This is a genomic window from Ginsengibacter sp. (assembly GCF_057362405.1).
Map to the genome: position 1 here is coordinate 1 of NZ_JBMQQG010000053.1, position 52971 is coordinate 52971.

The 52971-nt window shown below is 38.3% G+C and carries 51 protein-coding genes and 1 tRNA gene; 33 read left to right on the forward strand and 19 right to left on the reverse strand.

Translation table 11 applies throughout. The features are described 5' to 3' along the window. The 3 genes from ACO1O5_RS04320 to ACO1O5_RS04330 all read right to left on the reverse strand — a co-directional run. Positions 1-339, reverse strand: a 339-nt coding sequence (locus ACO1O5_RS04320; RefSeq protein ID WP_486268610.1) for a phytanoyl-CoA dioxygenase family protein, incomplete at its 3' end; no start/stop codon positions are given. A 119-nt stretch (positions 340-458) separates the two neighbouring features. After that, entirely contained in the window at positions 459-2105 is a 1647-nt protein-coding gene (locus ACO1O5_RS04325; protein ID WP_486268611.1) for a glutamine--tRNA ligase/YqeY domain fusion protein, read from the reverse strand. An 18-nt stretch (positions 2106-2123) separates the two neighbouring features. Further along, the gene (locus ACO1O5_RS04330) at positions 2124-2903 is read right to left on the reverse strand and encodes a (Fe-S)-binding protein (RefSeq protein WP_486268612.1); all 780 of its coding nucleotides are present in this window, start codon (positions 2901-2903) and stop codon (positions 2124-2126) included. Positions 2904-3002: 99 nt separating this feature from the next. Here ACO1O5_RS04330 and ACO1O5_RS04335 point away from each other — a divergent pair, with 99 nt between their 5' ends. The 3 genes from ACO1O5_RS04335 to ACO1O5_RS04345 are packed head-to-tail and all read left to right on the forward strand — an operon-like array spanning position 3003 to position 5339. Then, positions 3003-4049 (forward strand): hypothetical protein, encoded by a 1047-nt coding sequence (locus ACO1O5_RS04335; RefSeq protein WP_486268613.1) that lies wholly within the window; start codon positions 3003-3005, stop codon positions 4047-4049. 60 nt (positions 4050-4109) lie between these two features. Continuing rightward, positions 4110-4655, forward strand: a complete 546-nt coding sequence (locus ACO1O5_RS04340; RefSeq protein WP_486268614.1) for a YceI family protein — start codon at positions 4110-4112, stop codon at positions 4653-4655. A 9-nt stretch (positions 4656-4664) separates the two neighbouring features. Continuing rightward, positions 4665-5339 carry a LysE family translocator gene (locus ACO1O5_RS04345; protein WP_486268615.1) on the forward strand — a complete coding sequence of 225 codons (675 nt, stop codon included), beginning with the start codon at positions 4665-4667 and terminating at the stop codon, positions 5337-5339. Between the two features lie 77 nt (positions 5340-5416). Here the strand turns inward: ACO1O5_RS04345 and ACO1O5_RS04350 are convergent, their stop codons facing one another. Continuing rightward, complete coding sequence (locus ACO1O5_RS04350) at positions 5417-6451, reverse strand: CsgG/HfaB family protein (protein WP_486268616.1); 1035 nt, start codon at positions 6449-6451, stop codon at positions 5417-5419. A gap of 284 nt (positions 6452-6735) precedes the next feature. On the opposite strand from ACO1O5_RS04350, the gene ACO1O5_RS04355 reads away from it, so the two are divergent. Further along, complete coding sequence (locus ACO1O5_RS04355; protein WP_486268617.1) at positions 6736-7389, forward strand: protein-L-isoaspartate(D-aspartate) O-methyltransferase; 654 nt, start codon at positions 6736-6738, stop codon at positions 7387-7389. Between the two features lie 51 nt (positions 7390-7440). On the opposite strand, the gene ACO1O5_RS04360 is transcribed toward ACO1O5_RS04355, so the two are convergent. The 4 genes from ACO1O5_RS04360 to ACO1O5_RS04375 all read right to left on the reverse strand — a co-directional run bounded on the left by ACO1O5_RS04360 (position 7441) and on the right by ACO1O5_RS04375 (position 11156). Beyond that, the gene (locus ACO1O5_RS04360; RefSeq protein WP_486268618.1) at positions 7441-8559 is read right to left on the reverse strand and encodes a glycosyltransferase; all 1119 of its coding nucleotides are present in this window, start codon (positions 8557-8559) and stop codon (positions 7441-7443) included. Positions 8560-9026: 467 nt separating this feature from the next. Next, positions 9027-9485, reverse strand: a complete 459-nt coding sequence (locus tag ACO1O5_RS04365) for an NUDIX domain-containing protein (protein WP_486268619.1) — start codon at positions 9483-9485, stop codon at positions 9027-9029. Positions 9486-9487: 2 nt separating this feature from the next. Further along, positions 9488-10276: a diaminopimelate epimerase gene (gene dapF, locus ACO1O5_RS04370; protein ID WP_486268620.1), complete on the reverse strand. Its 789-nt coding sequence runs from the start codon at positions 10274-10276 to the stop codon at positions 9488-9490. 1 nt (position 10277) lies between these two features. Next, on the reverse strand, positions 10278-11156 hold the full coding sequence (locus ACO1O5_RS04375) for a nucleoside phosphorylase (protein WP_486268621.1): 879 nt from the start codon (positions 11154-11156) through the stop codon (positions 10278-10280). A gap of 112 nt (positions 11157-11268) precedes the next feature. Between ACO1O5_RS04375 and ACO1O5_RS04380 the strand changes: the two genes are divergently transcribed. Further along, positions 11269-11339: transfer RNA gene (locus tag ACO1O5_RS04380), tRNA-Cys, on the forward strand. A 227-nt stretch (positions 11340-11566) separates the two neighbouring features. On the opposite strand, the gene ACO1O5_RS04385 is transcribed toward ACO1O5_RS04380, so the two are convergent. Then, positions 11567-12172: a hypothetical protein gene (locus tag ACO1O5_RS04385; RefSeq protein WP_486268622.1), complete on the reverse strand. Its 606-nt coding sequence runs from the start codon at positions 12170-12172 to the stop codon at positions 11567-11569. 581 nt (positions 12173-12753) lie between these two features. Between ACO1O5_RS04385 and ACO1O5_RS04390 the strand changes: the two genes are divergently transcribed. Together ACO1O5_RS04390 and ACO1O5_RS04395 are read left to right on the forward strand one after the other, a co-directional pair. Continuing rightward, the gene (locus tag ACO1O5_RS04390; protein ID WP_486268623.1) at positions 12754-14382 is read left to right on the forward strand and encodes a hypothetical protein; all 1629 of its coding nucleotides are present in this window, start codon (positions 12754-12756) and stop codon (positions 14380-14382) included. A 24-nt stretch (positions 14383-14406) separates the two neighbouring features. Next, a complete protein-coding gene (locus tag ACO1O5_RS04395) occupies positions 14407-15540 on the forward strand; it encodes a T9SS type A sorting domain-containing protein (protein WP_486268624.1) in 1134 nt (377 codons plus the stop codon). A 72-nt stretch (positions 15541-15612) separates the two neighbouring features. Here the strand turns inward: ACO1O5_RS04395 and ACO1O5_RS04400 are convergent, their stop codons facing one another. After that, the gene (locus ACO1O5_RS04400) at positions 15613-16341 is read right to left on the reverse strand and encodes a hypothetical protein (RefSeq protein WP_486268625.1); all 729 of its coding nucleotides are present in this window, start codon (positions 16339-16341) and stop codon (positions 15613-15615) included. A 197-nt stretch (positions 16342-16538) separates the two neighbouring features. On the opposite strand from ACO1O5_RS04400, the gene ACO1O5_RS04405 reads away from it, so the two are divergent. Together ACO1O5_RS04405 and ACO1O5_RS04410 are read left to right on the forward strand one after the other, a co-directional pair. Continuing rightward, entirely contained in the window at positions 16539-18260 is a 1722-nt protein-coding gene (locus ACO1O5_RS04405) for a hypothetical protein (RefSeq protein ID WP_486268626.1), read from the forward strand. 27 nt (positions 18261-18287) lie between these two features. Then, positions 18288-19094, forward strand: a complete 807-nt coding sequence (locus ACO1O5_RS04410) for a TMEM175 family protein (RefSeq protein ID WP_486268627.1) — start codon at positions 18288-18290, stop codon at positions 19092-19094. A 48-nt stretch (positions 19095-19142) separates the two neighbouring features. On the opposite strand, the gene ACO1O5_RS04415 is transcribed toward ACO1O5_RS04410, so the two are convergent. Further along, on the reverse strand, positions 19143-20159 hold the full coding sequence (locus tag ACO1O5_RS04415) for a zinc-binding alcohol dehydrogenase family protein (protein ID WP_486268628.1): 1017 nt from the start codon (positions 20157-20159) through the stop codon (positions 19143-19145). A 460-nt stretch (positions 20160-20619) separates the two neighbouring features. Here ACO1O5_RS04415 and dnaG point away from each other — a divergent pair, with 460 nt between their 5' ends. The 6 genes from dnaG to ACO1O5_RS04445 all read left to right on the forward strand — a co-directional run bounded on the left by dnaG (position 20620) and on the right by ACO1O5_RS04445 (position 27960). Then, positions 20620-22560, forward strand: a complete 1941-nt coding sequence (gene dnaG, locus ACO1O5_RS04420) for a DNA primase (protein ID WP_486268629.1) — start codon at positions 20620-20622, stop codon at positions 22558-22560. Between the two features lie 97 nt (positions 22561-22657). Further along, complete coding sequence (locus ACO1O5_RS04425; protein WP_486268630.1) at positions 22658-23344, forward strand: DUF899 family protein; 687 nt, start codon at positions 22658-22660, stop codon at positions 23342-23344. Between the two features lie 25 nt (positions 23345-23369). Next, a complete protein-coding gene (locus ACO1O5_RS04430) occupies positions 23370-23879 on the forward strand; it encodes a hypothetical protein (protein ID WP_486268631.1) in 510 nt (169 codons plus the stop codon). 73 nt (positions 23880-23952) lie between these two features. Then, the gene (locus ACO1O5_RS04435) at positions 23953-24267 is read left to right on the forward strand and encodes a DUF1801 domain-containing protein (RefSeq protein ID WP_486268632.1); all 315 of its coding nucleotides are present in this window, start codon (positions 23953-23955) and stop codon (positions 24265-24267) included. 48 nt (positions 24268-24315) lie between these two features. Further along, positions 24316-26058 carry an amidohydrolase family protein gene (locus ACO1O5_RS04440; RefSeq protein WP_486268633.1) on the forward strand — a complete coding sequence of 581 codons (1743 nt, stop codon included), beginning with the start codon at positions 24316-24318 and terminating at the stop codon, positions 26056-26058. Between the two features lie 21 nt (positions 26059-26079). After that, complete coding sequence (locus ACO1O5_RS04445) at positions 26080-27960, forward strand: mechanosensitive ion channel family protein (protein WP_486268634.1); 1881 nt, start codon at positions 26080-26082, stop codon at positions 27958-27960. 84 nt (positions 27961-28044) lie between these two features. On the opposite strand, the gene ACO1O5_RS04450 is transcribed toward ACO1O5_RS04445, so the two are convergent. Further along, complete coding sequence (locus ACO1O5_RS04450; protein ID WP_486268635.1) at positions 28045-28797, reverse strand: DUF481 domain-containing protein; 753 nt, start codon at positions 28795-28797, stop codon at positions 28045-28047. Positions 28798-29039: 242 nt separating this feature from the next. After that, complete coding sequence (locus ACO1O5_RS04455) at positions 29040-29702, reverse strand: MarR family winged helix-turn-helix transcriptional regulator (protein WP_486268636.1); 663 nt, start codon at positions 29700-29702, stop codon at positions 29040-29042. Between the two features lie 121 nt (positions 29703-29823). Here ACO1O5_RS04455 and ACO1O5_RS04460 point away from each other — a divergent pair, with 121 nt between their 5' ends. The 14 genes from ACO1O5_RS04460 (at position 29824) to ACO1O5_RS04525 (ending at position 40744) form a co-directional block, all read left to right on the forward strand. After that, positions 29824-30306: a DUF2269 family protein gene (locus ACO1O5_RS04460; RefSeq protein ID WP_486268637.1), complete on the forward strand. Its 483-nt coding sequence runs from the start codon at positions 29824-29826 to the stop codon at positions 30304-30306. A gap of 204 nt (positions 30307-30510) precedes the next feature. Continuing rightward, positions 30511-30825, forward strand: a complete 315-nt coding sequence (locus ACO1O5_RS04465) for a hypothetical protein (RefSeq protein WP_486268638.1) — start codon at positions 30511-30513, stop codon at positions 30823-30825. A gap of 27 nt (positions 30826-30852) precedes the next feature. Beyond that, positions 30853-31218 (forward strand): DoxX family protein, encoded by a 366-nt coding sequence (locus ACO1O5_RS04470; RefSeq protein ID WP_486268639.1) that lies wholly within the window; start codon positions 30853-30855, stop codon positions 31216-31218. After that, entirely contained in the window at positions 31215-31850 is a 636-nt protein-coding gene (locus ACO1O5_RS04475; RefSeq protein WP_486268640.1) for an NAD(P)-dependent oxidoreductase, read from the forward strand. Before ACO1O5_RS04470 ends, ACO1O5_RS04475 begins: the two co-directional genes overlap by 4 nt. Before the next feature lie 139 nt (positions 31851-31989). Further along, positions 31990-32982, forward strand: a complete 993-nt coding sequence (locus ACO1O5_RS04480; protein ID WP_486268641.1) for an MBL fold metallo-hydrolase — start codon at positions 31990-31992, stop codon at positions 32980-32982. A 207-nt stretch (positions 32983-33189) separates the two neighbouring features. Beyond that, a complete protein-coding gene (locus ACO1O5_RS04485; RefSeq protein WP_486268642.1) occupies positions 33190-34902 on the forward strand; it encodes an NAD(P)/FAD-dependent oxidoreductase in 1713 nt (570 codons plus the stop codon). Between the two features lie 13 nt (positions 34903-34915). Then, positions 34916-35686 carry a DUF1702 family protein gene (locus tag ACO1O5_RS04490; protein ID WP_486268643.1) on the forward strand — a complete coding sequence of 257 codons (771 nt, stop codon included), beginning with the start codon at positions 34916-34918 and terminating at the stop codon, positions 35684-35686. 118 nt (positions 35687-35804) lie between these two features. Further along, positions 35805-36788 (forward strand): hypothetical protein, encoded by a 984-nt coding sequence (locus ACO1O5_RS04495; protein WP_486268644.1) that lies wholly within the window; start codon positions 35805-35807, stop codon positions 36786-36788. Continuing rightward, complete coding sequence (gene flxB, locus ACO1O5_RS04500; protein WP_486268645.1) at positions 36785-37516, forward strand: flexirubin biosynthesis SDR family reductase FlxB; 732 nt, start codon at positions 36785-36787, stop codon at positions 37514-37516. Before ACO1O5_RS04495 ends, flxB begins: the two co-directional genes overlap by 4 nt. Continuing rightward, a complete protein-coding gene (locus tag ACO1O5_RS04505) occupies positions 37516-37932 on the forward strand; it encodes a hotdog family protein (RefSeq protein WP_486268646.1) in 417 nt (138 codons plus the stop codon). The genes flxB and ACO1O5_RS04505 overlap by 1 nt, the downstream gene beginning before the upstream one ends. 34 nt (positions 37933-37966) lie before the next feature. Then, the gene (locus ACO1O5_RS04510; protein ID WP_486268647.1) at positions 37967-38239 is read left to right on the forward strand and encodes a phosphopantetheine-binding protein; all 273 of its coding nucleotides are present in this window, start codon (positions 37967-37969) and stop codon (positions 38237-38239) included. Beyond that, a complete protein-coding gene (locus ACO1O5_RS04515) occupies positions 38236-39408 on the forward strand; it encodes a beta-ketoacyl-[acyl-carrier-protein] synthase family protein (RefSeq protein WP_486268648.1) in 1173 nt (390 codons plus the stop codon). Before ACO1O5_RS04510 ends, ACO1O5_RS04515 begins: the two co-directional genes overlap by 4 nt. Next, positions 39409-40374: a beta-ketoacyl synthase chain length factor gene (locus ACO1O5_RS04520; RefSeq protein ID WP_486268649.1), complete on the forward strand. Its 966-nt coding sequence runs from the start codon at positions 39409-39411 to the stop codon at positions 40372-40374. Between the two features lies 1 nt (position 40375). After that, on the forward strand, positions 40376-40744 hold the full coding sequence (locus ACO1O5_RS04525; RefSeq protein ID WP_486268650.1) for an ApeI family dehydratase: 369 nt from the start codon (positions 40376-40378) through the stop codon (positions 40742-40744). A 432-nt stretch (positions 40745-41176) separates the two neighbouring features. Here ACO1O5_RS04525 and ACO1O5_RS04530 read toward each other — a convergent pair whose 3' ends face one another. From ACO1O5_RS04530 to ACO1O5_RS04540, 3 genes are all read right to left on the reverse strand, one after another. Continuing rightward, the gene (locus tag ACO1O5_RS04530) at positions 41177-42391 is read right to left on the reverse strand and encodes a glycoside hydrolase family 172 protein (protein ID WP_486268651.1); all 1215 of its coding nucleotides are present in this window, start codon (positions 42389-42391) and stop codon (positions 41177-41179) included. Between the two features lie 247 nt (positions 42392-42638). After that, the gene (locus tag ACO1O5_RS04535; protein ID WP_486268652.1) at positions 42639-44747 is read right to left on the reverse strand and encodes an endonuclease MutS2; all 2109 of its coding nucleotides are present in this window, start codon (positions 44745-44747) and stop codon (positions 42639-42641) included. 81 nt (positions 44748-44828) lie between these two features. After that, positions 44829-45239 carry a PPC domain-containing DNA-binding protein gene (locus tag ACO1O5_RS04540; protein WP_486268653.1) on the reverse strand — a complete coding sequence of 137 codons (411 nt, stop codon included), beginning with the start codon at positions 45237-45239 and terminating at the stop codon, positions 44829-44831. 92 nt (positions 45240-45331) lie between these two features. Between ACO1O5_RS04540 and msrA the strand changes: the two genes are divergently transcribed. From msrA to ACO1O5_RS04555, 3 genes are all read left to right on the forward strand, one after another. Then, positions 45332-45880, forward strand: a complete 549-nt coding sequence (gene msrA, locus ACO1O5_RS04545) for a peptide-methionine (S)-S-oxide reductase MsrA (RefSeq protein ID WP_486268654.1) — start codon at positions 45332-45334, stop codon at positions 45878-45880. 9 nt (positions 45881-45889) lie between these two features. Then, complete coding sequence (locus ACO1O5_RS04550; RefSeq protein ID WP_486268655.1) at positions 45890-46573, forward strand: hypothetical protein; 684 nt, start codon at positions 45890-45892, stop codon at positions 46571-46573. 77 nt (positions 46574-46650) lie between these two features. Further along, on the forward strand, positions 46651-47553 hold the full coding sequence (locus tag ACO1O5_RS04555; protein ID WP_486268656.1) for an SAM-dependent methyltransferase: 903 nt from the start codon (positions 46651-46653) through the stop codon (positions 47551-47553). A gap of 42 nt (positions 47554-47595) precedes the next feature. Here the strand turns inward: ACO1O5_RS04555 and ACO1O5_RS04560 are convergent, their stop codons facing one another. From ACO1O5_RS04560 to ACO1O5_RS04570, 3 genes are all read right to left on the reverse strand, one after another. Continuing rightward, positions 47596-48693, reverse strand: coding sequence for a fatty acid desaturase family protein (locus ACO1O5_RS04560; RefSeq protein ID WP_486268657.1), 1098 nt, complete (start codon positions 48691-48693; stop codon positions 47596-47598). Positions 48694-48757: 64 nt separating this feature from the next. Beyond that, positions 48758-49498: a fatty acid desaturase gene (locus tag ACO1O5_RS04565; protein ID WP_486268658.1), complete on the reverse strand. Its 741-nt coding sequence runs from the start codon at positions 49496-49498 to the stop codon at positions 48758-48760. Positions 49499-49590: 92 nt separating this feature from the next. Beyond that, positions 49591-51240, reverse strand: a complete 1650-nt coding sequence (locus ACO1O5_RS04570) for an ABC transporter substrate-binding protein (RefSeq protein ID WP_486268659.1) — start codon at positions 51238-51240, stop codon at positions 49591-49593. A 47-nt stretch (positions 51241-51287) separates the two neighbouring features. On the opposite strand from ACO1O5_RS04570, the gene ACO1O5_RS04575 reads away from it, so the two are divergent. Then, positions 51288-52949, forward strand: coding sequence for a M1 family metallopeptidase (locus tag ACO1O5_RS04575; RefSeq protein ID WP_486268660.1), 1662 nt, complete (start codon positions 51288-51290; stop codon positions 52947-52949). Positions 52950-52971: the final 22 nt, after the last annotated feature.

Here is a 52971-nt window from a genome sequence, read left to right on the forward strand (position 1 = left end):
ATGGTACAGTCTTACTCCAGAAACACCTAACAGATCGGAGGCAATTTTCGCCAACCTTTTGCTGAACACAATTTCTTTTACTAACTGCGATTTAGTCCAGATATTCATGATCTGCAGAAATGCTTTTCCATAAGTATCCCGTTGTTCCAAAGGAAGTTGTTGTGTATTCAATCTTTGCACTTCATCAGAAATGGTTGTGTTTAAATAAGCAATCGCTTCTGGAGTAAGTACATTTTTTAATTTGACAAAACCATTGTCCCTGAAGAAATTGATCTGTTCCGTTGAAAGTAAAAATGGTTCTTCGAGTACTGCTCTTACGTTAGATGGCATGGTATTCATAATTGTGAAAATTTAAAGTGAGCATATTTCTTATTAATATATACTGCAAATTAGTCAAGCTCCGAAAGGCAGAAGAATCCTTCGATCAAATTGGCACACATATTTTGAAATGCAAATCGCTATTTCTTAAAACTATCCTTTAAAGTAACCGTTCTGTTAAATACCAATTTCCCGGGTTTAGAATCCTGGTCAATACAAAAATATCCATTACGAATAAATTGGTAACTTTTCCCGGGTTCTGCATTTTGAAGCTGTGGTTCGATATACGCTTCAGGAATTATTTCCAGGGAGTGCGGATTTATAAACCTTTTGAAATCCCCTTCCTCCGCTGCCGGATTTTCTACGGTAAACAATCGTTCATATAATCTTACTTCGGCTTTCGCCGCATGTTGCACACTTAACCAATGAATGGTTCCTTTTACATTAATACCACTGGTGTCGTGGCCGCTTTTGCTTTCCGGTATATATGTGCAATGTATTTCTGTTACATTGCCGTTATCATCTTTAGTAAAACTGTCGCAACGTATAATATAGGCGCTCTTTAACCTCACCATTGCGCCGGGCGCAAGCCTGAACCATTTTTTAACCGGCACTTCCATAAAATCTTCTTTCTCTATCCACAGTTCTTTTGAAAAAGGAATAATGCGTGTATTTGATGGGTCGTTTGGCAAATTCTCAGTTATTAGTTCTTCCGTTTTATTTTCATCATAATTGTCGATGATGAGCTTTACTGGATGAAGAACAGCCATAATACGCGGAGCGGTGGTGTTCAATTCTTCCCGCAGGCAAAACTCAAGCAGGCTGATATCGATAAGGTTATCTCTCTTCGCAACACCTATCTTTTCACAAAAAGTTCTTATACTGGAGGGTGTATAACCTTTACGCCTGAACGCAGAAATTGTTGGCATACGCGGATCGTCCCAGCCGGAAACATAACCCTCATTCACCAGCTGTAGCAATCTGCGTTTACTCATCACCGTATAAGTCATGTTGAGCCTTGCAAATTCATATTGACGGGACGGAAAAATTTCAAGATTTTCAATGTACCAATCGTACAACTCCCTGTGTGAAACAAATTCCAGAGTACAAATGCTATGCGTAATATGTTCAATACTATCGCTTTGTCCGTGAGCAAAATCGTACATCGGGTAAATAACCCATTTGTCACCGGTACGATGGTGATGCGCATGCTTTATGCGGTACATAATCGGATCACGCATGTGCATGTTGATATCTTTCATATCAATCTTAGCCCGCAAAACTTTTTCGCCATCCTTAAACTTGCCATCTTTCATCTGTTCAAAAAGCAGCAAGTTTTCTTCGATGCTCCTGCTACGATACTTGTTTTCGATACCTGGCTCAGTTGGCGTTCCTTTTTCGGCAGCAATTTTATCCGGGCTGCTGTCGTCAACATACGCAAGCCCTTTTCGTATAAGCTTTACCGCGAGATTGTACAGTTCGTCAAAATAATCACTGCTATATAATTCATTCGCCCACGTAAAGCCAAGCCATTTCACATCGTACTTAATGCTGTCAACATATTCCACATCTTCGGTTATGGGATTTGTATCATCGAACCGAAGATTGGTGGCGCCGTTATATTTTTGCGCAAGTCCAAAATTCAGGCAAATACTTTTAGCGTGCCCGATATGTAAATACCCGTTTGGCTCGGGCGGAAACCTGGTTAAAATACTTTTATATTTCTCTTTATTGAGATCTTCTTCAACTATTTCTTCAATAAAATTCAAACTTCTTTCTTCTGGCATATATCTAAATCAAACTTTTTAATTCATAGAGGCTGGAATAATTTCTGCAATATCCATAACACTTACACTTTCTTCTTTTTCATTAAGCTTTACTCCGTCTGTCAGCATCGTATTGCAAAAGGGGCAAGCCGCAGCTATTATGCCGGCACCTGTTTCCAATGCTTCTTTTGTTCTTTCGCTGTTAATGCGGATAGTTCCTTTTTCTTCTTCTTTGAACATCTGCGCACCACCTGCTCCACAACATAATCCGTTGCTTTTGCACCGTTTCATTTCTATTAATTCTATATCAAGAGCCTCTAATACTTTTCTTGGCGCCTCATAAATATTATTAGCTCTCCCCAGGTAGCAACTGTCATGGTAGGTAATTTTTTTTCCTTTAAACATTCCTCCCTCTTTCATCACTATTTTACCACCATCAATTAGTTGTTGCAAAAATGTTGCGTGATGCATCACCTCATAGTTACCTCCCAATACCGGGTATTCATTTTTTAAAATATTAAAACAATGAGGACACGCCGTAACAATTTTTTTTATTTGATACCCTTCTAAAACCTGGATATTCTGGTAAGCCATCATCTGAAACATAAACTCATTACCCGCCCTTCGTGCAGGATCTCCCGTACACATTTCTTCTTTGCCCAAGATAGCATAAGCGATACCAACCTTGTTCAATATAGTTGCAAAAGCTTTTGTAATTTTTTGTGCACGCTGATCGAAACTGCCGGCACAACCCACCCAAAAAAGAATTTCAGGTGTTTTATTTTCAGCCATCATTTCAGCCATCGTAGGTACATGCATCCGCAAATTGATTTAAAGAGCTAAAATACAACAAACAATTTTCATCATTAACGTATGTTAAAAGGTTTAAAACTTATTTTTGCGCAGTTTAAAAATTAAGTGAAGCTGATAAACAAAATAAAAAACTGGGAACAGTGGCCGTTTAAAATATTATATGCCCCTATTGTTCCTGTTTGGGTCTGGTACATCATTCGCTCGCGGGCAATTTGGTTCTTTACTCCAAGCAACCCAAAGCTTACGTTCGGCGGAATGGAAGGCGAGCCCAAAAAAGAAATGCACGATCTTTTACCTCCGCATTTATGCCCCGTATTTTTTAACGTACAACCTTCGGAGAGTTTTGCTGATATACTAAAGAACGTCCAGGACAAAAAAATACAATTTCCTCTAATAGTGAAACCAGAAGTAGGTGGGCAGGGAATTTTGTTCAGGAAAATAAATAATGAAGCGCAATTAAAAATCTATCATGAACAAGTACCCGTTGAATATTTTATACAGGAATTTATAAAGTATGAATTAGAAATAAGTCTTTTTTACTACCGTTATCCAAATGAAAAGAAAGGAGCTATAACAGGCTTTCTCCTAAAGATTCCGATGCAGGTAACCGGTGACGGCATACATACTTTGAAAGAACTGATTATGATGGACACAAAATCAGGAAAAAGGATAGACGAAATCAGGTTACAACACGAAACGAATTTTAATAACATATTACCTGCAGGTGATAAATATATGTTAAGCTATGCTGCCAACCACAACCGTGGAGCCCGTTTTATCGATCTTAAGAATGAAATTGACGATCGGCTTGTAAGCTTATTGGATGAAATCAGCCTTTCAATAGACGATTTTTTTTACGGCCGTTACGACATTATGTGTAATTCCATTGAAGAATTAAAACAGGGAAAGAATTTTGTAATACTCGAATATAACGGTTGTGGCGCAGAACCTAATCACTTTTACGATACTGGTTATTCGCTGATAAATGCCTGGAGAGAGATTTTGAAGCATTGGAAAATTTTATACCGTGTTAGCAGGGATAATTATAAAAACGGCGTCAAATACTGGCCTGCCTTAAAGGGTATTCGTTTTAGAATTGAAACAAGAAAATATTATAAAAAGATTAAAGCTGCCGACAAAAGGATTCTGTAGTCCATCAGGTAACTTACCTGTATTCAACCATCTTAGGATTTCAAATAATAATCTGTGAATATGAAAAAAACAATAACTGTTATACTTTTTTTTATTTCTCAAGCCCTATTTGCACAAAAATATATTCCGTCAGACCAAGGCAGCAAAGTACATTTCAACATTAGAAACTTTGGAATTAAAACAGGCGGCCAACTAACGGGGCTTAAAGGTGAAATAATATTTTTTACCACGGATCTAAGCGCATGCCAATTTAATGTTAGCGTTGATGCTTCCACGGTAGATACCGACAATGGCAGTCGCGACAGACATTTAAAGGACAGCGAATATTTTGATGTAGAAAAATATCCCGAGATAAACATTACATCCACAAAGATTGATAAAACCAATAAAACCGAATCGGGCTTTTATTATTTTACGGGCACGCTTACTTTGCATGGAATTACAAAACCAATTTCTTTTCCTTTCCATATTGAAAAAGTGAATGACGATTATCTATTTACCGGCGAGTTTGAAATTAACCGGCTCGATTACCAGGTGGGAAGCAATAGCGCTGTTTTAAGTAATACAGTCAATGTATCTTTATCCATATTAGCAAAAAAGGGCTAATTCTGTTATATGGGTCTTACCAAAGTCTTTTTATGGGGCATGATAGTGAGCTTTCTTGGCACACTACCCCTGGGAACATTGAACGTTGCCGCGATGCAAATAAGCGTGCAGGAAAGTATTACAAACGCAATTTATTTTTCTCTTGGTTCACTATTAACTGAAATGATTTATGTGCGAATCTCCCTTGTTGGAATCAATTGGATTCGCAAACAAAAAATTCTTTTTAAGTGGATGAATTGGATTGCGCTTGGCATTGTACTGGCACTTGCGGCAGGAAGTTTTATTGCAGCAACAAGTGAACATCATGCAAAGAATGTAATGCTCGACAACAATATGAACCGCTTTGTGCTGGGCGTGCTGCTAAGTTCCATCAGCCCGATGCAAATTCCATTTTGGTTTGGATGGAGCACTGTATTATTTTCAAAAAATATTCTCCGGCCGAAAAATTCATTTTACAACTTCTATATTGTGGGAATAGGATTGGGAACGCTTTTAGGCAATTGTGTATTTATCTTCGGAGGCAAGTACATCGTTGAAAAACTTAATGCCAATCAAAATATTTTAAACTGGGTTATCGGTGGAATATTTGCGGTAACAGCAATAATAATGTTTATAAGAATTTTGATGCATAAAGACGCAATTCAAAAGCTCGATACATTACACGCTAACGATAGGAACAACTGATAAAAAAATTCCGGATAGGTTAATATTTATTTTAACTTATCCGGAATTTTTTAGCACAGAGCTATTGTTAAATGATTCTATTTGCCTTTTAGTTCAAGTTTGCCCGGGTTTTGGCCTGTGACAGTAAATTTGCTTCCTGCTTTTTTAATCACCAAATCCTGGAAGTCGTCGTCAGATCCGGTATGAGTAACTGTAAAGCTACCTGTATTGTTAGAAAATGATTTATCCACAGATTTAAAACCGCTAATACTTTTCAACATATCGGTAAAAGCCGAATAAGCATCGTGGTTAATATTGGTTAGGTCAATCTCGGTGTCAACGCTTCCATCAGAATTGCCATTGCCTGCAAAGTTACCATCAGCTGTAATATTGAGTGAATCCCTCATTCTTGCTAAATACTGCACAGCTTCAATTACGCCATCTTCCATTACGGCCGCAACGGCAGGATCCGCGTCACCACTTTGTACAAGACCCAGTACGGAAACACTTTTATTAGCCCTTGATTGTACACGAAATACGGTCGAAACAAGCACATCTCTTGTTTCCGGGTTAATCATTTTTAAATTGAATCCCATCTTAATCGTCGACTTATTAGAGCCTACCCCCACAACTTTCAGACCCTTATTATGTACACTGTATTCAATCACTTCACCAGTTACCACGATTTGCGCTCCCAACTGCTTGCCTGCTTTGGGCGTTTTTTTACCGCTATACGCACCATTGCCAGCATCTATTTCCTGAGTTAGATCTGTGTTGTTTTTAAGGCTCTCTAACACTCTGTAACAATTAACACCCTGGAGAGCATTGGTAAGCATAGTAGTTAAATTATCGCCAAGTGTTGGTGGAATAGCATCAGACTGACCGCCCTTATTTCCACCGCTAAATGCTTTAAGAACATTTAGCCTATTGTTGGCAGCAGTGCTGGTTGTGTTTGAACTCTGCGGCGTGCTTGTTGTAACAGAGAAGCGTGTAACGCTAAGTCGGGCCCTTTTTTCAAGTGGAAGTGTAGAGCATTGTTGTTTCACTTCTTCCATTGTAACTTTTTCATCTTTTTGAGAGAAAGAAAGTTGAGCCTCGCAAAATGCCAGGATGATCAGTAACATTTGTTTCATAAACAAGATAGTTTTGAATTGAGATTTAGAATGACAAAAGGTGTATTACCGGGGAGGAATTTGTCATAGAAAAGTAGATAGATCAAATCTATATATTTTTTTTTAAACTTACAATTCTTTGAAGAGAATTAAATTGAAGCTCATTAATATTTTAAAAAATTTTCATGCGTTCATTTTAAAGTTGTTAATCGCAATAAAATTCGAAAATATTAAAACCAGGATGCAGATATGTGAGACGCAAAACTTCTTTTGCATTGTTACAACAACATTTCTAAATTGCACGCATGCAGAAGTTCGAAGATTCATACCGTCATAAGGGACTAAGAAAAAAACTAATTGATTCTCTTCGTGAGAAAGGCATTACCAACGAACAAGTGCTCGATGCTATGATGAATATTCCACGACATTTCTTTTTAGATACGGCGCTTGATCACATTGCTTACCAGGACAGGGCATTCCCGATACAGGAAGGACAAACAATTTCGCAACCTTATACAGTCGCTTACCAAACCCAGCTTTTGGAAGTTGAGGCTCACGATAAAATACTGGAAATAGGCACCGGCAGCGCATACCAGGCTTCGGTGCTGGCCGAAATGGGTGCCAATGTATTTACCATTGAAAGACAAAAGAAATTATTTGAGCTGAATAGAGAATTTATTTTTAGGAAAAAATATCCCAACATAAAATTTTTTTACGGAGATGGTTTTGAAGGATTACCAACATTTGCCCCATTCGATAAAATTATAATTACAGCAGCAGCACCATTTATACCGCCTAAGTTAGTTCAACAATTAAAACCGGTAGGAATGATGGTACTACCTCTTGATGATGATGGAATGCAAAAGATGATGCGCATTACAAAGAACGAAGATGGCAGTTATGAAGAAGAAACCTTTTCAAATTTTTCTTTTGTGCCGATGCTGAAAGGAAGGAATTAAGAAGAGACAATGATCAATTAGTATTTGAATTGAAACCTGATATCTCATAGCTCACAATTCATCGATAATTACTGCGGCCTTCTTAGCGATATTATCCCAGAAAAAATTATCAAAGAACGCATTACTTATTGATTGGTTGATTGACGAAGCAGCTGCCATTTTCTCCGCGAAGGTTTGCCATTCGTCATTTTCACTCAATAGCATTTTTCCGTTGCAAATAGACGCATCAACGCCAATGGCGCCATTGATAGTTGAAACGGCATTCATATCATAACCGAGCGCTTCTACAAGTTTGGTTTTAATACCTCCGCCATCTGTAACCGGGTTTATAAAAATATTTATCCCCTTAAAATAAACAGTAATATCATCAACATAACCGGCGTAAATAATATTTGCATCGCGATATTCTTTTAGTTCATTCATTTCAACGGGAAGATTTTTTCCGCAGATAATTATTTTATACGGAATATTCTTTTTAATAAAAGCCGGGTTGATATATAGGACAATATTTTGTACCGCATTAAGATTCGGCGGATATTCAAGAGCGCCATTAAAAAGAAATAAAACTGTCTCTTCGCTCAAACAATACTTATTCAATATGGCAATTCTCGCCTGCGAACGTTCAGCCAATGATGGCGGTGAATTCCATGATATTCCAAAAGTAATAACTGCTGTTCTTGATAACGGAAGTTTGTAGGCATTGGTAAAATAGTACCGGTCATTTTCGGTAATACAAAAAGTAAAGTCTGCTTGAGTGTGAACATATTTTTCATATTCCCACAATATCTTCCACCACCATTTTCCGGTAGTTTTAAATCGTTCCGCTTCAATATTGTGAGAGTGAATTATCAGCTTTATTTTACAAAATTTCTTTAGTAAAAGACCAAGCCATCCATAATAGGGATGCTCGATTATCACATGCGAAATATTGTGTTCGCGGATGATTTTTTTTATGAGCTTAAAATAAAAAATATTGACGTAGCGGACCTTGCTATTACCTAGTTTATTAATAATCGTATAAGGAGCGGCGTTAGCATCGTTGGCCTTAACGGTTAAACAATACAAGTTATGATGTTTAGAAAAGTATTCGTTGAAGTTTGCGATGCCTTTTTGGCCTCCGAATTTAGCAGGGAATATCTTGTAAGAAACAATACTGAGCACATTTGCCATGTATAACAACTTTAATCCAACAAATTAATATTATTTTGTTGCGGATAATTTCAAACCGGTATTTTTTATGAAAGTAGTTTCTTTTTTTTCAAGATTCGCCATCATCTGCAACATAGCTTTTTTACTTTTTATTTTCATTGGAAGAATGGAAGCCCGAAAGCCTGTCACCCGGGAGATGGACAGAGTTGTCGCCGTTTCGTACTTTAAAGATATAATTATTACACTAGGCGTTGCAGCAATAATAATCAATATGCTTTTATGTACCGTATATGCCGTTTTAATTGTTATTGGCAAACAAAAACTACTTCCAAAATGGCTGGCTATTGTGAATTGTTTATTTTTAGTTCTACAATTTTTATACTTTTTTTACAGGTGAACATAGCGTTTTGGCAAGTAAATCATGCGAAATGCTAATGGGCTGAGAGTCTTGCCCGCCAAGAGTTTTAAATAGCATGCGTGCACCTGTGCTAATATTTTTCTTTTATCATCGCAGCAACAATTTTATCAATAGGTAGCGTAACACTTTCATCCGAAAAATTATTCCACTCAATAAAACGAAACGTTTCGATCTCATTATCCCGTTGGTAAATCTTTAACTGTTCTTCATCGAAATCAAACTCCTTGTCTCTCAAAGGAGCAGTGATTTCGTCAAGCGCTTTTACGAAATAATAAATTGAAATGATTTGATCAGCAGGATTGAAGGCACTCATTTGAAAATAGTCGGTTGTATAAATATGGCTTTCAACCTGAACATCGAGGTTCATTTCTTCTTTAAACTCTCTCTTCAGACAATCTCTTGTTCCTTCACCCAATTCAAGTCCGCCACCTGGAAACTTTGTATAATAATTACCCCTGATAAATTCATCGCTTACCAATACCTGCTTTTTTTCATTAATTAAAATACCATACACTCTTATGGTAAACATCGCTAAATATTTACAGTTACTTCACCTTTGAAAACCATTTCGGCAGGTCCGCAAAGCCATATATTTTCAAATTCTTTTTCGCTCACTTTTTCAAATTCTACACTTAAATTGCCACCCTTGGTTTCAACTTCCACCCGGTTAAAACCCTTGTCGTTATGGGCGGAAATAAGCGCTGCGGCGGTAACACCGGTACCGCAGCTGTAGGTTTCATCTTCAACACCGCGTTCGTAGGTGCGTACATAAATTGTATCGTCGCTTATGGTTTCCACAAAATTTACATTAATACCATCTTTGGCAAATTCTTTACTGTTGCGTATTTCACTCCCTTCGGCCACTACGTCTATGCGGCCAACATCGGGTACAATTTTTATATAATGCGGAGAACCGGTATTCAAAACGTAATGGGAATAAGAATATTCAACGTCGTCTACATCTTTCATCTTTAACCTCACGTCGCCATTAAGATCTATCTCCGCTTCGTGTACGCCATCAATTGCATAAAAATTGTACTTAGTCTTTTTGGTTCCAAGCATGTGGGCAAACTTCACGATACACCTGCCTCCATTACCACACATTGAACTTGTATTTCCATCCGAATTGAAATAGATCATTTCAAAATCAAAATTAGCTTTGTTATTGAGCATCATCAGGCCATCGGCTCCAATTCCAAAACGCCTGTGGCACATATAATTTACCTGCCGGGGAGTGATGCCATCATAACTATTTTGCCGATTGTCCAGCAGGATAAAATCGTTTCCGGTTCCGTGGTACTTATAAAATTCAAATTTCATATTACAATTTTTCAGAAATTATTTCCAATGTTTTTATTATTAACTTTTCAACTACAGCAAACCCGTCAGCGCTGAAATTTTTACGAATTCTGTTGGCAACAATAGCGCTCAATGAAAGACAATTGTGCTGCAAAGCCTTACCCAGCCCATATATGGCAGCAGTTTCCATTTCAAAATTGGTAATGCGATGCTGCCCGAATTTAAATTCTGTTAACCGGTCAATTAACTGGGGATTGGTAACGCCCAACCTAAGTACCCTTCCCTGCGGGCCATAAAAACCGGGGCAGGTAACTGTAATACCCTGGTGATAACCTTCCACAAAATATTTCATTAACGACATAGAGGCTCCTGCAATATATGGCTGGCTAAACCGGCTGTGCAACTGTGTTTGTGTAACAAATGAATGCAGCAATTGTTTTTCTTCTTCGTTATTATCATGAATATAAAAGTTCATCAGATTGTCAATACCAACACCATGCGTACTCGAAACAAAACTGTCCACCGGCACATCTGCCTGCAAGGACCCGGATGTTCCCACACGAATAATATTTAAATGTTTTAATTGATTTTTTATTGTCCGCGTGGCAAAATCAATATTAGCCAATGCATCGAGTTCATTAAAAACAATATCAATATTATCTGTACCAATGCCTGTGCTCACAACAGATATCCTTTTTTTTCCGATCCAGCCGGTATGCGTTACGAATTCGCGGTGGCTTCTTTCAACTTCTATTTTATCGAAGTGTTTACTCACTTCCGTCACTCTTGCCGGATCGCCAACTGTTATAATATTTTCAGCAATTTCATCTGGCCTGGCATCAAGATGATAAATAGCACCGCGATTGTTAATTATTAATTCTGATTCCGCAATTGGTAACATACTGCTTTACTTGAATTCCTTTGTAAACATCCATTCTATAACACCGAATTTCGCATATTACAATTGAAAATTTCTAAAAAAATTTTAATTACTTTTGTGCGCTTAAAAAAAAGGTCCTGTGGCCGAGTGGCTAGGCAGAGCTCTGCAAAAGCTTCCACAGCGGTTCGAATCCGCTCGGGACCTCTATATAACGCTAAAACCCGCTCTGGTAGCGGGTTTTAATTTAAGTGAGGTCGGTTTGTTAATATTGCGTTCGAGACCTCTTTTTTGATGCTTGATTCATCAGTTTTTCAAAAGCTCAAATCACTGATGTAACGATTAAAACCTTCCCCCCCTAAAAGCACGCAGGCAAATGCCTACACAGACATGCCATATTAATAGCCAATGCACATCTTTGTAACTGTATTTGATTAATCCTTTAAACCCAGGTAAGCCTTCACTTCATTATAGTCGTTCCAGTTCACACTTCTCTTGGTTCCGTTAATTGAAACCGGCAATGTAGAAGTGCCGCCGGGTATAATTATATATCTGAATTGAAAATAATTATATCCATTTATTGCAAAGGAGCTCAGATCATAATTCGAAATGATCGAGATGGTATCGAGTGAGAAATACGGATTTATAATAAGAGTTACCGCCTGGTTATTATTGGAAAAAAGAAAAGGTTCGTAAGCGGGTAGTGCCAATACAAACTGACTATTAGTAGAATCGCTTCCGGCATTGAAATATACTTTTACCTCCCCCCGATTTAAGATAGAATCAGTAAGCTTTGGTGCAGGAATTGTAGCCACCATATTAGTGTCAGTAAACGCAGAAAAGGTAACATTTAACCAGGGGGAATAAATTACATTAGCGGTACCGGTTGCTCCTGTACTTCCGGTTGGGCCGGCAGGGCCTTGTGGACCGGTAGCGCCTGTTGCTCCTGTTGCTCCGGCAGGGCCTTTGGAGCAAGAGAAAATTACAACAGTGCCGGTAAATAATAAAATGAGAATTAAGGCAAGATTTTTCTGTTTCATAATGTTTGTTTTAATTTTTTTTGATTTTTTTGGTACAACAATTAAAATCAATTTAGTCAACTTTTGCAGAATATTTTCTATTAAATAAAATAATGCTGATCATTAATTAGAAAAAAATAGCAGCATCACTTTTTTTGATATAACAAAATCGGGCTTCCGCTAAGTTTTAAATCCGAATCCATAGGCCATTTATATTTCAATCTATGTAACCTTCAATTTGAAAACAGTTTTAAATATGGGTGCCGGTGGAGGCATTGGCTTTTAAGCATGGGGATGGGCGCAAATTGAAATGGTAACCGGAACCTTGATTGGCATGTCAAGAAGGAGAAAGGATGAATTTTGAAAATCATTGACTACAGGGATATTTATTTTAAAAAGTAGCAAAAACACCCTAAAATCAAAACTGTTGCGCAAAACACTTTAAAAAACCAGAATTGTTGTTTAAATTTGGGCTCTTTCCATCTTATCCTTACAAAACCGCATACTCATTCAATACCCCCACTCGATAAATCGAACAATGGATAATTAGAATTCATTTTAAATTTAGAGTCTGTACTTGTTTAGAAATAAAAAATCTTTTTATGATCAGAAAATTATTACTGTCCTTAATTTCCGTTTTTTGTTCGCTGATGGTTTACTGTCAACTGTACAATAACGGAGCAAACATAATAGTGCAAAATGGTGGTTACCTGATGGTTGCGGGAAATTTGCAAAATGCATCCGGCACTATTACAAACGATGGTAAGCTAGAAGTTCAGGGCAACTTCATCAATGCCGCAACTTATACTTCTACCGGCAACGAGGATTCAGTAATCATGAGTGGAAATGGCATTGATACGTTAACGATGGGAGGTTCGGTAATCAATAATCTTACAATTAATAAGACTACCGGTTCAGATATAATAAGACTGGGAAGTTCCGTTACGGTAAATTCAAAGCTTGATTACCTTTCAGGCATATTTACTACCGATCCTATTTTAAACCCCGCCTTCATACTAACGTCACCCGTATCCGCAGTTTATAATTTTGCCGCCGGAAAAGAAATCATTGGTGCTGTTACAAGAACCGGCTGGAGCAATGGTACTGCCGCTGTTTTCAATCAACCCAATATGCAGGTTACAACAAATGGGGGCACCAACCCGACGAGTTTCACTGTTATAATGATTCCGCAAAGCGGAGGAGGAGACCCTACGCAAACAGAAAGAGAAGTAACCCGGAAATTTTTGTTCTCTCAAGCAGGTGGATCGGGGTTTACGGCTGATATACGCTATCCCTATTTAACCGGCGAGTTAAACACTAATGTTGAAGCCAATATTGTTCCATGGGAACTAATTTCATCAGAATGGAATGCCCGGTTGACACCCGTCACAAGAGACCTTGTAAACCACTACGTTGCTACTACCGGAATTCCTGCATCGGATTTGTCAATGGAGTGGAAATTAGCCGACCCAAAATATACTTTTAATGTAACGGCATATTTAAGGGGCGCATGGACTTCTGGTCCAAATATGACGACGGGCTTAAACTCTGTGTTACCATTATCACAACCTTATAATGATCCTGCTTTCGGTTCCTATAATGGAGGAGAATCCGTATCTGCAGGATTTTTTGCATCTCATACAAATATTGTGGATTGGGTTTTAATTGATTTAAGAAAACCATCTACAGGGCTCCCAACAGATGCAACTTCTTCTACTTTTATAGGTCGTAAAGCTGCCTTTGTTTTAAATACCGGTGTTTTAGTTGATCTTGATGGAACTACTCCCTTGGCATTTAATATTAGCAAGCAGGGAGCGGGATTCATAGTTGTTCGCCACCGCAATCATCTCGCAGTTATGAGTAACTCAATTCCATCAAACGCAACAGGCTTTTACACAAACGATTTTTCAACACTCGCCGGTGCTTACCATAATCCATCAATTACTTCTGACCAGGAACAGCTATTACCCGGTTCTACTAAATACGGATTATGGGCTGGTACGGCGAATAAGGATCCGAATGTAAATGCAAGCGATATTGCACTAGTAAAATCAAATGCAAATGCTGCATTAACGGGATATGTTTTTAGTGATGTTAATCTTGATCAGACGGTAAACACCGGGGACGTAGCTATTACAAAAGTTAGCGCAAATAATACCGCACAATCAAATTCCAGTCTGCCTGCTGGTATTAACAGTAATACGGGGCCAAAATCACATGTTCCGGAATAATAATTTAATTAGTAAATCTATAATATGAAAAGAATTTTATTTTCCTTGTTACTACTCGGCACATCCAGGCTAATAGCTCAACCCGTTGAAGTGCAAATTTTTCAAAATGCAGCCACAGCAAATACCGCCCAAATTGGAATAAGGGCAAGAGCTACGAGTACAAATGTTGATTATATCGGTGTGACATTCTATCTCATGTATCAAAGCGCAAATGCTGCACCGCAATCGACAGGCATGAACACAACAACCGGAGTTGATGATAGCAAACTGGTTACAACTTTTAATTGGGGCACTTCTACAAGATTTACAAATCCGGCGCAAGTAATAACTCCTGCTTTTGATCCGGGCGCTGCCGGAGGTCAAACTTACGATATGAGATATGTATATGGCAATTCGGACGAATCTACACCAGCTAATACACAAACTTTAACCACTAATTGGGACACATTAATATATATCACCTTAAATACACTGCAAAGTACGATGCCGGAGGGAGGATATGCATATTTACAGCAAACCTCCGAAGCAATGGGTACCGCGTTGACAGATCCTGCATTTGCCAATATTCCTATTTCTGTTACCAGCGGCGATGTGCCTATTGGCCTGGGGGCACTTCCAGTTCTCTTTACGAAATTTGAAACCCATTGTACCAATAATGGAGCTACCGTTAGTTGGTCAACCACTTCAGAATCCAACACAAATTATTTTGAGCTGCAACGCAGCACCAATGGAAACGATTGGGCGTCCGTGAGCACAATTAAAGCAGCTGGTAATAGTTCATCGGAGCATACTTATCAATTGCCCGATTTTAATGGTGGAAAAGCTTTCTATCGCATTAAGGAAGTAGATAAGGACGGTCAACCCGTTTACACGAGTATCATCAGAACAAATTGTGAAGTGAAAGCGGTAGATATGGTAATTTATCCGGTACCGGCAAGAGACTTATTGAACGTGGTAATACGGTCGGCAAAATCTCTAAGAACTCAATTACTTATTGTTGATGGTGTAGGTAGAATTGTCAGGAGAATTGACGCGACTTTGGCGAATGGAAGTAATACATTCCAATTTGATTTAAAAGGATTAGCCAGCGGTCAATATTTAATACGCAGCAATGCGCCTGATGTCGAATTAAATAAAACATTTAATATCTTAAGATAACAAAAATTTAGATTTAAGTAATTAAAGCCGGTGTCTGTATACACCGGCTTTTTTAATATCTCATAATGTATTTTATTTTAAGGTAGCGCCTACAGCGTTGAGAAACGCATTGAGAAAATCACCATTGGCGGGAGGTTGACTAATAGCTTTTGATATTTGTTGCTTTTGTTCAGGACTCAAGGAACCAATAATATTAAACAATAAGTGAGTCACCTCAGAATAAATATTGCCGAACTTTTGTATCGCTTTTGCATCCAGCTGCTTATGTTCCTCCAGGTCCGGCTTTTCCCTGAGCATATTTTGTGCATATAGCTTTACGAGATCCATGAGTTCTCCAAGTTCCGGTTTAATCTTTGCAGCCAATGAATCCTTCATCGCAGTTATTCTTTTCAACTGCTCACTGCTATCAGCAGTTTTGGCTTTTGGTTCTCTCCATTTTAGTACTGTGTCTGCAACGGCTTCACCATTTTTGGAAACAAAACTTCGATTAGCAATGTCGCTGTCATTTAACGCCACCTCCACCCTTTTCCACGTGCCCAGCGTATATTTATAGGCATATTTCTTCCCCTCAAAAACAGGAATTGTAATAGAATAAATGCCATTGCCAATTTCATTCATCTTGTACAACGAATCACCTTCATGCCAGTAGTTGAAAGAACCTGTAATAAAAACTCCTTTATCCTCCTTACTAACTGCAGGAGTATGTACAATAAACTTTACCGCAGCCACCTGTGCAACCGTAATACTGGTATACATCAAAAGGAAAATAAAAGAGGGAATTTTAAAAAGATTCGGTTTCATTATGCAGTATTTTTTCGCAAAATTATTGAGGTAAAGTGCGGTAACGCATGACATCAATCATGCCTTGACAAAATCTTCGTGCATAATTTGCGTTATCACTGAAGTCCACATATCCTGGTCCTCACAAATAGATGACTGATTAACTTTTTATAAACTTTTTTTTATTAATCTTGCGATTCAAAAACAAACATACCTTTATGAAAATTTGTGCTCTATTAGCCACCTTTGCTCTCCTTTGTTTATGTTCTTTTTCACAAAAACCAAATATTACCTGGGGCGACGAATTTAAATTGCGTAAAGGAAGCACCGATCTTGATGTGGTGTACGCCGATAAAAGTGGTGTATACCTGCAGGAAAGCCACCTTGCATTAAAAAGTTATTTTGTTATAGGAGCCTCTATGCGCTCCTCAGCCTCTCTCATAAAACTTGATAAAAACTTATCCGAATTATATAGGAACGATTTTACTAAAGAACTCAAGGGCAAGGAATTTGAACAGTTTTTTGTACTAGAGAATAAAATGCTCCTCATTGCTTCAGAATATAGCAAGAAAAGCAGAACACTCGATATATATGCTGCGGAAGTTGATAAAAATACCGGCGATCTTTTGGGCGACTGGAAGCCGCTAACCAGCTTTCAAAAAGAAGAAAAAAAAGATGATATCAATTTTAAAATTACCTATAATGCCGATAGCACAAAAATGGTGGTTGTAAGCAGTATTGAAGGCAAAGAAAAAAATACTTATCAGGTGCAGGAGTTTGACAAAAATCTCACACCAACGGCCAAACCAGTTGATATAACCAACGAATTCGATCCAAAGACTTTCCAACTCGAAGATGTTTTGTATACCATCAATAAAAAAATAATATTGGTTGGACGGGTATATGAATATGAAGAAGGTAAAAGAAAGAAAAATAAATTTCTTGATTTTGCAAATTACAATATCAGGCTGTACGACGAAAAAGGAAAGCAACAGGCGGAAGTTAATACGAACATTAATGGCAAATGGCTCATAAGCACCAAACTGGTGCAGAAGGCTGATAAAGACTTAGTGCTTGCTGCATTTTATAACAATGTAAGAAAAGGTAAAACTATCGACGGTATGTTGGTACAACGCATTAATCCCGTTACAGGAACTGTAATTTCTACGAGTGAAAAAGAGATTAATAATTCAATGTTAACAACTGAGGAAGACTCTACCGCAGATGATTCAGGCAATGATGACGAAACCAGGGCTGAGAGAAAGGAAAGAGAAAGATTAGATAAAATAAAAGATGATGGTGAGGGCTTTTCAAGATTTATGCAGTTCCGTAATATTTTCTATACTGAGGACCAGGGCCTGGTATTCCTTGCAGAGAAATACCACCATTATGTTTATACAACTACAAGTTACTCGCCGGGAATGAACGGGTTTGGTTCAACGACGAGTTCCACAACGTATTCGGTTTACGAATGCGGCGATTTAATGATGTGTAAAATTGATGCGACGGGAAATATAAGCTGGCTGAAAGTTCTACCAAAGGCACAGCGGGAGGTAATTCCTGAAGGATACAGCAATTCGTTTGTAGCTCCTGGATTTTTTGACCCGTCCAACAGGCCTTTTTATGCAGGTTTTGGCGCTTTGGAATCAAACAATGCCGTCCGGATTATTTTTAATGATAATCCCAAAAATGCTACAGTAATGCAAGCCGGCCAAAAAGTAAAGCGAACCACCCGGTTCGGAAAATCTGATTGCTTTGTAGTGTCTCTTGATGAAATAACGGGAAAGCTTATTCGAAATCCATTCTTCAGTAATACAATGGTTCCTACAGCTATGCCGCGGCTGGGATCAGTAATTGGCGATAATATGTATATAGTGGGGAAAGACGATCATGTGCTTGGCAAATCAAAAATTGCAATTGCGAAGATCACGCTCAACTAAATGATATTGCGTTGCAAGTAGCTAACAATGAAAAGCAGTAAATCAGCTGATTTTTATCATATTCCTGTAATTGGTCAATTTCTAAGTTTGTATTCAAATTGCTGGAATATGCTAAGGCAGAAAATATTTGGTTCGCTGAGCCATGAATTGTTTCGTCATCGTGGTAACGAAATATTTCGCATCGAAGCATTGAGTGATGCCGTTTTTGCTTTTTCAGTGTCATTACTGGTGGTTTCACTTGAAGTCCCACAAACATTCGATGAGTTAAAATTAATTGTGCAAGGCGCCATTCCCTTTTTTGCAACTGTTGCCCTTTTGTTTCTTTTCTGGTACATGCAGTACATATTCTTTCGCCGTTATGGATTAAATGATATTAATACCATCCTTTTAAACCTGGCGTATGTTGCCATAATTCTTTTCTATGTGTACCCTTTAAAGTTCCTGTTTTCAGTATTGATCACATCATGGACTGGAATTAATTTGTTTCCCAAAGCCGCTGAAAAAGGTTTAACTGTCCTCACAACGCGGGATTTTCCACAGTTAATAATCTTATTCAGTATCGGTTATTTTCTTATTTGGATGTTGATCTATTTTATGCATAAGAGGGCTATGCATTATTCAAAAAAATTGGGATTAAATCCTTTTGAAATGTTGTTTACGTTAAAAGAAAAAAGAGGTGCCTTGTGGAATGCATTCATTGGATTGGCTGCCATTGTTATAGCGGGAACAAGCGCTGAATGGCTTGCAGGTGTTTGCTATCTTTTTATACCAATACTTTTAATATTAAATGAGCGCCTCTTTAAAATTGCACTAAAGAAAGCCAATCTAAGATAAAAAATCATTTCTTTCAACTATAATTATTTTATCGTTTAACTAAATCCGTTATTCCATTTCCACCATCGCTTTTATTACATTAGTTTTTGGATCAGACCAGCCGGGAAATGCATCTTTAACCTCACTAAATTTTACTCTATGTGTAATAAGTATAGAAGGATTTATGAGGCCACCTTTAATTGAATTAATAACATGAATAAAATCTTCCCTTGTTGCATTTCGGCTACTCATTAACGTTGTCTCTCTTTTATGAAACTCAGGGTGACTGAAACATATCTCTTCTTTTTGTAAACCTATTAGTATGAATCTGCCTCCATGAGCAAGATATTGCAAGGCATTGTTGATGGCTTTCTGGTTTCCGGTAGCATCGATAACCACTGTCGGCATGTCGCCCATTGTTATTTCACGTAACCGTGTTTGTACATCTTCTTTAGAGGCATTAATAATATATTGCGTGTGTAATTTGTCTTTACAAAATTGCAATCTTTGATCATTTATATCCAGGGCAATAACTTTAGCGCCCGCAATTTTTGCAAACATCATTGTGCCAAGACCTATTGGTCCTGCCCCAATCACCAACACAAATTCATCCTTTTGAACATTGCCGCGGCGTATGCCATGGGCACCAATTGCCAATGGCTCTGTTAGTGCCAACTCATCATAACTAAGGCCTTCATTTTTTATCAATGAATAAGATGGCACAGAAAGGTAAGTGCGCATAGCACCATCAACATGTACACCACAAACCTTAATGTCGGTGCAACAATTCGGTTTGCCATTTCTGCACGCAATACATTTGCCACAATTAAAATAGGGCATAATCGTGAGTGCCTCGCCCGGCACAAATCCATTTGCTCCGTCGGCTTCTATTAAATCTGCAGCAACTTCGTGGCCCAATATTCTCGGGTAAGTAAAATAAGGTTGCGTACCCGTATAAGCATGCAGGTCGGTACCACAAATTCCGATGCGCCTTATTTTTATAATCGCGTGGCCGGGCTTCAATACAGGTGCTTCAACGATTTTGTATTCAAACGATCCTGGCTCGGTACAAATTAGTGCTTCCATTCAGATTTTTATTTCTTCACAATGAAAAATACTTGTCTGCTCGAAGCAGTTTCTAAAATTTTGTTCAAAACTCCAAAACTACCTTGAACGATGTTACATGTTTCGGCAACAGGCTCTTTAAGAACGTTATTGATGCCCCGCCGGATAGAATTATTACCTTCGACATTAAATAAAGTACTTATACAAAATATTTAAGTTGAAACAGTTAATGGATAACTTTTTAATATTTTATAAAGTGCGTGAATTTAATTTATTTTACCTAAAATTATTTAATTTAAAACATCATTCATGGCTACTATTTCTGCAAAAAAATTTACAACAATTATAATAGTCACCGCTGTTATACTTGTGCTCCTGGCTATTATATCTCTTCGGGCAGGTTTTATTTAAAGTCCATTTATATCGGAATTGAGGATGAATTTGACCCAGGGATATTCATCAGTTTTAACAGAAATAAACAATGATATCGCAGGAAACCATACAACAGATCGTAAGCAGGATTGATATTATTGAGATCATCAGTTCATTCATTAAGCTTAAAAAAAGAGGCACAAATTATATAGGGCTTTGCCCATTTCATAACGAAAAAACGCCGTCTTTTACTGTGTCGCCCTCCAAAGAAATATATAAATGCTTTGGGTGCGGCCGCAGTGGTAATACCATTAGCTTCTTAATGGAGCATGAAAAGTACAGTTATGTTGAGGCGTTAAGATGGCTTGCAGCAAAATACAATGTTGAAATTGAAGAGACGGAAACTTCTCCTGAATTTAAGGAACAGCAGCAGGTTTCAGACAGCTTATACATCATCAACAAATTTGCGCAGCAATTTTTTTCAGAAGTTTTATTTAACACGGATGAAGGCAATAATGTAGGATTAAGCTATCTAAAAGAAAGAGGTTTCAGGGAAGAAATTATAAAAAAGTTTGAATTAGGCTACAATCCCGAAGCAAGAGATACATTCGCAAAAGCTGCGACCCATGCGCAATTCAACGAAAGCCTTTTGCAAAAGTCGGGGCTTGTTGTAAAAAGAGAGAATGGATTACAGGATAACTATCGCGGACGCATTATATTTCCAATCCATAACCACACGGGAAAGATTGCCGGATTCGGCGCAAGGCTTATTCGCAATAATGACAAAGCGCCAAAATATATCAATACACCGGAGAATGAAATCTATGTAAAAAGCAAAATTTTATACGGATCTTATTTTGCACGGCAGGCAATTGATAAAGCCGATGAATGCCTTTTAGTAGAAGGATATACTGATGTACTTGCGTTACACCAGGCCGGCATTGAGAACGCAGTGGCAAGTGGTGGCACTTCGCTCACGCCAGACCAATTACGGTTAATAAAAAAATATACGCAGAACCTTACCATTTTATATGATGGCGATAGCGCTGGGATAAAAGCAGCTTTGCGCGGCCTTGATCTTGCGCTGGAAGAGGGACTGAACGTGCAATTGGTTTTGTTACCTAACCAGGAAGATCCTGACAGTTACATAAACAAGAATGGCGTTGCAACTTTTAATTCATTTATAAAAGAAAACAAGAAAGATTTCATTTTATTTCAACTGGAACATGCATTAAAAGATGCAGGCGATGACGCCAATAAACGATCTCATGCGGTTAATCAAATTGCCGAAACCATTTCAAAAATTAATAAAGCAGAAGACTTTACCAAACAGCAGGATTATATTCACAAGACTGCTGAACTTTTGAAAATCGATGAATCGGGTTTGCATACTTTGGTAAATAAATACATAAGAGAAAAATTAACCAAAGATGAAAAACGGCAAATAAATAATGAAAATCTATTCCAGGAAAAAGGTATTGAAGTAAATGATTTTTCCGAGGGCGACATTGATGCACTGGAATTATTAAACAAAGATGAATATAACGAAAGAGCTGTTGTACGGTGCCTTATAGAGTTCGGGCTTAAAGAATGGGAACCCGGCAAAACAGTAGCAGATTATCTCTTGTATGAATGCATTGACGATGATTTGATTACCACTAAAAGCCTCTTAAAAATTGTAAATATTTACAAAACCTGGTATGAAGAAAAACTCGAACCAACCGCAAAAAATTTCTTATATAGTGATGATCTTGAAATGAGCCGGCTCGTGGTTTCAATGATTGAATTTCCCTACGAGATAAGCCCCAATTGGCTAACCACTTATGAAATGCCTGTAGCCACGAGAGAAGATAATTACAAAGGAGAAATTATTTCAACGCTTAATTATCTCGAATTAAAGAAGCTGAAAAAATTGATTGCAGACAATCAAAAAGAATTGGAAGCCACTTCTTCTGCCGAAAGACAAATGCTTTTAATGCAAACTCATGTAAGATTAAAAGATTTGGAAACAGAAATAACAAAGAATATAGGCGCTGTTATATTGAAATGAGGTCATTTGATAAATATTTCAAACGGGCGAAATCAAAAGGCGTTTAACTGTAGCCGTTATATTAAAATAATCTTTTAGAATATTAAATTTTATCATCATGAAAACCTATCACGACAAAAAGTTCCCGGGCGAAAGTGATGCATACCGCGAAGCCCGCAATAAGCTGCTGGAGGCCGAAATAAATTTACGCAGGCAAACTGAAGAAATTGCGGAACTCCGGCGCAAACTGCCTTACAGCGCACGCGTAAAAGAAGATTATTTATTTCAGGAAAAAGACAAATCAGGAAACATAAAGCACACCAGGCTTTCGGAACTTTTTAAAGATGCTAAAGATTCACTCATCATTTACAGTTATATGTTTGGTCCAAAAAATGAAAAGCCATGTACCATGTGTACTTCAATTCTGGACGGATTAAATGGCATGGTGTTTCATGCCGAGCAAAGAGTGAATATTGCTGTGGTTGCTAAAACGTCGGTTGAAAAGCTCATGAATTTTACACAGAACAGAGGATGGAAAAATCTACACCTTCTTTCTTCTTCTGAAAATAATTATAATGCCGATTACTTTGGTGAAGACGGGAAAGGAAATCAGTGGCCCATGCTCAATGTGTTTCATAAAAATGATAAAGGTATCTTTCATATTTATGGAACAGAATTATTATTTGCTCCCGAAGAAAAAGGGCAGAACGGCCGACATGTTGATTCAATATGGCCGCTATGGAATTTGTTTGATTATACACCGGAAGGACGGGGCACCAATTGGTATCCGAAACTTACCTATTAGAATTACTTGTAAAATTTTATAACAAGTGGGTAAAGAGCAAACCAAAGACCTCGTAAAATTTTTAAAATCATTTAATAGAGAAATAAATGACCTTGTAATGTGGTTGCGGGAATTCGTTTGGGATTTATATCCAAAGGCTAATGAATTAATTTATGATAATTATAATGCATTGGCTTTCGGCTGGTCTCCTACCGATAAAGTTGGACATGCTTTTTGTTCAATAGCTGTTTTCAGAACGAATAAAAACATACATTTTGGCTTTTACTGGGGTTCTCAAATTTCGGATCCGGAAAAATTATTGCTGGGCAAAGGCAATCAATATCGATATATTTTAGTAACTGATAAAAAAGACTTTCCGAAAACCTATATAACTAAACTCGTTCATGAAGCCTATGTTAATTCGTTGGCAAAGGTGAAAGACAAAAAGCAAATTATAGAAGGCAAGACTATTACAAAATCGATTTCAGAAAAAAAGAGAAGCCTTAGCAAAGTTTCTGCAAAGAAGAAAGCAAAACTGTCACCAAAGAAAATTTAATATTTTTATTAAGATCAAAACCATCCTGGAGCTTTATGAAATTCTTCCTGAAGAAGAACGCATAATTGTGGATGTGTTGCGCCAAATAATTTTAGAAAATATTCCTGCAACATTTAAGGAAAAAATATCTTATAACGTCCCTTTCTTTCATGGCAAAAAAGGAATATGTATTATATGGCCATCGACAATTCCACGTGGCGGAATAAAGAAAGGCGTGCTCCTGGGATTCTGGTATGGGAATAAATTAAAAGATATTGATCAGTACCTTACACACGGCTTCAACAAACAAATTTTTTATAAAATATTTTATTCAGCAGAAGAAATTGATGAAACAGCCATTATAAAATTGTTGAACGAAGCTGTGAGTTTAGACAGCAGATCAAAGTAGCTCTCACAAATAATTTCAGCTTATATTTATTGCAAAAATTATTGCATCATGAAAGGCAAATTTTTACTTTTAATTATTGCAGTCGGTATCTCTTTCTCAACAACTTCTCAAACCTATATTACCCATGTCACGGTAATTGATGTTGTAAAACAAAAATTGATCCCGGATCAAACGGTGATGATAAAAGATGATATCGTTACCAATATCCAGTCTTCAAAAAAAATAAAAATTCCCGCTGATGCCACAACCATAGATGGAACCGGGAAATTTTTGATGCCCGGAATGACAGATGCACATGTTCATTTCTTTCAAAGTGGCGGTTTATACACCAGACCGGACGGAATCAATCTTACAAAAGATAAGCCTTACGATAAGGAAATAGCATGGGTGCATAATAACATGGAAGATTTTTTACGTCGCTATTTACAATGCGGAATAACCTCGGTTATTGATGTAGGGAGCACTTACAGCTTCCTTCAGCAAAGAGATTCTTTTAAAAATAAAAATTATGCTCCATCAATATATATGACGGGTCCGTTGCTCACATCTTACGAGCCGGATGCCTTTAAAAATTTAAAAGATAATGAACCTTTTATTTTAGTTAAAACAGCCGAAGACGGAATAAAAGGTGTACAACAGGAATTGCCCTACCGTCCTGATTTTATTAAGATATGGTACATAGTTAGTCAAAATAAAGACAGCGTTGAAGCAAGTGCACGAAGGTTTGCGCCGATTGCAAAAGCAATTATTGACGAAGCACACAAACATAATTTAAAAGTAGCCGTACACGCAACCGAAAGAGTAACTGCGCAGCTTGCGGTTGAAAATGGATGTGATTACCTTGTTCATGGTGTGGAAGACGAAATTGTAAACGATGATTTTATTAAATTATTAAAATCAAAAAAAGTAATTGACTGCCCGACGTTGATTGTGGAAGATGGTTATTTTAAAACATTTGGGCAAACAATGGATTACTCTACTTATGATTTAATAAACTCAAATCCCGAACAGGTAGGATCAATTGAAGACGTGAAACATTTACCCGATACGACCATTTTAGGCTTATATAAAAACAGGTTAAGGTCACCGGATTTTAAAAATAAATGGCATCGTGATGATTCTATACGAATGGCGAATCTCAAAAAAATGATCGATGGCGGCGTAACAATTGCGGCCGGAACTGATGCAGGAAATATAGGAACACAGCACGCCACCTCTTTTTATGACGAGCTGCAGGCTATGAAAGCGAGTGGTTTAACCAATTGGCAAATTGTTCAATCAGCTACCATTAACGGGCAAAAAATACTAAACAAGGACAACGATTACGGAAGCATTGCGATTGGTAAAAAAGCCGATTTGGTTTTATTAAACGCAAACCCAATTGATAGTTTACCGAACATTACTAAAATAGATCTGGTGATTAAGAACGGACATGTTATTAACCCGGATACACTTATCAGCACCACCCCCGTAATGTTAGTGCAACAACAATTAAACGGCTATAACGCCAGGAGCATAGACGCATTTTTAGCGCCTTATGCGGACGATGCAGAATTGTACCAGTTTCCGGATAAACTTATTGGAAAAGGAAAAGATGCCATGCGAAAAGCATATACTGCTGTTTTCAGCAGTGCTCCCAATTTGCATTGCGAAATAAAAGATAGAATTGTCCATGGCAATACGATCATTGATAAGGAAACGATAACTGGCATTGGGAAAAGCAAAGTAGATGGCATATCGATTTATCAAATTGAGAATAATAAAATTAAAAGGACGTATATTATTTTATAGGTTTGAATTGAGGTAATACATATGAACAGAGCCAGGATCATAATTGTAGGGATATTCTTAATCGCTGCTTCTCAAACAGTGATGGGTCAGCAAGACAGCATTGACAGGAAAAATGATTCCATTAACGCCGCTATTCTGAGTGATTATAATAAAAAGATTGCTGTCATTGAAGAGCAGCGCAAAGAAGATTCAGCAAAAAGAGCGGAATTGCAGGTTCAGCTCAATTCATTAAAAAATAACGACAATTTAAAAAAACAGGAGCTGCAACAACAACTTCAGAACATCAATGACAGGGACTCTGTACGCACAGCACAAAAAAAAGCCCAAATAGATTCACTAAGGCATACAGCCAAAGGGTATCCCGTGATAGGTTTTTTTAAAGACACTTTATTTTTAATATACAATCGCTCAGGAAGTTTTACGGCCGAAGACAGGGCTGAAGCGTTAAGCGAAAGGATACACCGGTTAGCCGCTGACCTAAATTTTAAACCGGATTCATTATTAGTGATTTCATCAGAATCAACTGCGGATATTGATTTCCGCGACCGCACTATCATGAGCGTTTCCGAAAACGACGCATTATGGAATAACACATCAAGAGAAGAACTCGCTAAAAAGTATCAGAAGACCATTAGTGATGCCGTTATGAAATATAAAGCGGCAACAAGCTTCAAAACAATACTAATTGATATCGGGTTGGCCCTTCTTGTACTTGTCATTATTATTGTCCTCATAAAATATATCAGCAGGTTCTTTCACTGGAGCGCAATAAAAATACGGCAACAGGAAAACAAGAGAATTAAGGGCATCAAGGTAAAAGATTATACACTGTTCGATGCCAGGCGGCAAGTGAAAATATTATTATCAGCCAATACAATATTGAAATGGTTTATAATATTCCTGGCTATTTATATAGCGTTGCCCATCCTCTTTGGAATCTTTCCATGGACTAAAAACTTTGCCAGCACTTTAATTGGATACATTATTAACCCGGTTACAAAAATTGCATCCGGGTTATGGAATTATCTTCCCAGCCTAATTACTATTATTGTTATCATATTCATTTTTCGGTATATCTTAAAAGGAATTCATTTTTTAAAAACAGAAATTGAAAAGGAGAAATTAAAAATACCAGGTTTCTATCCTGATTGGGCCAACCCCACTTACCAGATTGTGCGGATACTGGTATTTGCGTTTATGATCATCGTTATATTCCCCTATTTACCCGGCAGTGATTCACCCGTTTTCCGTGGTGTGTCGGTATTCCTGGGCTTCTTATTCACTTTCGGTTCCGCAGGTTCACTGTCAAATATTATCGCTGGTCTAATACTTACTTATATGCGCCTGTTTAAAATTGGCGACAGGGTAAAGATTGGTGAAGTAACCGGCGATGTTATAGAAAAATCGTTGTTAGTTACAAGAGTGAGAACTATTAAGAACGAGATTATATCTATTCCTAACTCAACTGTTATGAGTAGCCATACTATTAATTACAGCAGCGACGCCCCGGATAAAGGGTTAATCATTTATACAACGGTTACAATTGGCTATGATGTTCCCTGGAGAGAAATGCACCAGGCGTTAATAGATGCGGCGTTAAAAACTGACCTGGTTTTGCAAGAACCCAAACCGTTTGTATTACAAACAAGTCTTGATGATTTTTATGTTTCTTACCAGGTAAATGCCTACACGCGGGAACCGGGTAAGCAAGCCACCATCTATTCTAACCTTCACCAGAACATCCAGGATATTTGTAACGAAAGTGGAATTGAAATTATGTCGCCTCATTACACTTCAGCAAGAGATGGGAACACAACTACTATTCCATCCGATTATCTCCCAAAGGATTATAAAGCGCCGGGATTCAATATTCATTTGAAAAAGGATGAAGACGGAAAGTAGCAACTTGAACTGGGCTACAAAAGTGATGCAGAAAAAAAATCTTTTCGCAGATATGTTCGATATCGTCGCATCAAACAGGTAAAGCTAAAAATCATATGTAATCCCATTGCTAATGCTATAATTCAGTTTGGGAATAGTTGCCGCAGGCTTACTGTCGAATAAATAGTACCAACTTGCATTAAAGGAAAGATGCTTTACAAATTTTAATTTTATGCTGATCTCATTTAAGAGCCGGTAATCGCCGAAATTGCTGTACAGCGGCTGGTAGAAAACGGTTCCTATTATTTCGGCATTTTTAACCGGGTCATAAGTCAACGAAACGTAGCTGCTGCTGCGCAATTCCCGGTGATAAACTACAGGCACTGTCTGTTCTTTTTCGTATTCATACATGGCTGCTGTGGCGGCATAGAGCGAAACCTTTTTGTTACCGGCCACTTTAAAACGTGGTCCCGTTCCGGCAAGAAAGCGCAATTCTATTCCATTAATTCTATTTTGCTGCAACTGCGTAAACACTTCCCAACGCAACCAGTTGTTCAATTTATAATTGTAACGAAGGTGGTAGAAGAAACTGTTATTTAACGTTTGGCCATCACCTTTTAGAAAATTATAATTAACCAAAAATAAGTAAAGGCTCTTCTTCGATTTATATTCAACATGTGCCGTAGCGCCGATGTTAAGTACCTGCACTGCATTTTTTTCAAAAAGAAAACTGGTGCCGATATTGCCGAGCCATCCCGTTGTATCACTCTGTATTCGCTGGCTTTCGATATTTACAATTTGTGCAAAAGATGTTTTATGAATCAAAACAATTAAGAGCCCACATATAATATAACGCATGTCGCAAGTTACAAAAATCAGGTTTGTTGGAAAGCCGGGCAGTCTTTACGGATAAGGTCAGGCGGATAGACGCATTAAATAAAAAGGACTTTGAATGAGTCCAACGCGACTGTTACTTTTCCATGATCACTTCGTTGGTGACTCCACCGTTAGTTCTCACAATTAAACTGGCGAAACTCATCCCTGTTGCAAAAATTGTTTCGTCTTCACATCAATCCCAAAAAATAATACAACCGTTTAATTCAATACAAAGCCTTTAGTTGTTCATCCTTCTTCTCTCCCACTATTTCCTTATAAATTTCTTCAAAGTCTCTGCCTTTATGTTTTTGCCACAAAGCGGAAAATTTAACCTCCACATTTTTCAATAGCTGAATGCAGAGTTGTTTATCATCTTCAGTTAAATCATTCATCATCATTGTGGCATTTTTTAAAATTTTTATTTTACAAGCTTCGGCAATTTTTTCTCCCTTAGCCGTAAGTTCAAGTCTTTTCGCACGTTTGTCTTCTTTATCATTATATTCTTTAATTAGCCCTCTCTTTTTCATGCGGGTCAGCATATCGGTTCCGCTGGAGAGTTCATAAAGGTTAGCATAGATTACTTCGGTTTTCTTTGGATGCTTTTCCTGCTTAATGGTGAGCAATATTCCAAATTCTTCAATTTGATTTAAGCCGGTGCCTTTAAGAGCGAGATTGGCATAATTCATATTCAGCTTACTGATCCTGCCTATAATTTTCAGCAAGAGTCCATCATTGATCGTCGGTATAACGCCGCCTACCAGCGGGCCTTTCACTTCCTGGTGGCGTTGACTGGCCAGATAGTGCCTGCAAAAATCTTCAATGTTTGCGTCTGGATGTTCTTTCTCAAAAGCCGCCCATTCATTTACCAGGATCACGGTTGTATTCATGCTATTTTATTTCGCTTTCGTATCAAATATAAAAATTTTACTTCGAAAATTTGTTTTTTACTACGTTTCCGTTTTATATTTGCAATAAATACTTCGATAACGAATATAAATTCCTTCCTAAATGACAACACTAAATTTTTATCACCTCGCCCTCGTAACACATATTATCGGGTTTACCATGATGGCGGGAATAACATTGGCAGACTTTGTAACCACAAAACAATTCTGGAAACAATATGCAAACGATAAACCAAGGGCGATAGCGATTAACACCGCTATGGCAAAATTTCCAAAATTTTTTGGAATTGGAATTATACTGTTGATCCTTTCAGGAGTTACTATGATGGCAATTACTAACGGTGCATTTGGCGAACAGATTTGGTTTAGGATAAAATTTGGTTTGGTAATATTTATTATCCTCAACGGGTTAGCCATTGGAAGAAGACAAGGCACAAAATTGAGAAAACTTTTATCACGCGAAAAACCGGAAGAAAATATTGAGACGAAACTTTTAAACGTGAAGTTGAACCTTAACCGGTTTCACATTACTCAGATAACATTGTTCACTATAATTTTTGTGTTGAGTGTTTTTAAATTCAGTTAAATAGTGCCCTTCTTATTAATCATTAAAACGCATATAGCCAGCTGGTGAAAAACATATGCAAAAATAGATTGCGTGAAGTACGGATTTTTCTTTCCACTCCAATTATTGTGCATCTATGCGTATTGCATTTACTTGCCCGGTTGAAAAAAAACTCCACCGACGAATTGAAATATTTCAAACCAACAATAAAAAAATTCAAACATCATGAAACAGATCCTTATTGACAAATTCCTGGTTCCTGCAAAAGCAAAACAGGAATTCCTGGAAAGAATGAACATCAACAGAAGCTTCATCAAAACACTTGACGGATTTATAGAAGACGCGGCATATGAACGAACCGGCGAAGATGGAAACCTTATTTGTGTAACCATTGCCACCTGGCAAAATGAAGATGTCTTGAAAAAAGCAAAAGATGCTGTACAGGAAGAATATAAAACACAAGACTTTAATATGCCGGAGATGCTGGAAAGACTAAACATCACCATTGACAGGGGCATCTACACGAAAATGGAGAACTAAAGAATCAAACATCTAACGTAAAAAGAAATGAAAAAAGACAAAGCAATCTACCAGGCCGCAACAGCAATCATTACATTGGTTATGATTTTTAGTATATACAAAATGTTTACGCCCGATTACGAACGTCTCGGGCTTCCAAACTACATAAGAATTGAACTCACGGTCTTTAAAATACTCGGACTAATCGTTTTACTTGTTCCCCGGTTTTCCACGAGGATCAAAGAGTGGGCCTATGCCGGTTTTGGCATTACATTTATTTCGGCCTGCGTGGCGCATTACAGCAGCGGCGACACTTTTTTAAGATCATTAGAACCCGTTATTTTCCTGATAATACTTGGTGTCTCCAACATTTACTTACACAGACTCAGGAACATCCAAAATGCACATGCATGAAAAAAATAATTGTATTCGGCGCCACAGGTGGCACAGGTAAATTTGTTGTCGAGCAGGCATTACAGGCGGGGTACGGGGTTATAGCTGTTGCGAGAAATCCTCGGGCAGTTACCATCTGCCACGAGAATTTGGAAATAATTAAAGGCGACGTATTTCAACCTGGCACTTTTCAAAATGCGATTAAAGAAAAAGACGCGGTGGTTTCCTGTTTGGGTATTCGATACAGGAAGCCAACAACCATATATTCCCAGGGTGTGAGCAACATCATTACAGCAATGCAAAAAGAAAATGTACATCGCATCATTTGTCTTTCCGCAGGTGCGGTTATTGTTCCGCCCAAGAGTTCTTACATGACGAAATTTGTTGCAAAATATATTTTACAGCGTTTATTCAAACACAGTTATGCTGACATGCTGATTATGGAGAAGATGCTGCAGGAAACTGATTTGAACTGGACAGTCATTCGTCCGCCGTGGTTAAGAGATACTAGGTACACGGGCAAATACAGAACCTCCATCAATGAACAATTACGCCATCCTTCAAAAATTTCCCGTGCCGATCTTGCTGATTATATCGTGAATCATTTAACAGATGAAAAAACTTTCAAAGCGCTGATTGAAATTTCTTATTGACATTACCCTTTGATAAGGAGGAGCAATCCCACAATAGTAAAATAAATATCCGGGACTTTGAAAAAACTAAACTATACTTTTGCTACGCAATTGTAATTTCATTCACGACACCTCTTAGCCCCCACAACGAAATTCCATCATGCAGATTGTAATGAGGTTGTATCCATCAAAAAAAATAATATCAAAAATTTTGTTGACGGCATCTCTCTTGTTGTTTGTCGTCGGATCGTTTGCACAAGTCAATGGAAATAAAGACAGCTCGTCCGTTAGTACACCCGTAATAAAAGTTACGTTGCTTGGTACCGGCACTCCACAACCACTTATGGAAAGGTTTGGCCCCAGTATCCTCGTGCAGGCTGGTAATGAAACTTTGTTGTTTGATGCTGGTCGTGGTTGTTTACAAAGATTACGTCAACTAGATGTGGTTTATGATAAATTAACGGCCCTCTTTCTAACGCATCTTCATTCCGATCATATCGTGGGGCTTCCGGATCTCTGGCTCACGGGATGGATCATAACAAGACGTGCGACACCACTTAAAGTATATGGACCGCAGGGCACTGAAGATATGGTTACCTATGTGCGGAAAGCCTACGCTTACGATATTGAAATAAGAATGAAAGACGACAAGTGCCCTGAAGAAGGAAGCAAATTACTGGTAACCGAAAATAAGGAAGGACCCGTGTACGAAAATAACGGGGTTAAAGTAATTGCATTTCTCGTGGATCATTTTCCGGTTGTGCCCGCTTATGGATATCGCGTAGAATACAAGGGGCATGCCGTTGTTTTATCCGGCGATACAAGATATTCTGAGAACTTAATAAAATTTGCAAAGGGAACTGATTTGCTCATACACGAAGTTGTAATTGCTCCCGACACATTAAGTAAATCAGATCCCAGGTATAATATATTGGCTCACCATACAACTCCCGAACAGGCCGCTAAAATTTTTAATGAAGTAAAACCGAAACTTGCTGCTTACTCACATATCGTAAAACTTTATGGACATAATGAGCAGGAGATAATGCAAAGAACAAAATCGAATTATGCAGGCCCTGTAGTTATGGGGCAAGACCTGATGAGTTTTTCGATTAGCGATTCCGTTAGTGTGAATACATGGAAGAATAAATAATCACTTCTAATTTCTACTTCATATAAATGAGAGAATATTTTGATCCTGGCATGAATTAAAAAACCAATTACTTTATAGTGGTAATTCAGATAGCCCTAACAACGATACAAAAAGTATAATCCATTTGACAGATTTGTTCACCCTCAAAAAATTAATTCTAACTTCGGAATAGATCACTATAAAATTTGTTATAAACTCAGTGAGTTGATGGATATAAGGGTAAAATACGATGTGTTAATTGCCGGGGGTGGTCTTGCGGGTTTGACACTTGCTTTACAATTGAAGCAAGCTAATCCAGACATTTCGATAATAGTATTAGAAAAACGAAGTAATAATGCCCCGGTTGCAACGCATAAAGTAGGAGAATCTTTAAGCGAACTGGGATCTTCATATTTGAGAGAAGTACTTAATCTCAAAGAATATTTAAGTGAACAGCAGTTACCCAAGTTCGGCTTTCGCTTTTTCTTTAGCCCAGAGCAAAACGCTGACATAGCAAGGCGTGTGGAAGTAGGATCAAGAATTCCTAATCCATATCCTTCTCATCAAATTGACAGGGGCCTGTTGGAAAATGAGCTGGTGCGCAGATTAATGAACTGCGGAGTCGAAATTATTTTGGGAGCAAGAGTAACGGATGTGGAATTATCAAAGCGGGGACATAAAACCCGGTTCAAAAAAGAAAATATCGAATACAACACCGAAAGCAGGTGGATAGTTGATTCGACAGGTAGGAACGGCTTACTAAAAAGAAAATTGGATCTTAAAAAAGAAATTAACCATGAAATTAATTCAGCGTGGTTTCGGCTAGACGCTGCCATTGACATTGACGAATGGTCTGATAATCTTGCGTGGCGAAATTTTGCTGATCCTGGTCGCAGACGATTAGCTACTAATCATCTTATTGGAAATGGCTATTGGGTTTGGATAATTCCATTAGTTGCAGGAAAAACCAGTGTAGGAATTGTAGCAGATCCGAGATATCATCCGTTTCATGACTTTGCCACTTTTGAAAAAGCAATGAAGTGGCTGGAAAAGCGTGAGCCACTTGCCGCAAAAATGTTGGATGAGCATAAAGAAAAGCTCATGGATTTCAAAGTCATGAAACATTTTGCCTACGATACCAAACAATTTTATTCTGGTGACAAATGGGCGCTGACAGGAGAAGCAGGTGCGTTTATGGATCCGCTCTATTCTCCGGGGATAGATTTTATTGCAATGGGCAATAGCTGGATCACCGAACTGGTTCTCTCGGATGTTAATGGTGAAGACACGGCATTGCGGACTATGATCTATGACCTGGCGCATAAAGAACTGCTCAAAGGATGGATCAACCTGTACAAGAATATGTATGGCGTTTTCGGCAAAACCCAAATCATGTTAATGAAAATAATTTGGGATTGGGCATCGTACTGGGCTATTCCCAATGTGATTTTTATAAATAATGGATATACCGATATTGATTTTTTAAAACAATACTCATCTTCTAATGCCGGTATTGGCCGCAGATTTTCAAAAATAAACGAACGTATGCAAGAGATGTTTCGTGCATGGGCGCAGTATGATGTTAAGCCATGTGCCAACCATCAGCTGAATGTATTTGATCTAAACTGTCTTCATAAATTCCATACTGAGCTGGGCCTCTTATACAAACCTGGCGAACTGATTTCAAAGGTTGAATCTAATTTGAAAATATTAGAACAAATTTCGGCAGAGATATTCCGCCTCGTGAGTGCATGGGTGCATGATACACCATCCGATATGAAAGTGGATCCTTATGATATGAAAATTGACGACGGGAAAGTTGAACTACTCCAAAAATCAGAGAGTCAAAATGCGTTACCTGTTGTTGAATCCATCAGGACTGATATTGCCAAAATGTGGTTGAAAAACGTTAACACCCCACAAGATGAATTTGCACAATAAAGTTTCGGTCAATATGGAATACATTCAAAAAGTTTTCCTGGCTGTGCAGGCGTATATGCAGAAGCATCGTGAATTAGAAAATTTGATTGCTTTTCTTGATGCCGAACCTCCCGTGTTTCGATCCGTCGCATATGAAAGTGCTTCTATGGAAATGGCTCTGCCGGAATTGCATAGCGGGAGAGCATTAGATAACTGGAAGAGGTTTTATGAACGGTCCGCAAAGGCACACACCTTTCACATGGACATTGGCCTTGGCTGGGCATTTGCTAAAGCTGAAATCCTGCCGGGGCCTTACCTCGAATCCCTGTACCCCGTGATGAGCCGAATGGTTTTTGACGGAATTGGCTACTACAATGGTCTCTTTAAACAGAGAAAGACTGTAAAAATGCAAATGATACCGGAAGGAATTAAAGGGCATGAATTACCGGGGTTTGACCAGGGACTTGGCAGGCGCTTATGGTATATAAGCAGGGGCGAAGTGAATGAACTCGTGCAGCTAATACGGCCTCTTCACCCATCACGGCATGCTGATCTATGGCGGGGAGCAGGTATAGCATGTGGTTATGTTGGGGGAAACGATGAATCCAATCTTGAACGACTACTACACCTTTCAACTGGATATAAGGATCAACTTTGCTTGGGAGTTGCGTTAGCTGCTTTAAGCCGCAGTGCTTCCAATAGTATTTCGGAAGATATTGATTTAGCATGTCAAATTATTTGCCGTAAGCATTTAAAAGATGTTTTAAATGATGAATCGTTTAAAAACAATTTGATTCAGAAGTAGAAAATATCATTTAAAATAATTAATTTAACTATCAATAGCGTTTACCCCGATAAAACTACCTGATAAATCCTGCCAATTAAACCTATCCATTAACAAGGTCATAACTAATTTCTCTACCATGAAAAAGAGTACAATACATTTTGCCATTTTGGTTCTTGCAATTATTGCTTGTACAATATTAGTAAGTGATGGTCTTACTTACTTGATTACATCATTGATGGCGCTGGTGATCATGGGTGCTGTCCGTCGCAACAGTTCAACGGGAATAAAAATAACCCGGTGGGCAAAATCCAATCCTAAAAGAGCACAGGTCCTTATTACTGTATTGCAATTGATCCTAATGGCTTTGGGAATTTTTGCCGGAAATAATTCAAAAGAATTGGGCTATGAATTTTCAAACACCACCGTTTTTGTGTTTAGCACCATTAGTGTTATTGGTTTTTTATCAGTGCCGTTCCTGCCTAAGCGAAGTACAATAGCCATCCCCATTGTTGTGAACAGGCGCAGATCAGCTTACATGGGTATCGCACTCTCGTCTTTTGTAATGATGGTAGTGTTTGGAAACAGAATTTCGAGCGATTATCCAAATTCTCCAATAGCCCATACCGTGAGAACAATCGACCAGGCAATTTTTCCAGATAATAGCGCGGCAGATCCCGATGATGAAGCTATAGAGCCACCCTATGAGAGAAATTATGGACAGGCTTTGGCTGATGGATCATCTGGTAATGTGGCAGTTTTTGCGGTCTTTACAATCCCTGACAAAGAAGCGATGACATCGTCTACTCTCTCAAAAAATGAAGCAAGGGAACAATTAAAAGCTGAAAAGAAAGCTTTTGGGCTGGAAAAGAAAAGGACAAGGATGATGAAACTACTAAAACACAGGTTGGCTGCAGAGGGTGGATCAGCTGCACTGGCAGTATTGTTAATTATTCTTCTGCTTTTTCCTTTATGTGCCGGCATTTGCCTGATATTTGGCGGCTTTGGAGACGCAACAGCAGGCTCCATCATTTTAGGAGCTATTCTTACAGGCGGATCTGTCTGGGGAATAATAGCAGCCAGCAGAATGGGGCGTAAACGAAAAAATAAAACAGAGCCGTGACTTGTGCTTTAATCACAGGGGCTTCTAAAGGAATAGGAAGGGCAATCGCTCTGCAACTTTCTATAGATCACCATCTGCACATTCTAATTAATTATTCTTCCGATGCTAATGCAGCGCAGGAAACACTTGATAAAATTTGCAGCGAAGGGGGAAGTGGCGAACTTCTGAAATTCAAAGTTGAGGATAAACCTGCCGTTGATAAGGTAATTGGAGAGTGGCAGAAAAACAATCCCGCAAAATTTATTAGAGTCCTTGTTAATAATGCCGGTATCACGCGAGACGGTTTGTTTATGTGGATGCCGGAAAGCAATTGGGATGATGTTATTGCCGTCGCGTTAAAAGGTATGTTTAACGTTACCCAAAATATTATACGGCAAATGATGAATAAAAAGACAGGTCGGATTATCAATATATCGTCAATTTCCGGTTTGAGAGGAGTGCCCGGGCAAACCAACTATTCAACTGCCAAAGCTGGTATAATTGGAGCGACTAAAGCACTTGCCCAGGAAGTTGCCAAAATGAATATTACCGTAAATGCAGTAGCGCCTGGCTTTATTAACACAGCAATGATTGAAAACATCGACATGAAAGAATATATCAAAGTGATTCCGGCTGGAAGGGTTGGAGAACCTGTGGAAGTAGCTCACCTAGTAAGTTTCCTCGCCTCAGAAAAATCTGCCTATATTACGGGAGAAGTTATTAATATTAACGGTGGAATTTATTCTTAATGATAAAAAGCAAAGAGACAATAGCATCTTACATTCCGCAGCGTGCCCCTTTCATTATGATTGATAACCTACTGGAAGCAAACGCTGAAACATTTAAAACGGACTTCCGGGTTTTACCTGATAATATCTTTGTTGAAAATGGAGTACTCCGGGAATTTGCGCTTATTGAAAATATTGCGCAAAGTAGCTCGGCAGGTTTGGCAGTAACAAAAATGTTTGCCGGAAAAAAAGCGATTGAGGGATTTATCGGCGGAATTTCAAAATTAAAATTGTATGATCTGCCAGGAATCAACGAAACCATACTTACCACCGTTACCTTGCTGGCCCAGTTCGATAATATGTTTTTATTGAAAGGTGAAACCTATGCAAACGGAAAGGAGCTGCTTGAATGTGAAATAAAAGTGGTTGGAGCGTAAGATTTAAAAGACCAACTATTATTAAATAAAATATATGTCGAATATTCAGGACTTAAAGGATACACTCAAAAAACAGATCATCGAAGAATTAAATCTCCAGGAGATTAAGCCGGAAGATATTGATGATGCCGCTCCTTTGTTTGGAGATGGTTTGGGGCTGGATTCCATTGATGCCTTGGAACTAGTTGTGCTAATGGAAAAATATCATGGTGTAAAAGTCCTGGATGAAGCAGTTGGCAAGAAAGTGCTTGCCTCAATTAACTCAATGGCAGAATATATACAGGAAGAAAACGCTAAGAACACGTGAAAATATTTGTTACAGGTATTGGTGTTGTGAGTGCTATAGGTTTAGACGCTGAAGAAAATCTTCGTTCCTTAAAGGCTGGGATAACCGGTATTGCCAAATCGTGTGTTTATAACTTGATGCTTGGCGAGGTGAAATTAACTGATGAGGAAATTATTCAAATGCTCGGTCTGCCTCATGAAGATTTTTCACGCACAACTCTTCTCTCCCTTCTTGCTGCGACGGAGGCGTGGGGGAACAACAGAATCCAGGACAAAATTCGTACAGGACTAATTTCCTCAACATCTGTAGGTGGTTTAGACAGAACAGAGAAATATTATTTCGAATCTCAAAAGAATGAGTCATCAAACACATATAAACTGATGACACATGACAACGGAAGAACTACCGAAAGGGTTGCTGTTGAATTAGGTATATCAGGATATATCGGAACCATCTCCACCGCGTGTTCATCGGGTGCAAATGCAATTATGCAAGGTGCTCGCCTCATTGAAGGAAATAAACTCGACAGGGTAATAGTTGGCGGCTGCGATCCACTCGCACTATACGATATAAAAGGCTTCAGTTCCCTGAATATTTATGACCCTGATATATGCAAGCCATTCGACGAATCAAGGAAGGGATTAAACCTGGGTGAAGGTGCAGGATTTTTGGTTCTTGAAAATGAGCAAAGTATTGCTATCACTGCCAACACCCCACTCTGTTTATTGTCAGGCTGGAATAACGCTACGGATGCATTTCATCAAACGGCGAGTTCAGCGGATGGCAAAGGTGCCTACCTGGCCATGATAAATGCATTGAACAAAGCGAATATAACCTCAGAAAAAATAAGCTATATCAATGCACACGGTACCGGAACCGGAAATAATGACTTATCAGAATCAATAGCTATAAAGAATGTGTTCAGTAAAAACATACCACCTTTTAGCTCCACTAAAGGCTTTACCGGGCACACATTGGCTGCAGCAGGCGCTATTGAGGCCGTGTATTGCGTACAATCTATACAGTCACAAGCAATACTTCCCAATTTGAATTTTTCAACTCCTATGAAGGAAACAGGAATGGAACCTGAAACAACTTTTCAATCCGGTGTGCAAGTTGAATATGTACTCTCAAACTCGTTTGGCTTCGGGGGAAACTGCACTTGCTTAATCTTTGGTAAAGCTCATTAAATGTACATTACAGCTTCATCAACCATATCGCATCAACCGACATTCCGCAACAAAGGATTTTCATTGGAACTCGCGGAGCTAAAGTTAACATCCGAACTAATAACCCCTGATTACGGAGCATTCATACCAGCTATGGAGAGGCGAAGGATGAGCGAGGCATTAAGGATGGCTATTGCCTGTTCAATTGATTGTCTTAGGCAGGCAGGCCTGGCCCAACCAGATGCAATTATTGTAGGAACAAGCATGGGCTGTCCGGTACATACCAGGAATTTTTTAGACAAGATAATCTGTGCTAATGGAGGTCCTTTGTCGCCTACCGCTTTTATTGTTTCAACTCACAATACCATCGCCAGCCAGGTATCCCTGTTATTAAAAAACCACGGCTATAATATGACCCACACTCAAAATAGTCTGTCGTTTGAACAGGCATTAATTGATGGAATGTTGTGCATCAAAAATGGTGATCAACATGTACTGGTAGGAGGGACAGATGAAGAAGAAGACATCATATATAACATGAAAGAAAGATTAAAGGCCAAAGACATTCATGTTACAGGGGGCGCCGCTTTTCTTATATTGTCAAACGACAAAGGCAATGAGGATTCAGTACAACTTACCGATGCGGAAAGCTTCGGATTGATATCGGACCCTTACGCTATAATTACAGGATTTCTGGATTCGAATAACCTATCGGCGCAAGAAATAGACCTGGTCTTATATGCTAATGGTGACGAAAAGAAAACGGAAGACCTGAAGATATTATTTGGAGCAAGTAAAATATTCGACTATCAAAAAATAGCCGGGACCTGGTTTACAAACTCAGCCTTTGCTATGAATTATGGAATTGATATTTTATCGCATAAAAAGCACACGGTATTTGGTGAAAGAATCAGCAAAATTTTGATATGCAATAATTTAATCCCGGAAAATTTAGGGCTGATACTCCTCGATAATAAAAACGTTTAAATTGACTCTCCTAAATGATTTATTCCTGGCGCTTGAAACTTCAGCTTGCGATCTGAATTTTACCACGACTATTAAACTAAACCCGGATCATATCATATATTCCGGCCACTTTCCCGGTCATCCTGTAACACCGGGTGTAATTCAGCTGCAAATAGTTCATGAATTATTGGAAAATTTCTTCTGTAGAAATTTAAAATTAATTTCAATAACAGGGTGTAAGTTTCTTAAAATCCTAAATCCAACTGAAACACCTCAAGTCGATGTTCATATCGAATTTAACGCGGTAGATGAATTGCTAAATATCAAAGCCCGGGGCGAAAATAATTCAGTTATTTTTTTTAAACTAGACGCAATCTATCAGTTCATTTGATTGAATTTATTTCGTATGCAATATTTATTTCTATAATTTTTTTAATACTCACAGCAATATAAGATTTTCGTCTACCCGCATAAGGCCGCAGTAAAAACCACATTTTGTTGCTCTCTTGTTCGGGAACTCTTGCTACCTTCTTGCTACCACGTTGCTAGCCGCAGCAACACGCCTGCAACAAAACAACAGGAAGACAGCCACCAATCAATAAGGAAACAGCCGGGAAGCCCTTATCTAATATTGCATCTCCCTTTCAGAAAACAGAATGGGAAAGCTTGATTCTATAAACTGAGTGCTGATACTGAAAATCTGCGTACTGACACGAAGCTTGTTGTTGAAACGCCGTACGGCAACAATACGGAAGCAATCCATTTAAAAAAGAGTCGTTTGAAAGGAATCCCTGGCCGCAAATCCAAAACACTCAACCAATCTTCATTCCTTATTATTAAGATTATAAACCCTCAGTTTAACTGGTTGTATCACCGGCAATTCATCAGACGGTGTATGCAAATAAAAATATGCCGTGGCGCAAACATCATCAGAGCGATAAAAATTTGTCCAGCCTTTGGGTGAAGTATTATTTAATTGAAGCGGATAGTTCTTATTATACTGCGGGTACAGCTTTCCGTTATCTGTTGACACAACAATTAACGGCGCATTATTTTTTTGATAGGCGGCAACGCTGTCTGTGGCAGCGCCGCCAATCTGCTGCAGAGCAACCATACATCCTGTTTTAAAATAAACCGGGTCGGGAATATGAAAGCGGTAAAATGCATATTGTAGCAATGAATCACTGGCAATCGTGCATCCTGCATATTGATTGATGAATTTGCTTTGTCCCCACGCAGAACCTATAAAATCCTCTGTTCCTGTTCCGTTGAGCGTTGGATATTCTTTGTCTCCATCCAGGTACATTTTCACTTCACCTTCACCAAACCATGAGGTGCCATATAAAGGATTTGCATTAACGCCGATGCTCGCTCCTAAAAATCTACCCTTCCCATTTATATGCGGCAGCAATTGAAAATCCTGGGACGGTGTGGTGGCCGTATCCCTGTGCCAGTAAGCATGAAAATATAAATAATCGTCGTTCCATGTTTTCAATACACTATAGTCAACATCAAAAAAAATGTTCCGTAAGGTTTTATCGGATTCGTTGGTAACAACAATTTTTGCAGCTTTCTTAAAAGGCATCGGGATAAAACAAACAAACGAGCGCCCTTCCCCTGTTGTAAATAAAGCATTTTCATACGTTACCGTTTTGCTTAAACCCAATCCAAAGAAATCGCCGAAAGGCACAGACACAGCAGGTTTCGTTTCATTGTCCCAAAACATTTCAATCTTTAAAGACCGGAGCATCTTGGGTGAACGGTCATTAATGGTGATCCATATCCTGTTAATAATTCCGGGAGATTGAATAGTAAGCAAGTTATAAGACTGGCCGGCAGCAATAGTATCATACGGATGTCCTTTTGCTTTATTATTTTCTTTACCGCCTTCTCCTTTGATGCCATTTCTGTTTTCAGGGCTACTCCATCGTGTTGAACTGTTGGTATCAAATTCAAAAAGAGATTTGCCAGTTAGCGATTGCGCAAAAGAATTTACAGTTAAACCAAAAAGAAAAATGAACACGCAAACGACTTTCATAATAATATGAGTTTTACAATTATTTGGGTGGGTTCTTAATTTAGGTCTCAATCAATAGCCCCGATCGTTTAGGCCGGGGATAAAGAATTTTTTGTTTTTGGCTTTAGCCCAAAATCTATCCGGTGTTCTAGTTATTTGGCTAAAGCCGTTAAACCCTTCCATATTACCCCGACCTAAAGGATCGGGGCAATTAAGAACTCTGCAATGTGATGAATTTTGCGGACAAAACATCAACCGGTGCTTTGTTTTATAAACTCTCAGCGACCTTATCTTTCACAACTACGAGGTCTGTTACATCAACCGTTATTGGTACAACGCCAACCTGTACAATAGCCTTCTTACCGCGAATTTTAGTAACAACGCCTACCTGTCGGTTAGCAATCATTTTTACCTTATCGCCTTCTTTAACAGGCTCTGTTGTTTCAATATATTTCTTATCAATTTTCTGCTGCTGCCGCTCAACCACCTGCTTTTCCCTTTGTTTGAAAAGAAGTGACTGAATCATTTTGATCAAAGAATTTTTGTCCTCTGTTTTTCTCCATTCAATCACAATCGCTTTAAGCTTTCGTTCCATGTCTTTCAGGTACGCCAGCTTTTCTTCACTTATTTTATTCTGATGTTTTAATAATTCAATTTGTTGTTGGTGCTTTTCGCGGGTGATGACATGTTCGAACTCCTTCTTCAGTTTTTCATTTTCTTGTAGGAGCCTGTCAAGATTTTTTCTTTCTGCCTGCACCTGTTGCAAATCCTGTTCCGTGCGGTTCAATAATTTATCAAGACTAAAATGATTTTCATCAACCAGTTTTCTTGCTTTATTAATAAGGGAAGGATGCAATCCAATTCGTTCTGCAATAGAAAAAGTGTAGGAACTGCCGGGCTTTCCAACAATTAGTTTGTACAGGGGTTTTAGATTCTTTTCGTCAAAAGCCATGGCCCCGTTCATAATTCCCTGCACCTTATTGGCCATTACCTTTAGATTCAGATAGTGCGTTGTAACGATTCCAATAGCATGTTTCTTTGCCAGCTCTTCCATAATGACTTCGGCAAAGGCGCCACCTAAATTAGGATCGCTGCCACTCCCGAGTTCATCTATAAAAAACAAGGTTTTACCATTCGCATTCTCCATGAAATATTTCATGTTCATTAAATGCGACGAATAGGTACTCAATTCAAATTCGAGGCTTTGGGTATCGCCAATGTGTATCATCAGTTGCCGGAATATACCAAACTCACTCTCAGGGCTACACGAAACCAGCAAACCACTTTGCAACATCATCTGCAAAAGCCCCGCTGTTTTTAAGGTCACTGTTTTACCGCCTGCATTAGGGCCACTGATAACCAGGATTCTGTTAGCATCATCCAGGGTAAGATTTACGGGAATGGTTGGCTTTTGTTGTTTTTCGTTATAAATAAACAACAAGGGATGACAGGCATTAACCAGTTTTAAAAAAGCTTTGTCGTGCACTGCCGGCATGTTGCCATTATATTCCATGGCAAGCCTGGCTTTGGCACGTATAAAATCATATTCACCAAGAATAGTATGATAAATGCTCAGCAGTGAATGGTATACACGGATGTTTGATGTGAGTTTTTGCAGTATTTTGTATACCTCCTTGCGTTCGTCATTCTCCAAAGAAAATATTTCATTATTTAACCCGGTTGTTTCTTCAGGTTCAATAAAAGCTGTGCGGCGGCTGTCGCTTTCACCGTGGAGAATTCCTTTGATCATCCGCTTCTGTTCAGCAAAAACAGCGAGTACCCGCCTGCCGTTCATGAAGCTTTCTTCAATTTCAGCCAGGTAACCTTGTTTGTTCAGCCTGCTCACAATGCGATCAAAAAGCCGGCGTAATTCATTTCTCTTTTTATACAAACGCATTCTTATATCAGCAAGTTCTTCGGAAGCGGTATCTTTTACATTGCCATCTTCATCCAACACTTCATCAATCAACTGCCCGATTGTCTTTTCAAAATAAGTTTCGCCAATCACTAATGCAAGGAAAGGAAATGCAATCCGCCGGTCATTATCAAACCAGCGAAATATTTGCTGAATGGATGTGGCCAATTTTTTAATTAATAAAAATTGATTGCCGGCCAGAACAGATCCCTCGATGCCCAGCAGTTTGAGTTCCTTCGAAAGATTTATCACGGCATCATCCGGGAAGTGAAGGTGGTTTTGAAAAAATAATTTGTATTCATAGGCCTGATGAAGTTCAGGCTCAATAAATTCTTTCCTGGTATGGATACGTAAATTTTCAGATTTGGATCTTGCGTATTCGGTTCTGCAATTCCCTGCCAATAAATTTTTTATTTTATCAAACTCAAGTTGCTGTATAGCAGAAGAAGGAAATAATTTCATGAATTAATTAATCAAGCCTTTTATATGAAGCAAAAATAATCATACGAAAATCAACAAGTAAAGAAAAAGTAATGCCACAATTTATCTTTGCTTCAATTGCAATTCTTTCCAACCGGTGGCCTCGTCTATTTCCCTGTTAAAAATATATTTACCCGATTCAGTTAACACTATTTCGGCAGTCGTATAAATAATACATCTCTTCAACAAATGGCCGCCAATAGTTATTCCTTTATCGTCAGCTATCCCTATATGAAGATGACATCCATTGACCGAAACGGTTCCCGAAAGACTGATAATTTCAAAGAAACCGTCGCTGGCTACAGGGTTCTTTTGGTTAGCCAACCGGATTGAGTAAGTTGTAAGGCTGCCCACGCAGGTAACGATCCATCCGGCTTCAATTTTATTTTCATTAACAAATCTTTCTATTGATAATCGCATATCATCACCCGGCATCAATCTAAGTGCATAAGAAATATCGTTTGTATTATTCATCGTTTTGGTTTACCAGGTTTATTTGTAATAAGCACAACTTATCTTTGTTATTACAATTAGTTTTAATAACCAGTATAAAGTAAACGAATTTTATGGCAGATAATAAAAATATTGAATTAGCCACTTTTGGAAACGGTTGTTTTTGGTGCACGGAAGCGGTTTTTCAACAATTGAAGGGTGTTGAAAAAGTTAGCAGCGGCTACAGCGGGGGACATGTTGAGAACCCAACCTACGAGCAGGTTTGCGGTAAACAAACCGGGCATGCTGAGGTGCTGAGAATAGAATTCGATCCTTCAATAATAAGCTATGATGAATTATTGGAAGTGTTCTGGGCTACCCATGATCCTACCACGTTAAACAGGCAGGGCAATGATATAGGCCCGCAATACCGTAGTGTTATTTTTTATTATACCGAAGAACAAAAAGAAAAGGCCGAAAAATATAAGCAGGAACTGGAAAAAAGTGGCGCATTCGATAAGCCCATCGTAACAGCCATTGAACCTTTAACTAATTTTTACCCGGCGGAAAACTATCACCGCGATTACTATAAAAATCATAGTTCACAACCGTATTGCTATTTTGTTATAAAACCAAAGATGGATAAAATAAAAAAAGTTTTTGCCGATAAACTCAAACCTTAAAAGCCTTCGATGAAATATTTACTTACGTTATTATTTGTTGCTGCGGTTAATACATTTTGTTTTGCGCAAAAATTTTCTACGTCTATCGTTGGTCAGTTATCTATACCTCAGAACGATTATAAAGAAGTAAACCCTGATGCCGGCTATGGATTGCGTGCGAATGTCTTGTTCCGTCCCAGTTATAATACGCCGGTAAAATTTGGAATTGAATTAGGTATTCAGGAAAAAGCAAGAGCCAATCAATATTTTTCAGGTTATTCTTACGGATACTACAGCGACTTCCAGGTTAGTGCCACTAGCGATATATTTTCGTTAATGTTTGTTACAAGAATCCAATCTTCTGAACCGCATTTTATTAAACCCTTTGCAGATTTTACTGCCGGATGGAATGTGTTTTTCTCGACAGTGAGTGTAGATGAACTTAGCTATTACAGCACTTACAGCCCATCTTATTCGAACTCATCAAAAGCGAATTGGGCCTTTGCTGTAGGTGCTGCCGGAGGCATCGACATATCATTAAACAGGAGAGATGCGTTGGGGCTGGAGTTGAAAGTTGCCTACCTGATAGGGTCTTATACCAACTATCTTACCGATCCATACATTGATGGAAGCGGAAATGTTTCATTCCAGCAGAACAGCTCAAAAACCAACATGCTTATTCCACAAGCCGGTATAAGAATAACAATTCAATAATATATTAAAGAGTTATAAAAACTGAGCCGATATGGGATCGTTGTGATATATTGCAGCCTCAATAAAAAAAATTCTTAATGGCAAATAAAAACGATCTTGATTTCACCTACACCACCATCGATGAAATATTTCGTCTAAGCATGGGCGAAAGTGCGGACTATAGCGGAGCAATGTTTAATGGTGATTTTTCCATGACTATTGAAGAAGCACAAAAAAATAAGCACAAATTTATTGCAGATAGCCTTGGCATAAAAAGCGGCACAAAGGTTTTGGACATGGCATGTGGTTGGGGACCGTTCCTCACTTACATCAAGGGGCGTGGCGCTAATTGTATGGGCGTTACTTTATCATCCGGGCAGGCGGCGGCATGCGTAAGAAATGGCCTGGATGTTCGTATACAGGATTGCAGAGCAATTACGCCGGAAGATTTCGGTTTATTTGATGCAATTACCTGCATTGGTGGTATGGAACATTTCTGTTCAATCGAAGAATATAAAGCCGGAAAACAAGATGAAGTGTATCACAATTTTTTTAAAGAATTAAATGACCTTTTACCGAAAGGAGGAAGATTTTATATGCAGACGATGGTGTTCAGTAAGAATATGATGCCATTGGAAGATGTAAGTGTAGACGCACCAAAAGATTCGCCCTCTTATGCAATGGCTTTGATGGTAAAACAGTTTCCGGGATCATGGTTGCCTTATGGCGAAGGGCAGGTAATAAAGAATGCCGAACCTTTTTTTAAGTTAATTTCCAAAAGCAGCGGCAGGCTGGATTATATTGAAACGATCAAGAGATGGCGCATTAAATTCAGAAAATTTAACCTGAAGAAATATGCGTTATATGCTTCGCTGATTCCTAAATTTTTAACCGACAAAGAATTTCGCCACCAGGTACAGGTATTTAAAATAAGTCCAAATAAAGTTTGTTTCGAAAATGAAACGATGGATCACTTCAGGTTGGTGTTCGAAAAGATATAAGTCTCTGTAGGGATATCATTGAGCGAAAATATAGCCGATACATTAAACCGCAATTGTAACCAATTCATCTTTCCCAAGCTTTTTCAAAAACCGGATGTGAGACATGATAGCTCCTCTGAAACTTGGATTTGAATTGTAACGAAGTTTATATTCTTCAGCTGTTTTCTTTACGATTACCGAAATTGGTTTGTAATGAACATGGCAAATACGTGGATATAAATGATGTTCTACCTGGAAGTTTAAACCGCCGCAAAAAAAACTTAATACATTATTTTCCCGGCCGAAATCTGCCGTTGTATATAATTGATGTATCGCCCAGCAGTTATCGATATTACCTTGCTCGTTGGGTAAAGGAAAACTGGTTTCTTCAACAACGTGAGCCAGCATAAAGATGACGGCCATCGTAATTCCTTCACAAAAATGCAAAGCAAAAAATCCTAATAATATTTGCCACCAGGTGGCATGAATTAATATTAGTGGAAGCACCAGGAATATGGTATAATAAACAGCTTTAAAAAAGAACAAATTAAAATATTCAATTGGCGGGTGCTTTTTATTTTCATAATTGCCAATCTTCTTTTTAAAAAATTTTTTATAGTCTTTAATAAATACCCATACGAGGGAACCAAATCCATAAAACAGAAATGCATACCAATATTGATGACGATGTATTTTCATTAACTTTTGATGAGGACACACCCTGAGCAATGGTACTGATTCAATATCTTCATCATGCCCGTCAATATTAGTATAAGTATGATGAACGATATTATGCATGATGCTCCATAAATAGGCATTTGCCCCAATAATATTGAAAGTATATCCTAAAATTTTATTAACTGATTTATGCCGTGATAAAGAACCGTGAATGGCATCATGCGAAATATTCAGTCCCACAAAAGCGGTAAAAAACCCGAGAATGATCCACAATAGAAATTGAATAGCAAGCGGATTGTGACCTAATATTAATGTTAAGTACGCCGTTGTTAAGACAGTCAAATAAAAGAAGGTTTTAAATACCATGACCCAATTGGCATTTTTTGAAATTTTATTATCAGTAAAATATTCATCCACTCGTTTGTTAAGTGTTGTATAGAAGTCGAGGTCCTTGGTTTTAGCAAATCGTATTTTGTCGGACATTGGTGATATTGGTTTTTATTTTGATTTGGATAGCGTGTAGGTGATAAATTGTGGAGGATTTTATTTAGGCGGTTACTGGTTTTAATTTGATTATTCCATAGTGTTGAAGCCCCGTCATAATGATATAGGTGCTGTCAAATTCGTACCATCTCCTGGCAAAATTTGGATCAGCCTTCTTAAAATGATGATTATTTTGAAATAGTTCTCCCATCATAATAAATCCCCATGGCGTAGTATTGCGGGAGTGGTCTCCATTGCTATAATTGGCATAACCAAGCTTATGGCCAAACCAGTTTACAATAGCACCCTGAATGGGGCCCATAAAAAAATGAACCGGGAGCAACAGGAACCACCAAAGGCTCGGAGCAAAAATCATATAAAGTGTTATGTAGCCTAAAGCAAACAACACCCTTGTGATTATATGGTTTCCAATTTTATCTAACCGATCCCAACTGGGAATATATTCTTTTGTGAATTGTGGGTCAGGAAGTTTTTTGCCGGAATGAAACTCTTCAAATAGTTTGTATGTGTGCCACATCATTCGCCAGATATCTTTGAAGAAATGTGGTGAATGGGGATCCTGTTCTGTGTCGCTGTATGTGTGATGCATCCTGTGCATTACCGCATACGCTCCGGGTACAAGATAAGATGAGCCTTGCGTGACAAAGGTCATAAAATAAAAAACCCTTTCCCATCTTTTTGATGTTGTATACATTTGATGAGAAGCATATCGATGCAAAAAAAATGAGTGGAAGAATAACGACAAAAACCAGTGAAGAAAAAAAAAGCACAAAATAAAGAGCATTCAGAAAAAATTAAATAGTGGCGGAAAGTTGTAAGCTAAGCTTAATTATTGGTAACGGGCTGGAATATTCGAAGTTTAACTTATAACAAAAATTAATCAACTAACCGCACTTTTCTAAGTTCAAGTAGATTAAGGCTATTAGGTATTAAGTTTTTTACGTATGGCTGCAAAAGGTGGATAACCATATCGTACCAGAGAGGTACAACCGGTGCGTCTTTTATCATTAACTGATCAGCCTGTTGATTTATTTTATAACGCAACGAATCATTTTTCTCCGCCAGGGATTGCTCATACAATTTATCAAAAGCAATGTTTTTATAACGTGTATAATTAGGTGGTGCAGGATTTTTTCCGTAAAAGACACTTAGAAAATTTTCTGCGTCTGGATAATCAGCTATCCAGCTTCCGCGAAAAAACAATGCATCTGACTTGGCGGTTTCTTCCAATAATAAACTTTTCTGCACCGTCTCTACCTGTATCTTAATACCAACCTGTTGTAATTCATTGGCAATATAACTGCCAATTTCAGCATATATGGGAATAGTAAGTAATTTTATCGTTGGTAATCCAACTCCATTGGGGTAACCAGCTTCTTTGAGCAATTGCAGCGCTTTGGCCGGATCATAACGGTAACCAATAACCGCAGTAGAATCAAATGACGGAAGGCCTGCAGGAATAAACCCGCTTTCTGCCGGAGTTCCAATTGAATTGCGGATATACAACATCATCTTTCTCCGATTAAATCCGTAATTAATAGCCTGTCGTATTTTCAAATTTCGAAGCGGAGAATTTTTCACGATTTCCAGCGACGTGTCATTTAAAATTCCGAGATATTCAATATTGAGGTAAGGATGTTTCTCGAGAATGATTTTACCTTTCCATTCTTTACGCAATGATCCTTCTTTCGTAATTACTTCATCTTTAAAGGATGCATCGATATCATTAATAAAATCAAGCCTTCCCTGTTGGAATTCCAAAAACTCTGTGGCCTTATTTTCAAAGAAAGAAACTTTAATGCCATCAAGATAAGGCAGCCGGTTTCCTGCGCTGTCTTTTTCAAAGTAGTTTGGATTTTTTTTGAGAATCAACGCTTGTCCTTCTTCCCAGGCAACATATTGAAAAGGACCGGTGCCACAGGGATGCCTGCGAAAATCTTTCCCATATTTCTCCACAACCTCTCTCGGTATAATGGAGCAATATTGCATGCTTAAAATACCGAGTATCGGGTGAAAGGGCGCCACTAATTTCAATTGAAAAGTGGTATCATCAATGGCGGTAAACGGATGTAATGTATCTACCCTGCTGTTAAAAATCCATGCCCCGCTGCTGGCTGTGCTCTTATCAATAATTCTGTTAAAACTATATACAACATCATCTGCAATCATCTTTCTTCCTTTGCCATTTGGAAAGGCATCATTATCCTGGAAAAAAACATCATCACGCAAATGAAAAGTGAATGTGAGATTATCCGGTGAAATATCCCAGCTTTTGGCGAGTGATGGAATTAAATGCAGGCTATCATCAGTTTGAATAAGTGTGTTATAAATTTGATGCACTGCCCAGATGATAGATTGATTTTTTGCAAATGCGGGATCGAGCGTAGCAATACCTGATTGCTCATTGTAGTGAAAAATATTTTTATCTCTTTTATGTTCTTTGCACGATGAGAAACTCAGCAAGGAAATAGTTATTAAAACAAGATGAACATTTCTCTGTAATAAATTTATAAGTGGCAAAGGCATTCGGGTTTTTAACTCCATCTTTGTTTTAGAAAAAATAAATTTAGTAAATGAAAAAGACAGTCAGCCTAATTTGTTTAATGTTCATTTTTTTTAACGCTTCATTTGCGCAGCTATATAAGCATGCAGATACATTGCGTGGAAGTAACGGGCCAGGAAGAAGTTGGTGGGACGCTACGAAATATGATTTGCATGTAAAATTTAATTTAGAAGATAGTACCATAAGTGGATGTAATATTATTTCATTTAAAGTTTTGAAACCTGGTTCAGTTATGCAAATTGATCTGCAAGAGCCGATGGTAATTGATAGTATTATCACCCATTTTCGTTTTGAGCAAGGTACTGCCGTTATGAAAATTCACGACAGTTGTATTAAGAGGGATGGAAATGTTTTTTTAATTCACTTCTGCGAATATCATCCAGGTGTTAATCATCCCAACAAATTATTTATATACTACCATGGCAAACCACGTATCGCAGTCAAACCACCATGGCAAGGCGGTATCACCTGGGCAAGAGATAAACAAGGCAATCCATGGATAACCATTACTTGCCAGGGTTTGGGCGCAAGCGTTTGGTATCCCTGTAAAGATTACCAGGGTGATGAGCCCGATAGTGCTGAAATGCATATCACAGCTCCATCAGATTTAGATGCTATAAGCAATGGAAGACTGAGAAGCAAGTTTAATAACAACGATGGAACTACAACAACTACATGGGCGGTTGTTAATCCTATTAATAATTATGACTTCATTCCCTACTTGGGCAAATACACTCATTTTGGAGAAATATATGATGGCCTGAAAGGCCCATTAACTATGGATTACTGGGTGCTTGATTCAGATTTGGTAAAAGCCAAACAACAATTTAAAGAAGCGCCGCGAATGATGAAGGCATTTGAACATTGGTTTGGCCCCTACCCTTTTTATGAAGATGGTTACAAACTCGTGGAAGCGTCGCACCTGGGCATGGAACATCAGAGTGCAGTAGCTTACGGCAATCATTTTCTTAATGGATATCTAGGTAAAGATCTTTCAGGAACCGGCGTTGGCCTTAAATGGGATTTTATAATTGTACATGAGAGCGGGCACGAATGGTTTGGAAACAACATCACTTCAAAAGATATTGCTGATAGTTGGATACACGAAGGATTTACCAATTACAGCGAAACGCTTTTCACTGAATATTGGTTTGGTAAAGAAGACGCAACAAAATACATTGTCGGCATCAGGAAAAATATTGAGAATAAAGAACCCATCATCTCACCGTATGGGGTAAACGCAGATGGGCCGATAGATATTTATTACAAGGCATCGAACATGCTGCATACCATTCGCCAGGTAATAAATAATGATTCATTGTTCAGAAATATTTTAAGAGGATTAAATAAGACATTCTATCATCAAACAGTTACCAGCAAGCAAATTGAAGACTATATTAGTAAGTCATCCAAAATAGATTTCTCCAAAGTTTTTGATCAGTATTTACGTACTATTAAAATTCCAACATTGGAGTATTCCATAAAAAACGGTATTCTTTCCTATGGCTGGACTAACGTTGTTCCCGGGTTTAATATGCCTGTAAAAATCTATAATGCTAAAGGAGGACTTCAGTTCATCTATCCAAAAGAAAAGTTGCAACAGTTAAAATGGAACATTGCGCGACTAAAAGTTGACGAAAATTTTTATATCTATACAAATCAAATTAATTAAAATAATTTAGTGCCTTAAACTC

Excerpts from the sequence above, each read along its gene's own strand:
- ACO1O5_RS04505 (WP_486268646.1), top strand. The coding sequence starts at position 37,516 with ATGATAAAAAGCAAAGAGACAATAGCATCTTACATTCCGCAGCGTGCC.
- ACO1O5_RS04410 (WP_486268627.1), top strand. The coding sequence starts at position 18,288 with ATGAAAAGCAGTAAATCAGCTGATTTTTATCATATTCCTGTAATTGGT.
- ACO1O5_RS04450 (WP_486268635.1), bottom strand. The coding sequence starts at position 28,797 with ATGCGTTATATTATATGTGGGCTCTTAATTGTTTTGATTCATAAAACA.
- ACO1O5_RS04355 (WP_486268617.1), top strand. The coding sequence starts at position 6,736 with ATGCAGAAGTTCGAAGATTCATACCGTCATAAGGGACTAAGAAAAAAA.
- ACO1O5_RS04575 (WP_486268660.1), top strand. The coding sequence starts at position 51,288 with ATGAAAAAGACAGTCAGCCTAATTTGTTTAATGTTCATTTTTTTTAAC.
- ACO1O5_RS04480 (WP_486268641.1), top strand. The coding sequence starts at position 31,990 with ATGCAGATTGTAATGAGGTTGTATCCATCAAAAAAAATAATATCAAAA.
- dapF (WP_486268620.1), bottom strand. The coding sequence starts at position 10,276 with ATGAAATTTGAATTTTATAAGTACCACGGAACCGGAAACGATTTTATC.
- ACO1O5_RS04375 (WP_486268621.1), bottom strand. The coding sequence starts at position 11,156 with ATGTTACCAATTGCGGAATCAGAATTAATAATTAACAATCGCGGTGCT.
- ACO1O5_RS04560 (WP_486268657.1), bottom strand. The coding sequence starts at position 48,693 with ATGTCCGACAAAATACGATTTGCTAAAACCAAGGACCTCGACTTCTAT.
- ACO1O5_RS04330 (WP_486268612.1), bottom strand. The coding sequence starts at position 2,903 with ATGCATGTACCTACGATGGCTGAAATGATGGCTGAAAATAAAACACCT.
- ACO1O5_RS04490 (WP_486268643.1), top strand. The coding sequence starts at position 34,916 with ATGGAATACATTCAAAAAGTTTTCCTGGCTGTGCAGGCGTATATGCAG.
- ACO1O5_RS04570 (WP_486268659.1), bottom strand. The coding sequence starts at position 51,240 with ATGCCTTTGCCACTTATAAATTTATTACAGAGAAATGTTCATCTTGTT.
- ACO1O5_RS04440 (WP_486268633.1), top strand. The coding sequence starts at position 24,316 with ATGAAAGGCAAATTTTTACTTTTAATTATTGCAGTCGGTATCTCTTTC.
- ACO1O5_RS04405 (WP_486268626.1), top strand. The coding sequence starts at position 16,539 with ATGAAAATTTGTGCTCTATTAGCCACCTTTGCTCTCCTTTGTTTATGT.
- ACO1O5_RS04345 (WP_486268615.1), top strand. The coding sequence starts at position 4,665 with ATGGGTCTTACCAAAGTCTTTTTATGGGGCATGATAGTGAGCTTTCTT.
- ACO1O5_RS04495 (WP_486268644.1), top strand. The coding sequence starts at position 35,805 with ATGAAAAAGAGTACAATACATTTTGCCATTTTGGTTCTTGCAATTATT.
- ACO1O5_RS04340 (WP_486268614.1), top strand. The coding sequence starts at position 4,110 with ATGAAAAAAACAATAACTGTTATACTTTTTTTTATTTCTCAAGCCCTA.
- ACO1O5_RS04530 (WP_486268651.1), bottom strand. The coding sequence starts at position 42,391 with ATGAAAGTCGTTTGCGTGTTCATTTTTCTTTTTGGTTTAACTGTAAAT.
- ACO1O5_RS04550 (WP_486268655.1), top strand. The coding sequence starts at position 45,890 with ATGAAATATTTACTTACGTTATTATTTGTTGCTGCGGTTAATACATTT.
- ACO1O5_RS04455 (WP_486268636.1), bottom strand. The coding sequence starts at position 29,702 with ATGAATACAACCGTGATCCTGGTAAATGAATGGGCGGCTTTTGAGAAA.
- ACO1O5_RS04465 (WP_486268638.1), top strand. The coding sequence starts at position 30,511 with ATGAAACAGATCCTTATTGACAAATTCCTGGTTCCTGCAAAAGCAAAA.
- dnaG (WP_486268629.1), top strand. The coding sequence starts at position 20,620 with ATGATATCGCAGGAAACCATACAACAGATCGTAAGCAGGATTGATATT.
- ACO1O5_RS04555 (WP_486268656.1), top strand. The coding sequence starts at position 46,651 with ATGGCAAATAAAAACGATCTTGATTTCACCTACACCACCATCGATGAA.
- ACO1O5_RS04470 (WP_486268639.1), top strand. The coding sequence starts at position 30,853 with ATGAAAAAAGACAAAGCAATCTACCAGGCCGCAACAGCAATCATTACA.
- ACO1O5_RS04520 (WP_486268649.1), top strand. The coding sequence starts at position 39,409 with ATGTACATTACAGCTTCATCAACCATATCGCATCAACCGACATTCCGC.
- ACO1O5_RS04510 (WP_486268647.1), top strand. The coding sequence starts at position 37,967 with ATGTCGAATATTCAGGACTTAAAGGATACACTCAAAAAACAGATCATC.
- ACO1O5_RS04350 (WP_486268616.1), bottom strand. The coding sequence starts at position 6,451 with ATGAAACAAATGTTACTGATCATCCTGGCATTTTGCGAGGCTCAACTT.
- ACO1O5_RS04535 (WP_486268652.1), bottom strand. The coding sequence starts at position 44,747 with ATGAAATTATTTCCTTCTTCTGCTATACAGCAACTTGAGTTTGATAAA.
- ACO1O5_RS04365 (WP_486268619.1), bottom strand. The coding sequence starts at position 9,485 with ATGTTTACCATAAGAGTGTATGGTATTTTAATTAATGAAAAAAAGCAG.
- ACO1O5_RS04485 (WP_486268642.1), top strand. The coding sequence starts at position 33,190 with ATGGATATAAGGGTAAAATACGATGTGTTAATTGCCGGGGGTGGTCTT.
- ACO1O5_RS04400 (WP_486268625.1), bottom strand. The coding sequence starts at position 16,341 with ATGAAACCGAATCTTTTTAAAATTCCCTCTTTTATTTTCCTTTTGATG.
- ACO1O5_RS04390 (WP_486268623.1), top strand. The coding sequence starts at position 12,754 with ATGATCAGAAAATTATTACTGTCCTTAATTTCCGTTTTTTGTTCGCTG.
- msrA (WP_486268654.1), top strand. The coding sequence starts at position 45,332 with ATGGCAGATAATAAAAATATTGAATTAGCCACTTTTGGAAACGGTTGT.
- ACO1O5_RS04540 (WP_486268653.1), bottom strand. The coding sequence starts at position 45,239 with ATGAATAATACAAACGATATTTCTTATGCACTTAGATTGATGCCGGGT.
- ACO1O5_RS04425 (WP_486268630.1), top strand. The coding sequence starts at position 22,658 with ATGAAAACCTATCACGACAAAAAGTTCCCGGGCGAAAGTGATGCATAC.
- ACO1O5_RS04415 (WP_486268628.1), bottom strand. The coding sequence starts at position 20,159 with ATGGAAGCACTAATTTGTACCGAGCCAGGATCGTTTGAATACAAAATC.
- ACO1O5_RS04325 (WP_486268611.1), bottom strand. The coding sequence starts at position 2,105 with ATGCCAGAAGAAAGAAGTTTGAATTTTATTGAAGAAATAGTTGAAGAA.
- ACO1O5_RS04460 (WP_486268637.1), top strand. The coding sequence starts at position 29,824 with ATGACAACACTAAATTTTTATCACCTCGCCCTCGTAACACATATTATC.
- ACO1O5_RS04385 (WP_486268622.1), bottom strand. The coding sequence starts at position 12,172 with ATGAAACAGAAAAATCTTGCCTTAATTCTCATTTTATTATTTACCGGC.
- ACO1O5_RS04395 (WP_486268624.1), top strand. The coding sequence starts at position 14,407 with ATGAAAAGAATTTTATTTTCCTTGTTACTACTCGGCACATCCAGGCTA.
- ACO1O5_RS04475 (WP_486268640.1), top strand. The coding sequence starts at position 31,215 with ATGAAAAAAATAATTGTATTCGGCGCCACAGGTGGCACAGGTAAATTT.
- ACO1O5_RS04565 (WP_486268658.1), bottom strand. The coding sequence starts at position 49,498 with ATGCTCTTTATTTTGTGCTTTTTTTTTCTTCACTGGTTTTTGTCGTTA.
- ACO1O5_RS04445 (WP_486268634.1), top strand. The coding sequence starts at position 26,080 with ATGAACAGAGCCAGGATCATAATTGTAGGGATATTCTTAATCGCTGCT.
- ACO1O5_RS04360 (WP_486268618.1), bottom strand. The coding sequence starts at position 8,559 with ATGGCAAATGTGCTCAGTATTGTTTCTTACAAGATATTCCCTGCTAAA.